Annotated in this window: 61 protein-coding genes, 1 pseudogene and 1 riboswitch (1 of these 63 running past the window's edge); of the genes and pseudogenes, 55 read left to right on the forward strand and 7 right to left on the reverse strand. The window is 33.3% G+C overall.

Annotation, left to right across the window (positions count from 1 at the left end):
• Positions 1-483 precede the first annotated feature (483 nt).
• The 15 genes and pseudogenes from LQ617_RS14225 (at position 484) to LQ617_RS14295 (ending at position 16,360) form a co-directional block, all read left to right on the forward strand.
• Entirely contained in the window at positions 484-1,500 is a 1,017-nt protein-coding gene (locus tag LQ617_RS14225) for a LysM peptidoglycan-binding domain-containing protein (RefSeq protein ID WP_126477241.1), read from the forward strand.
• A 213-nt stretch (positions 1,501-1,713) separates the two neighbouring features.
• On the forward strand, positions 1,714-3,084 hold the full coding sequence (locus LQ617_RS14230) for an EVE domain-containing protein (protein WP_126477242.1): 1,371 nt from the start codon (positions 1,714-1,716) through the stop codon (positions 3,082-3,084).
• 140 nt (positions 3,085-3,224) lie between these two features.
• Positions 3,225-4,598 (forward strand): alanine/glycine:cation symporter family protein, encoded by a 1,374-nt coding sequence (locus tag LQ617_RS14235; protein WP_126477243.1) that lies wholly within the window; start codon positions 3,225-3,227, stop codon positions 4,596-4,598.
• Positions 4,599-4,840: 242 nt separating this feature from the next.
• Entirely contained in the window at positions 4,841-5,200 is a 360-nt protein-coding gene (locus LQ617_RS14240; RefSeq protein ID WP_037588985.1) for a transcriptional regulator, SarA/Rot family, read from the forward strand.
• Between the two features lie 127 nt (positions 5,201-5,327).
• Positions 5,328-6,747: pseudogene (nhaC, locus tag LQ617_RS14245) on the forward strand (Na+/H+ antiporter NhaC).
• Between the two features lie 118 nt (positions 6,748-6,865).
• The gene (locus tag LQ617_RS14250) at positions 6,866-7,273 is read left to right on the forward strand and encodes a thiol-disulfide oxidoreductase DCC family protein (RefSeq protein WP_239740658.1); all 408 of its coding nucleotides are present in this window, start codon (positions 6,866-6,868) and stop codon (positions 7,271-7,273) included.
• Between the two features lie 66 nt (positions 7,274-7,339).
• On the forward strand, positions 7,340-8,305 hold the full coding sequence (locus LQ617_RS14255; protein WP_239740659.1) for a LacI family DNA-binding transcriptional regulator: 966 nt from the start codon (positions 7,340-7,342) through the stop codon (positions 8,303-8,305).
• Between the two features lies 1 nt (position 8,306).
• Complete coding sequence (gene rbsK / locus LQ617_RS14260) at positions 8,307-9,188, forward strand: ribokinase (RefSeq protein WP_239740660.1); 882 nt, start codon at positions 8,307-8,309, stop codon at positions 9,186-9,188.
• Positions 9,181-9,570 carry a D-ribose pyranase gene (gene rbsD / locus LQ617_RS14265; protein ID WP_159315426.1) on the forward strand — a complete coding sequence of 130 codons (390 nt, stop codon included), beginning with the start codon at positions 9,181-9,183 and terminating at the stop codon, positions 9,568-9,570. Before rbsK ends, rbsD begins: the two co-directional genes overlap by 8 nt.
• 11 nt (positions 9,571-9,581) lie before the next feature.
• Positions 9,582-11,078 carry a sugar ABC transporter ATP-binding protein gene (locus tag LQ617_RS14270; RefSeq protein ID WP_025906405.1) on the forward strand — a complete coding sequence of 499 codons (1,497 nt, stop codon included), beginning with the start codon at positions 9,582-9,584 and terminating at the stop codon, positions 11,076-11,078.
• Positions 11,059-11,997 (forward strand): ABC transporter permease, encoded by a 939-nt coding sequence (locus LQ617_RS14275; RefSeq protein WP_239740661.1) that lies wholly within the window; start codon positions 11,059-11,061, stop codon positions 11,995-11,997. The genes LQ617_RS14270 and LQ617_RS14275 overlap by 20 nt, the downstream gene beginning before the upstream one ends.
• Positions 11,998-12,021: 24 nt before the next feature.
• Positions 12,022-12,936, forward strand: a complete 915-nt coding sequence (locus LQ617_RS14280; protein ID WP_037588978.1) for a D-ribose ABC transporter substrate-binding protein — start codon at positions 12,022-12,024, stop codon at positions 12,934-12,936.
• A gap of 185 nt (positions 12,937-13,121) precedes the next feature.
• Positions 13,122-13,565 (forward strand): Dps family protein, encoded by a 444-nt coding sequence (locus tag LQ617_RS14285; protein ID WP_025906400.1) that lies wholly within the window; start codon positions 13,122-13,124, stop codon positions 13,563-13,565.
• Between the two features lie 139 nt (positions 13,566-13,704).
• A complete protein-coding gene (locus LQ617_RS14290) occupies positions 13,705-15,114 on the forward strand; it encodes an FAD-binding oxidoreductase (protein WP_025906398.1) in 1,410 nt (469 codons plus the stop codon).
• Positions 15,104-16,360, forward strand: a complete 1,257-nt coding sequence (locus LQ617_RS14295) for a (Fe-S)-binding protein (protein ID WP_191836465.1) — start codon at positions 15,104-15,106, stop codon at positions 16,358-16,360. Before LQ617_RS14290 ends, LQ617_RS14295 begins: the two co-directional genes overlap by 11 nt.
• Before the next feature lie 541 nt (positions 16,361-16,901).
• On the opposite strand, the gene deoD is transcribed toward LQ617_RS14295, so the two are convergent.
• The gene (gene deoD / locus LQ617_RS14300) at positions 16,902-17,612 is read right to left on the reverse strand and encodes a purine-nucleoside phosphorylase (RefSeq protein WP_025906394.1); all 711 of its coding nucleotides are present in this window, start codon (positions 17,610-17,612) and stop codon (positions 16,902-16,904) included.
• 112 nt (positions 17,613-17,724) lie between these two features.
• Between deoD and LQ617_RS14305 the strand changes: the two genes are divergently transcribed.
• From LQ617_RS14305 to LQ617_RS14325, 5 genes are all read left to right on the forward strand, one after another.
• Positions 17,725-18,660, forward strand: a complete 936-nt coding sequence (locus LQ617_RS14305; protein ID WP_239740662.1) for a sugar-binding transcriptional regulator — start codon at positions 17,725-17,727, stop codon at positions 18,658-18,660.
• An 85-nt stretch (positions 18,661-18,745) separates the two neighbouring features.
• Positions 18,746-19,408 carry a deoxyribose-phosphate aldolase gene (gene deoC / locus LQ617_RS14310; protein ID WP_037589818.1) on the forward strand — a complete coding sequence of 221 codons (663 nt, stop codon included), beginning with the start codon at positions 18,746-18,748 and terminating at the stop codon, positions 19,406-19,408.
• An 82-nt stretch (positions 19,409-19,490) separates the two neighbouring features.
• On the forward strand, positions 19,491-20,792 hold the full coding sequence (locus tag LQ617_RS14315; protein WP_037589816.1) for a pyrimidine-nucleoside phosphorylase: 1,302 nt from the start codon (positions 19,491-19,493) through the stop codon (positions 20,790-20,792).
• 11 nt (positions 20,793-20,803) lie between these two features.
• Entirely contained in the window at positions 20,804-21,988 is a 1,185-nt protein-coding gene (gene deoB, locus LQ617_RS14320; RefSeq protein ID WP_025906387.1) for a phosphopentomutase, read from the forward strand.
• Entirely contained in the window at positions 21,988-22,338 is a 351-nt protein-coding gene (locus tag LQ617_RS14325; protein ID WP_107576504.1) for a DoxX family protein, read from the forward strand. The genes deoB and LQ617_RS14325 overlap by 1 nt, the downstream gene beginning before the upstream one ends.
• 749 nt (positions 22,339-23,087) lie before the next feature.
• Here LQ617_RS14325 and LQ617_RS14330 read toward each other — a convergent pair.
• Positions 23,088-23,555: an S-ribosylhomocysteine lyase gene (locus LQ617_RS14330; protein WP_025904442.1), complete on the reverse strand. Its 468-nt coding sequence runs from the start codon at positions 23,553-23,555 to the stop codon at positions 23,088-23,090.
• Positions 23,556-23,692: 137 nt separating this feature from the next.
• On the opposite strand from LQ617_RS14330, the gene LQ617_RS14335 reads away from it, so the two are divergent.
• The 6 genes from LQ617_RS14335 to LQ617_RS14360 all read left to right on the forward strand — a co-directional run bounded on the left by LQ617_RS14335 (position 23,693) and on the right by LQ617_RS14360 (position 29,043).
• The gene (locus tag LQ617_RS14335; protein ID WP_025904443.1) at positions 23,693-24,235 is read left to right on the forward strand and encodes a GrpB family protein; all 543 of its coding nucleotides are present in this window, start codon (positions 23,693-23,695) and stop codon (positions 24,233-24,235) included.
• Between the two features lie 43 nt (positions 24,236-24,278).
• Positions 24,279-24,378: riboswitch (SAM riboswitch) on the forward strand.
• Positions 24,379-24,437: 59 nt separating this feature from the next.
• Positions 24,438-25,625, forward strand: a complete 1,188-nt coding sequence (locus LQ617_RS14340) for a M20 family metallopeptidase (protein ID WP_196307589.1) — start codon at positions 24,438-24,440, stop codon at positions 25,623-25,625.
• Entirely contained in the window at positions 25,622-26,815 is a 1,194-nt protein-coding gene (ldmS, locus tag LQ617_RS14345; protein WP_196307588.1) for an L-aspartate--L-methionine ligase LdmS, read from the forward strand. The genes LQ617_RS14340 and ldmS overlap by 4 nt, the downstream gene beginning before the upstream one ends.
• A gap of 95 nt (positions 26,816-26,910) precedes the next feature.
• Entirely contained in the window at positions 26,911-27,573 is a 663-nt protein-coding gene (locus LQ617_RS14350; protein WP_025904446.1) for a DUF2750 domain-containing protein, read from the forward strand.
• Positions 27,574-27,754: 181 nt separating this feature from the next.
• Positions 27,755-28,519 carry a hypothetical protein gene (locus tag LQ617_RS14355; RefSeq protein WP_196307587.1) on the forward strand — a complete coding sequence of 255 codons (765 nt, stop codon included), beginning with the start codon at positions 27,755-27,757 and terminating at the stop codon, positions 28,517-28,519.
• A 2-nt stretch (positions 28,520-28,521) separates the two neighbouring features.
• Positions 28,522-29,043, forward strand: coding sequence for a hypothetical protein (locus tag LQ617_RS14360; RefSeq protein WP_196307586.1), 522 nt, complete (start codon positions 28,522-28,524; stop codon positions 29,041-29,043).
• 73 nt (positions 29,044-29,116) lie between these two features.
• Here the strand turns inward: LQ617_RS14360 and LQ617_RS14365 are convergent, their stop codons facing one another.
• The 3 genes from LQ617_RS14365 to coaW are packed head-to-tail and all read right to left on the reverse strand — an operon-like array spanning position 29,117 to position 31,344.
• Positions 29,117-29,887: a TrmB family transcriptional regulator gene (locus LQ617_RS14365; RefSeq protein WP_107576511.1), complete on the reverse strand. Its 771-nt coding sequence runs from the start codon at positions 29,885-29,887 to the stop codon at positions 29,117-29,119.
• A gap of 11 nt (positions 29,888-29,898) precedes the next feature.
• Positions 29,899-30,528, reverse strand: coding sequence for a pentapeptide repeat-containing protein (locus LQ617_RS14370; protein ID WP_239740663.1), 630 nt, complete (start codon positions 30,526-30,528; stop codon positions 29,899-29,901).
• Between the two features lie 18 nt (positions 30,529-30,546).
• The gene (gene coaW, locus LQ617_RS14375; RefSeq protein ID WP_107617612.1) at positions 30,547-31,344 is read right to left on the reverse strand and encodes a type II pantothenate kinase; all 798 of its coding nucleotides are present in this window, start codon (positions 31,342-31,344) and stop codon (positions 30,547-30,549) included.
• Positions 31,345-31,494: 150 nt separating this feature from the next.
• Between coaW and LQ617_RS14380 the strand changes: the two genes are divergently transcribed.
• The 4 genes from LQ617_RS14380 to LQ617_RS14395 are packed head-to-tail and all read left to right on the forward strand — an operon-like array spanning position 31,495 to position 34,211.
• The gene (locus tag LQ617_RS14380; protein ID WP_239740664.1) at positions 31,495-32,103 is read left to right on the forward strand and encodes a CDP-alcohol phosphatidyltransferase family protein; all 609 of its coding nucleotides are present in this window, start codon (positions 31,495-31,497) and stop codon (positions 32,101-32,103) included.
• Positions 32,100-33,038 carry a phosphatidate cytidylyltransferase gene (locus tag LQ617_RS14385; protein WP_025904453.1) on the forward strand — a complete coding sequence of 313 codons (939 nt, stop codon included), beginning with the start codon at positions 32,100-32,102 and terminating at the stop codon, positions 33,036-33,038. Before LQ617_RS14380 ends, LQ617_RS14385 begins: the two co-directional genes overlap by 4 nt.
• Positions 33,039-33,051: 13 nt before the next feature.
• Complete coding sequence (locus LQ617_RS14390) at positions 33,052-33,681, forward strand: lysophospholipid acyltransferase family protein (RefSeq protein ID WP_159315416.1); 630 nt, start codon at positions 33,052-33,054, stop codon at positions 33,679-33,681.
• Positions 33,675-34,211, forward strand: coding sequence for a YqaA family protein (locus LQ617_RS14395; protein ID WP_204188453.1), 537 nt, complete (start codon positions 33,675-33,677; stop codon positions 34,209-34,211). The genes LQ617_RS14390 and LQ617_RS14395 overlap by 7 nt, the downstream gene beginning before the upstream one ends.
• A 69-nt stretch (positions 34,212-34,280) precedes the next feature.
• Here LQ617_RS14395 and LQ617_RS14400 read toward each other — a convergent pair whose 3' ends face one another.
• A complete protein-coding gene (locus tag LQ617_RS14400; RefSeq protein WP_126477259.1) occupies positions 34,281-35,879 on the reverse strand; it encodes a BCCT family transporter in 1,599 nt (532 codons plus the stop codon).
• Positions 35,880-36,031: 152 nt separating this feature from the next.
• On the opposite strand from LQ617_RS14400, the gene LQ617_RS14405 reads away from it, so the two are divergent.
• The 3 genes from LQ617_RS14405 to LQ617_RS14415 all read left to right on the forward strand — a co-directional run bounded on the left by LQ617_RS14405 (position 36,032) and on the right by LQ617_RS14415 (position 39,259).
• Entirely contained in the window at positions 36,032-36,892 is an 861-nt protein-coding gene (locus tag LQ617_RS14405) for a GNAT family N-acetyltransferase (protein WP_239740682.1), read from the forward strand.
• Between the two features lie 104 nt (positions 36,893-36,996).
• The gene (gene rpoE, locus LQ617_RS14410) at positions 36,997-37,512 is read left to right on the forward strand and encodes a DNA-directed RNA polymerase subunit delta (RefSeq protein WP_037589792.1); all 516 of its coding nucleotides are present in this window, start codon (positions 36,997-36,999) and stop codon (positions 37,510-37,512) included.
• A gap of 145 nt (positions 37,513-37,657) precedes the next feature.
• Entirely contained in the window at positions 37,658-39,259 is a 1,602-nt protein-coding gene (locus LQ617_RS14415) for a CTP synthase (RefSeq protein WP_025904459.1), read from the forward strand.
• 352 nt (positions 39,260-39,611) lie between these two features.
• Here the strand turns inward: LQ617_RS14415 and LQ617_RS14420 are convergent, their stop codons facing one another.
• Positions 39,612-40,139, reverse strand: coding sequence for a DUF2529 family protein (locus LQ617_RS14420; RefSeq protein ID WP_239740665.1), 528 nt, complete (start codon positions 40,137-40,139; stop codon positions 39,612-39,614).
• A gap of 60 nt (positions 40,140-40,199) precedes the next feature.
• On the opposite strand from LQ617_RS14420, the gene LQ617_RS14425 reads away from it, so the two are divergent.
• The 22 genes from LQ617_RS14425 to LQ617_RS14530 all read left to right on the forward strand — a co-directional run.
• A complete protein-coding gene (locus LQ617_RS14425; RefSeq protein WP_025904461.1) occupies positions 40,200-40,553 on the forward strand; it encodes a response regulator in 354 nt (117 codons plus the stop codon).
• A gap of 85 nt (positions 40,554-40,638) precedes the next feature.
• Positions 40,639-41,496 (forward strand): class IIb fructose-bisphosphate aldolase FdaB, encoded by an 858-nt coding sequence (gene fdaB, locus LQ617_RS14430; RefSeq protein WP_025904462.1) that lies wholly within the window; start codon positions 40,639-40,641, stop codon positions 41,494-41,496.
• A 275-nt stretch (positions 41,497-41,771) separates the two neighbouring features.
• On the forward strand, positions 41,772-43,028 hold the full coding sequence (locus tag LQ617_RS14435; RefSeq protein WP_037589788.1) for a UDP-N-acetylglucosamine 1-carboxyvinyltransferase: 1,257 nt from the start codon (positions 41,772-41,774) through the stop codon (positions 43,026-43,028).
• Positions 43,029-43,100: 72 nt separating this feature from the next.
• Positions 43,101-43,430: a winged helix-turn-helix transcriptional regulator gene (locus tag LQ617_RS14440; protein WP_025904464.1), complete on the forward strand. Its 330-nt coding sequence runs from the start codon at positions 43,101-43,103 to the stop codon at positions 43,428-43,430.
• Positions 43,431-43,600: 170 nt separating this feature from the next.
• Positions 43,601-45,031 (forward strand): aldehyde dehydrogenase family protein, encoded by a 1,431-nt coding sequence (locus LQ617_RS14445; protein WP_107576517.1) that lies wholly within the window; start codon positions 43,601-43,603, stop codon positions 45,029-45,031.
• A gap of 215 nt (positions 45,032-45,246) precedes the next feature.
• The gene (rho, locus tag LQ617_RS14450; RefSeq protein WP_025904466.1) at positions 45,247-46,563 is read left to right on the forward strand and encodes a transcription termination factor Rho; all 1,317 of its coding nucleotides are present in this window, start codon (positions 45,247-45,249) and stop codon (positions 46,561-46,563) included.
• A gap of 109 nt (positions 46,564-46,672) precedes the next feature.
• Positions 46,673-46,927, forward strand: a complete 255-nt coding sequence (locus LQ617_RS14455) for a type B 50S ribosomal protein L31 (RefSeq protein WP_025904467.1) — start codon at positions 46,673-46,675, stop codon at positions 46,925-46,927.
• A gap of 118 nt (positions 46,928-47,045) precedes the next feature.
• On the forward strand, positions 47,046-47,645 hold the full coding sequence (locus LQ617_RS14460) for a thymidine kinase (RefSeq protein WP_239740666.1): 600 nt from the start codon (positions 47,046-47,048) through the stop codon (positions 47,643-47,645).
• Complete coding sequence (gene prfA, locus LQ617_RS14465) at positions 47,638-48,714, forward strand: peptide chain release factor 1 (RefSeq protein ID WP_239740667.1); 1,077 nt, start codon at positions 47,638-47,640, stop codon at positions 48,712-48,714. Before LQ617_RS14460 ends, prfA begins: the two co-directional genes overlap by 8 nt.
• The gene (gene prmC, locus LQ617_RS14470) at positions 48,701-49,555 is read left to right on the forward strand and encodes a peptide chain release factor N(5)-glutamine methyltransferase (RefSeq protein WP_239740668.1); all 855 of its coding nucleotides are present in this window, start codon (positions 48,701-48,703) and stop codon (positions 49,553-49,555) included. The genes prfA and prmC overlap by 14 nt, the downstream gene beginning before the upstream one ends.
• A 90-nt stretch (positions 49,556-49,645) precedes the next feature.
• Positions 49,646-50,692: an L-threonylcarbamoyladenylate synthase gene (locus tag LQ617_RS14475; protein ID WP_107565675.1), complete on the forward strand. Its 1,047-nt coding sequence runs from the start codon at positions 49,646-49,648 to the stop codon at positions 50,690-50,692.
• Positions 50,689-51,105, forward strand: coding sequence for a low molecular weight protein arginine phosphatase (locus LQ617_RS14480; protein WP_025904472.1), 417 nt, complete (start codon positions 50,689-50,691; stop codon positions 51,103-51,105). The genes LQ617_RS14475 and LQ617_RS14480 overlap by 4 nt, the downstream gene beginning before the upstream one ends.
• 86 nt (positions 51,106-51,191) lie before the next feature.
• Positions 51,192-51,629: a ribose 5-phosphate isomerase B gene (gene rpiB, locus LQ617_RS14485; RefSeq protein WP_025904473.1), complete on the forward strand. Its 438-nt coding sequence runs from the start codon at positions 51,192-51,194 to the stop codon at positions 51,627-51,629.
• On the forward strand, positions 51,626-52,150 hold the full coding sequence (locus LQ617_RS14490; RefSeq protein ID WP_048540920.1) for a TIGR01440 family protein: 525 nt from the start codon (positions 51,626-51,628) through the stop codon (positions 52,148-52,150). Before rpiB ends, LQ617_RS14490 begins: the two co-directional genes overlap by 4 nt.
• Positions 52,151-52,174: 24 nt before the next feature.
• A complete protein-coding gene (locus LQ617_RS14495; RefSeq protein ID WP_025904475.1) occupies positions 52,175-53,416 on the forward strand; it encodes a serine hydroxymethyltransferase in 1,242 nt (413 codons plus the stop codon).
• Positions 53,417-53,438: 22 nt separating this feature from the next.
• A complete protein-coding gene (gene upp, locus LQ617_RS14500) occupies positions 53,439-54,068 on the forward strand; it encodes a uracil phosphoribosyltransferase (RefSeq protein WP_025904476.1) in 630 nt (209 codons plus the stop codon).
• Between the two features lie 22 nt (positions 54,069-54,090).
• Positions 54,091-55,227 (forward strand): non-hydrolyzing UDP-N-acetylglucosamine 2-epimerase, encoded by a 1,137-nt coding sequence (gene wecB / locus LQ617_RS14505; protein ID WP_239740669.1) that lies wholly within the window; start codon positions 54,091-54,093, stop codon positions 55,225-55,227.
• A gap of 162 nt (positions 55,228-55,389) precedes the next feature.
• Positions 55,390-55,740, forward strand: a complete 351-nt coding sequence (locus tag LQ617_RS14510) for an ATP synthase subunit I (protein WP_025904478.1) — start codon at positions 55,390-55,392, stop codon at positions 55,738-55,740.
• Positions 55,741-55,770: 30 nt separating this feature from the next.
• Positions 55,771-56,493 carry a F0F1 ATP synthase subunit A gene (atpB, locus tag LQ617_RS14515; RefSeq protein WP_025904479.1) on the forward strand — a complete coding sequence of 241 codons (723 nt, stop codon included), beginning with the start codon at positions 55,771-55,773 and terminating at the stop codon, positions 56,491-56,493.
• Between the two features lie 52 nt (positions 56,494-56,545).
• Complete coding sequence (gene atpE, locus LQ617_RS14520; RefSeq protein ID WP_016998905.1) at positions 56,546-56,764, forward strand: F0F1 ATP synthase subunit C; 219 nt, start codon at positions 56,546-56,548, stop codon at positions 56,762-56,764.
• Between the two features lie 99 nt (positions 56,765-56,863).
• Positions 56,864-57,388 (forward strand): F0F1 ATP synthase subunit B, encoded by a 525-nt coding sequence (locus LQ617_RS14525; RefSeq protein WP_048540915.1) that lies wholly within the window; start codon positions 56,864-56,866, stop codon positions 57,386-57,388.
• A protein-coding gene (locus LQ617_RS14530) for a F0F1 ATP synthase subunit delta (protein ID WP_025904481.1) crosses the window boundary here: on the forward strand, positions 57,388-57,671 show its 5' portion. It continues 256 nt past the right edge of the window; 284 of the gene's 540 nt are visible here — the first part of the coding sequence; its start codon is at positions 57,388-57,390; the stop codon falls past the right edge of the window. Before LQ617_RS14525 ends, LQ617_RS14530 begins: the two co-directional genes overlap by 1 nt.

The following is a 57,671-nucleotide window of genomic DNA, read 5'->3' on the forward strand; positions in this document are numbered from 1 at the left end:
GCACGAAGACTCGGAGATATCGTGCGCTAGGGTACAAAATAAGGGTGTAACGCACGAAGACTCGGAGATATCGTGCGCTAGGGTACAAAATCAGGGTGTAACGCACGAAGACTCGGAGATATCGTGCGCTAGGGTACAAAATCAGGGTGTAACGCACGAAGACTCGGAGATATCGTGCGCTAAGGTACAAAATAAGGGTGTAACGCACGAAGACTCGGAGATATCGTGCGCTAAGGTACAAAATCAGGTTGTGTCGCACGAACACTCACACATATTACCTTCCTACCCACGCCCAAATTACCTTGCGCTAGTTATAATATGCGATTTATTATATTTGTTCATTTTCTAATTAATCTTTAAAAGTAATATACTATTATAGGATTAATGAAAATGAAATAAAACTGTAATATAAACGGTAAAGGTTACGGTGTATAATTAATAAGAATTCATAAATAAACTGTAAGAAGATGGAGGTAAGTTATTTTGAAGAAAAAGACAATAGCGGCATTTGTTGGTGCTTCGGTTGCAGTTGCAGTATCTTCTCATCAAGCGGAAGCAGCAACTTATAAAGTTAAAAGTGGAGATTCTTTATGGCTGATTGCTGATAAGCATAATACGACGATTGCGAAAATTAAAAGCTTAAATAAATTAAGTTCAAATCTTATTTTCCCTAATCAAGTATTACAAGTTCCTGGTACTTCAAATTCATCAAGTACATCGAACACGAGCTCAAGAGCTACTTCAACTTCATCAACGACATATTACACAGTAAAATCGGGAGATACATTAGGGGTTATTGCTGGTAAATATGGTACGACGTATCAAAAAATTATGTCATTGAATGGGTTAAGTAACACGATTATTTATCCGGGACAAAAATTAAAAGTTAATGGAACAGCAAGTTCTAGTAGTAACACGGGTAGCTCTAGTAACAGTGGAGCGTCTAATGCTTCAGGTAGCACTTCTACTTATACAGTTAAGTCAGGAGATTCACTATCAGCGATTGCAGCTAGATATGGAACGACATACCAAAAAATTATGTCATTAAATGGTTTATCAAACTTTATCATTTATCCGGGACAAAAATTAAAAGTAAGTGGAACAGCATCAAGTTCAGGTTCTACTTCTAATTCAAATAACAACAGTGGTTACACATCACCGACATTCAATCATCAAAATTTATACGACTGGGGTCAATGTACATGGCATGTATTTAACCGTCGTAAAGCTATAGGTAAACCAATTAGTACTTATTGGTGGAATGCAAACAACTGGGCAAGTGCTGCTGCTAAAGATGGTTATGTTGTAAATCGTACACCTTCAGTTGGATCAATCCTTCAATCATCAGCTGGATACTATGGTCATGTATCATTTGTTGAAAGAATTAATTCAAACGGAAGCCTTCAAGTATCAGAAATGAACTTTAGTTCATCACCAGGTGTACTAACATACAGAACGATACCAGCTTCTCAAGTTTCAAGTTATAATTATATACATTAATCATTCAAGAGTCTTGGACATTATGATGTGTCCTCGGCTCTTTTTTTATGATTGTAAACATAGACATGAGTGTGAATGTCTTATACAATGTTAATATTAATGTGTTGTTAAAAAAGTAAATTTTAAGCGTAGTTTTTATATGAAAATAAATTAAGATATCAAAGTAAACATCATTATGAAAATCGATCATTATAGATATTAAGGAGTATACATATGTCTGAAGAAAGAAACTACTTTTGGTTAAATTGTGGATATAATAGGTGGCGTCATACGGAACCATTAGAAGGCCAAACTGCAGTGTTTGAATCAGGTGCAAGCTTTAATCCAACGCAAGGTTATCATGCATTTAAGACAGCTAAACCAGGAGATAAAGTCATTTATTATCAAGTGCAAAATCAAGTCGGCTTACTTGGATTCGGTGAAATCTTACAAGTTCAAACGGGTGGCAATCAAAAAGTAAGTATCCAATTTAAGTTTGAGCAATCTTTAACAATGTTATCAATTGAATATTTAAAGAGAAGTGAACAATTAGAATCTAGAATTAAACAAATGACAGAACAATTGTTTAATCGCATTACGAAAGAAGAATTCGATTTAATTATAGGGTTAGGACAAGGCGCTATAAAAATTCCTAGGTATTTTTTACTTACAGAAGAAATTCAATTTGAACCAGATCAAACGTATACAATATTTACACATACTGTAAATGGTATAAAGAGAAATGGTTATACGTACTATACTCAGTTGGAAATAGGAGACCAAATAATATTTTTAAGTAGAAATGCTAATCAGTCCATTATCGGAACTGGGGAAGTGTCAGATAGTATACATAAATTGCCACCACAACCAGGTAGAACAGATTCTACATGTATTGAAGTTAAATATCATGAAGATATTAACCCTGTGAATATTGGCGAATTAAATAGACATCAAACGTTAAAGAAATTATATTTCTTACAAGATAGTTCGAAACAATCTATTGCTAATTTAACAAAAGCACAATATGATGCGATGTTAGATATGAGTAACGGGACGTACAAAGAAAGTTCTAGTAATCAATATGAGATGTCTGTTCAACGTGATCAGGAAAATGAACCTAAAAAAGATAAACCTATTATTTTAATGCTCTGTGACAATAAAGAAGACGGTTTGAAAAAAGCGAAACATTATGTTGAACGTGAACTTGCGAAAGGTATATATACAGTAGGTCATCCTGATTTCTCAGAAGAAATGTTATACGGTCGATATTTACCAAATGAAAGTGGCGCTTTATATTATAGAGAAGGTTTCATTACAGGACATATTACGAACTCAGAAAGAGAATGGCTTGTGATTGACCAGTTTGAAAGAATAGATCCAGAAATCTTTCAATTATTCTTAAATGTGCTTGATGGTCATGAAATGACATTACCAAGATATAATCATGAAGGTAAGATGGTGAAGTGGAGTTTAGAAAAAGACTCATTCTATCGTCATAATCCTAAATGGCGCATGATTGGTTTATGTTACGGCTCGATTGAAGACATAAAAGAACAATATTCACATCAATTCTTAAAACATTGTAGAGTATTACATGTAGGATAAAATAGACGGAATAAAATCTTAACACTTAAGATTTTATTCCGTTTTTATTTTTTTAAAGGTTTATAAATTGCTGAATATTCTGTAATATAGAATTATGCTTGGTTAATATTTCACAAATAAAATTGCAAAGGGGTCATTTTATGGAGAAAATCGTAGCATTCTCAGATTGGTTATGGGGGTATCCAATCGTCACACTTTTATTAGTATCAAGTTTATTTTTAACATTGTATTTAGGATTAATACAATTTAGACATTTTGGTTATATGATGAAACAAACTTTTGGAAGTATTAATAAAGAACCTAAAGGTGAAGGTACAATTACGCCGAGGCAAGCGTTAACGTCAGCTTTATCATCAACAGTAGGTGCGGCAAACATTGTCGGTGTACCTACAGCCATTATGATGGGTGGACCTGGTGCAGTATTTTGGATGTTAGTAATCGCATTTCTAGGAATGGCATTAAAATATTCCGAAAACGTACTAGGTATATATTATCGTGAGAAAAACGATAAAGGAGAATTTGTTGGTGGACCTACATATTATATGAAAAAAGGTTTCAAAAATAAAAAAGTCGGATTAGTATTTTCATTTGTATTTGCATTTGCTTTAATGCTTGAACTTATCCCAAGTATTATGGTACAAGGGAATTCAGCTGCAAGTACTGTTCAAGATACATTCGATATTCATATGGGTATAACAGGAATCGTGTTAGCTGTTATTGCTGCTTTAGTTGTATTTGGTGGTATTCAGCGTATTGCAACATTTACCGAAATGATCGTACCGGTTATGGTCGGTTTATATTGTATTATGGGATTCTTGATTATCATACTGAATATTCAACATGTGCCTAGTGTAATTGCGTTAGTTGTTGAGAAAGCATTTAATCCAGATGCAGCATTAGGTGGTAGTTTCGGTGCTGCTTTAGCCACAACAGTACGTTGGGGATTTGCACGTGGTATTTATTCAAACGAAGCGGGTCTTGGTACGTCACCAATTGCGCATGCTGCTGCAAAGACTGACCATCCTGTAAGACAGGCATTCTGGAGTGTTAGTGAAATCGTTGTAGATACATTAATCATCTGTAGTACGACAGCGTTTGTCGTTTTAGTATCAGATGTATGGAAAGATAATGATGCTAAAGAACAATCCGCTGCACTGACAGCTCGTGCCTTTAATAATGCATTTGGAACATTTGGAAGTTGGATTGTATCTATTTCAATGGTCTTCTTCGTATTCTCAACAATCATCGTAGTTATATACTATGGATCAAGAATGGCAGAATATTTATTTGGCTTAACAGCAGGCTTTATTATGAAGGTTGTTTATGTACTCTCAATCGCGCTTGGTGCATTCGGTGCAGGTACACAACTTTGGAATTTATTAGATATCGCGCTTGCATGTATATTGATTCCGAATATTATCGCAGTCGTGATGTTAGCACCTAAAGTTAAAAGTTTAACTACAGAATTCTTTACAGGAAAAGAATTCTACTTAAAAGATAAAGCTAAAAAGTAAATATCTACAATTAATTGAATACAAGAAAAAGATTATAACGATTACAGTTATAATCTTTTTTTATTTGTAAAATAATAGTACTTCTATATACTTTGTGAGTTAGTGATTTCAGTTTGATAATTAACCACGAGAAAAATACATAAATTGTCAAATATATATTTAAATTCCATATTGATGTTATTTAATTTTGTGTTAAAATTATTTTAAGAAAATCAAATTCACGGGAAACAGGAGGTAAAACTATGAAGACTCAATCTTATTCAGAAGCAATTTCAACATGTTCAGAATTTTTCGATCAGCAAAATAAAATTGATAATATCTTTTTAGTTATTGAACAAAAGTATGGTCTAAAGAAGCATGAATTTTTCTTTTTAATGAAATTAAACGAAGTGGAAGAAGTGCATCTTAAAGATGCTATTGAAAAAGGCTATATTAAACAAAATAAATCAGCGAGAGCGATTAAACGTTTATTTGAGAAAAGATACATATTAAAAAATCGCTTAAAATCAGACGAACGAGCAGTAATTTTACGTTTTAACAATGAGTTCAAAGAAGAATTCAATGAAATTATGCAAGAAGTCATATATATGTTAAATGAATAATTATATAATTTATAAGTATGAGCCTGGTACAAAATATTTGTCCAGGCTTTGTCATTATGGGATTGTAATATGTTGCATAAACTATTAAAATTATAAATGTAAGCGCTTTATTTTTAGGAGGTTATCTATGGAGAATAATAGTACATCTAAGAAAGAAATTAGTTTCTTTTGGGCCGTTGTGCCATTTTTATTTATGATTATCAGTATGTTATTTACGGTAGTCGTTTTAGAGCAAGCTCCGCACATACCGTTAATGATAGGAACAGCAATTGCTGCAATTGTAGCTTACTATCATGGGTATAGTTGGCAAGACATCGAAGAAATGATGTATAAAGGTATTAGACTAGCCTTACCAGCAATCGTCATTATCATTTTAGTTGGTTTAATCATTGGTGCTTGGATAGGTGGAGGCGTAGTAGCCACAATGATTTACTATGGATTGAAATTAATAACGCCGTCATTATTTTTAGTAACCATCGCAGTTATTTGTGCAATCGTAGCATTAGCTATTGGTAGTAGTTGGTCAACAATGGCAACAGTTGGTGTAGCTGGTATGGGAATTGGATTAAGTATGGATATACCAGCAGGCATGATAGCAGGTGCTATTATATCTGGATCATACTTTGGTGATAAGATGAGCCCATTATCAGATACGACAAACTTAGCAGCAGGTCTAACAGGTACAGATTTATTTGATCATATTAAACACATGTTCTATACGACAGTACCTGCCGTTATTATTTCATTAATTGTATTTTTTATTTTAGGACAACAATTTTCAGCTTATGGACCAAGCAAAAATTGATGCCATCAATAATGAAATGCTAGACAAATTTACAATTTCACCGTGGTTGTTGCTCGTACCTGTAATAGTTATTATATTAGTTGCATTTAAAGTACCTGCAATACCAGCATTAGTTGTCGGTATTGTTTTAGGATTTTTATCGCAAATATTTATTCAAGGTGGAAGTCTACATGACAGTGTGAAGACATTACAAACTGGATTTGTATTAGAATCTAAAAATGATTTAGTCAAAGAATTGTTCAATAGAGGTGGATTAGAATCCATGTTCTATACAATTTCAATGACTATCGTTGCGATGACATTTGGAGGCATTCTTGAATATTCAGGCATGCTAAAATCAATCATTACAAAAATCTTAAAAATCGCAAAAGGTACTGGTGGTTTAATAGCATCTGTTATTATTTCATGTATAGGTACTAACGCTTCATGTTCAGAACAATACATATCGATTGTAGTACCTTCAAGAATGTACATTAATACATTTTTAGAAAGAAGACTACATCCGAAAAACTTATCACGTGCACTTGAAGACGGTGGTACAGTAACATCCGTATTCTTCTTGTGGAATACATGTGGTGTATTTATTGCCCAAACATTGAATGTGAACGTATTAGATTATGGCATTTATGCAGTATTCAACTATACGGTACCAATCATATCTGTCATCTTTGGATATGTAGGATTTAAAATTATCAAAATTAACGAAGAAGAATATAAAGCATTTAAAAAGCAAGCTGTTTAATAATAGAAATGATGAAGTGCTAGGACAGAAGAGTCCTAGCACTTTTTGTTAGGGACATTATTCGAAATTGTGTCTCTAAAACTTTTATTTATCATACTGTCGTGTTACGTTTAAGAAAATGATGATTGGAGTGATTGTTATCGCTATTGTTTATTATGATGGGGATTGTGGATACTGTAATCGTGCTGTGATGTGGTTAATTCATCATAAGATTTCGACTCGTTTTCAATTTGCTCAACTTGAATCTTCATATGGTGATCATTTATTTGAAGCGCGACCTGATTTGCAAAATATAGATAGCATTATTGTTGTAGATGGCGACAAAGTATGGATTAAATCAAACGCGATTATTCATTTATTAGGCCAAATAAAAGGCTATCAATTTTTAGGATGGACTTTGAAATGGATACCGAAATTTGTACGAGATATTGGCTATGATGCATTTGCCAAAATCAGACATAAAGTGATTTTGAAAAATGCTTGTCGATTACCGACACCTGAAGAAAGAAAATATTTTTTAAATTAATATTGCATAAATAAAGATTGCGTGATATCCTTTTGTGTAAACGGTTACACAAAAGGAAGTTGAAGTATGGCAACAATTAAACAAGTTGCGCAACATGCAGGAGTATCTGTTGCTACTGTATCTAGAGCGCTGAATAAAAGTGGTTATGTTAAGAAGGAAACACAAGATAAAATTGATAAAGCAATTCAAGAATTAAATTATCGACCTAATGAAACAGCAAGAACTTTATATAAACGACAATCTAGAATGATAGGACTATTGTTACCAGATATGAGTAACCCTTTTTTTACAGTAGTTGCTAGAGGTGTTGAAGATGAAGCGATGGCGATGGGCTATCATATCATTATTGGAAATGGTGATGGTAATGATGAGAAAGAGCTTGCTTATTTAAATACATTTAACGTACATAATTGTAGTGGTATTATTGCTTCACAATTATCGAGTAAGGAAACTTTTGATTCATTTAAATCTTATAATATGCCTTTTGTTCTATTAGACCGTGTGTACGAAGATCATGAATTTGTTGAAACAAATCATTACAAAGGTGGACAACTTCAAGCTCAGGCAGTGATTAACGGTAAAGCACAATCTGTTCTTATTTTAGAACAAGATTTAAATTACAAATCATTTAGAGAGCGATTCAATGGTGCGAAGTTAATGTTAGATGAAGCGGGTATCACGTATGTTTCAGCTAATGAATTATCTTTAACAGAAGATGATTTGCTTAACTTAATTAAAGAACACGACATTGATAGCATTATTTGTAGTAATGATGTTGGCGCATTTAACGTCATGAGTATTCTTTATAATCATCAATACAAAGTGCCCGATGATATACAAGTGGTTGGTTATGATGATATACCGTTATCACGTACATATTCACCAAGTTTAACAACGATTCATCAACCTGCTTATTTAATTGGTCAAAAAGCATGCCAACAATTAATTAAACAGTTGGAAGGTAAACAAAGAAAACATCATCAAATATTAGATGTTACTTTAGTGGAAAGACAATCAACAAGGAGAGATTAATATGAAGAAAATAACAGTTATCGGAAGTATGTCTATAGATTTAGTTGTATCAGCGTCTAAAAGACCAGGTAAAGGAGAAACAATTCTTGGGGACGATTTCTTTACAACACCTGGTGGGAAAGGTGCTAACCAAGCAGTCGCAGCTGCAAGATTAGGGGATAACGTACATATGATTGGTAGAGTTGGTGATGATGATTTTGGTAAAGAAATATACGAAAATCTTCAAAAAAATCACGTTATTGTGGATGGTGTGGAACCCGTTACACAAATGCCATCAGGAACAGCACATATAACATTATCTGAACAAGATAATAGTATTATTGTCGTACCTTCAGCTAACAATGAAGTGACACCAGACTATGTTAAAAAACATCTAGAAGCATTGTCAGAAGGCGATATCGTTTTATTACAACAAGAAATTCCAAGTGAAACAGTTGAATTTGCGGTTAAATATTGTTCAGAACATGGTTTGATTTCAATTCTGAATCCCGCACCATATAGAGGAGTAAGCAACACTGTTATTGAAAAAGTCGATTATTTAACACCGAACGAAACAGAAAGTGATGAGATGTTTAAAGGTGAATTAGATGAAGCGTTAGCAGCTTATCCAATGAAATTGATTGTAACTTTAGGTGATAAAGGTGCAGCTTATCATAATGGTAAAGAAAAAGTTCAAGTACCAGGTTATAAACGTGAAGTGAAAGATACGACAGGTGCTGGTGATACATTTAATGGTGCATTTGCAGTAGCGCTTCAAAAAGAATACAGCTTAGATCAAGCATTAGCATTTGCTAATTTAGCAGCAAGTCATTCAGTAACTGGATTAGGTGCACAAGGCGGAATGCCAACATTACAAGATATTGAAGGAGAATGGCATGTATAAGACAGGGATATTAAACAGTGAAATTTCTAAAGTATTAAGCGATCTTGGTCATACTGATCGTATTGTGATAGCAGATTGTGGTTTACCAGTACCGAAAGGCGTGCGAAAAATTGATTTAGCACTGACTTTTGGTGTACCAAGTTTTGAAAGCGTTTACGCTATTTTGTTAGAACATATGTCTGTACAGAAAATGATTTTTGCAGAAGAAATGAAGACGGATAATTCAACACTTTATGAAAAGATTCAAGAAACAGATGTTGAAAGAGAATTTGTATCACACGAAGCATTTAAAAAATTAACACAAGATACTGTCGCAATTATAAGAACAGGGGAAGCAACACCATATGCAAACGTCATATTAGAAAGTGATGTTTTATTTTAAGGAGGGATTTCATGCTAGAAATGTCTGGTGTACATAAAGCGTTTGGCCAAAATAAAGTGTTAACAGGCGTAGATTTTAAATTAAAAGAAGCTTCAGTTCATGCACTTATGGGAGAAAATGGTGCAGGAAAATCTACTTTAATGAAGATTCTTGTTGGTATTCATGAAAAAGATGCAGGTCAAATTAATTATCACAATCAAGAAGTTGTCTTTAAAGATGCCCAAATGTCAGAAGAAGCAGGTATTACGTTTATACATCAAGAGCTTAATATTTGGCCAGAGTTAACAGTACTTGAAAATTTATTTATCGGGAAAGAAATGCGAAATAAATTTGGCATATTAAATGAGAAGAAAATGAAGCAAGAAGCATTAAAAGTCTTTGAAAAATTAAACTTTAATATCTCATTGAAGAAAGTTGCAGGAAAATGTTCAATCGGTGAACAACAAATGATAGAAATTGCAAAAGCTTTAATGACCAATGCAAAAATTATCATCATGGATGAGCCAACTGCAGCACTTACAGATAAAGAAATCACACAGTTATTTAAACTTATTAAAAATCTTCAAAATCAAGGCGTTTCATTCGTTTATATTTCACATAGAATGGCTGAGATATTTGAGATTTCTGATGAAATTACCGTTATGAGAGATGGTAAAACTGTATTATACAAACCTACAAGCGAAACCAATTACGATGAAATTGTTAAATCAATGGTAGGTAGAGACTTAACAGAGCAGTTCCCAGAAAGAACCGTTGAACCAGGTGAAACATTGATGCATGTTAAATCCCTAAATAATGATGAACAAGGCATCAAAGATATTTCATTCTCATTAAGAAAAGGTGAAATATTAGGATTTAGTGGTTTAATGGGTGCTGGTAGAACTGAGATTATGAGAAGTCTGTTCGGAATTGATAAAGGTCATAAAGATATAGACATTAATGGTAAATCCGTATTGATTAAGTCACCGGAAGATGCAATGAAACATGGTCTAGGCTTAATTACTGAAAATAGAAAAGATGAAGGACTGATTCTCGATTTCTCAATCGAACATAATATGGTTCTACCATCTCTTGAAAGCTTTTCAAATAAAGGATTTATTAAAGAACAAGCGACGCATGTGTTTGCAGATCAAATGAGCAAAAGGCTCAATATTAAGACACCAAGAAAAGCTCTAGTATCCTCACTTTCAGGTGGTAACCAACAAAAAGTAGTATTGGCAAAATGGATTGGTACAGGTGCTCAAATATTGATTTTAGATGAACCGACAAGAGGGATAGACGTTGGTGCTAAGCGAGAAATTTATCAATTGATGAATGAGCTAACTGAACGTGGTGTGTCGATTATTATGATTTCTTCAGAGTTACCAGAAGTTATCGGCATGAGTGATCGCGTTATTGTAGTTCAAGAAGGTAATATTAAAGGTGAAGTTGAAGGCGAAAATATAACAGAAGAAAATATTATGACATTAGCTACAGGAGGGGAATTACATGCAACAACTAACAGCTAAGACTTCATTAGTCGAAAAAATTATTCCATTTATAGGACTTATATTATTAATCGTCGTGATTAGTATTATGAACTCTGCATTTCTAGATTTATCGAATTTATTAAACTTATTAAGACAAGTTTCAATTAACGGGTTAATTGCTTTTGGTATGACATTTGTTATTTTAACTGGCGGCATAGACTTATCAGTCGGTTCGATACTCGCATTATCAAGTGCATTTACTGCAATCTTAATTACTAGTGGTTTAGATCCAATCGTAGCATTGATTGTCGGAGTACTTGGTGGTTTCTTATTAGGTGTATTTAACGGTGTATTAGTAACATTCGGGAGTATGGCACCATTCATTGCAACACTTGCAACGATGACAATATTTAGAGGTTTAACACTCGTTGTAACAGATGGTAACCCTATTACTAATTTAGGTGATAGTTATATGTTCCAACTATTTGGTAAAGGTTATTTCTTCGGTATTCCAGTACCAGCAGTCACAATGATTATTGTATTTATTATATTGGCGATTATTTTACAAAAAACAACATTTGGTAGACATACATATGCTATCGGTGGTAATGAAGTCGCTTCAAAAATTTCTGGTATTAAAGTAAACAGAGTGAAAATTTTAATTTATGGTATTTCTGGTTTAATGTCTGCATTAGCAGGTGCATTTTTAACATCACGTTTAAACTCAGCTCAACCAACAGCGGGTACTTCATATGAGTTAGATGCTATCGCTGCAGTTGTATTAGGCGGAACTTCTTTAACAGGCGGTAAAGGTAGAATTGTTGGAACGCTTATTGGTGTACTTATTATTGGTGTACTTAATAACGGTCTGAATTTATTAGGAGTATCATCATTCTACCAACAAGTCGTAAAAGGTATTGTTATTTTAATTGCTGTATTAATAGATAGAAAAAAATAATCAATTAGATTGAGGGGAAAACAAATGAAGAAATTATTAATACTATTAATGACAACTGTGTTATTTTTAGCGGCATGTTCACTTGAATCGCCTTTGAAAAAAGATAATGAAGGTAAAACAAATAAGAAAAAATCTGATATAACGATTGGTGTCAGTGTTTCAACATTAAATAACCCATTCTTCGTTTCAATTAAAGAAGGTATTGAAAAAGAAGCTGAAAAACAAGGTATGAAAGTAAAAGTAGTTGATGCAAGAGATGATTCAGCTAAACAAACAAATGATATAGAAGATTTAGTTCAACAACAAGTTGATTATTTAGTTGTCAATCCTACTGATTCTAGTGCAATTTCTAGTGCCGTTCAGTCAGCAAATAATGAAGGTATACCTGTTATTACATTAGATAGATCAGTTGATAAAGGTGATGTTGCAACATTTATCGCTTCAGATAACGTTGAAGGCGGTAAAATGGGCGGACAATTTATTTTAGATAAATTAAGTAAAAATGCTAAAGTTGCTGAATTAGAAGGTGTTCCAGGTGCAAGTGCAACAAGAGAAAGAGGAGAAGGCTTCCATAAAGTTGCCGACAAATCACTTGATGTCATTGCTAAACAAAGTGCTAAGTTTGATCGAGCAGAAGGATTAAACGTGACACAAAATATCTTACAAGCACATCCAGAAGTAGAAGCGATATTCTCACACAATGATGAAATGGCACTTGGTGCTATCGAAGCAATTGGTGATAAAGATGTAATCGTAGTTGGATTTGATGGTAATGAAGATGCAATGAAAGCAATTAAAAGTGGCAAATTAGATGCAACTGTCGCACAACAACCTGATAAGATGGGTAAAGCTTCAGTAGACTCTATCATTAAATTGATGGACGGTAAGAAACTTGAGAAAGAAATTAAGATTCCACTTAAGCTTGAGAAAGCAGAATAAATGTTTATAAAACGATAAAGAAGGTATAAGTCTAATGTAGGCTTTACCTTCTTTTTTATGTAGATTTAAACTCTTATTTATAATTATTATAAATAAGTTGCTAAATATCGTTGACAGATTAGAATGATTATAATATAATAATTAATGTAATCAAGAAAAGATAACTACAGAGGAGTGTAAAATAAATGACAAATAATAAAGAAGTAATCGAAGCGTTAAATAAACAAGTAGCAGAGTGGACAGTATTATATACTAAATTACACAACTATCACTGGTATGTTAAAGGACCAAATTTCTTCTCACTACATGAGAAATTTGAAGAACTTTACAATGAAGCAAGTGTGTATGTTGACGATTTAGCTGAACGTATTTTAGCAATTGAAGGTAATCCTATCGCTACTTTAAGAGAAGCATTAGAATGGTCAGTTATTGAAGAAGCTGAGAAAAACTTAACTGCAAACCAAATGGTTGAACAATTATCTAAAGACTTCACAACTGTAATTGCTCAATTAGAAGAAGGTATTCAATTAGCAGAAAAAGTTAATGACGATATGACTGGTGACATGTTATTAGCAATGGTAACAAGTCTTGAAAAACACAACTGGATGTTAAAATCATTCTTAAAATAATATTGAATTACAAATACCTAATCCATGAACATATTGGATTAGGTATTTTTTAATTATAAATGTAAACGTATTCACTTGAAATGAAAATTAAAGTAAACAGTGCTATCATGAATATAATTTCATATTGAGGGGGGATAACATGGAAGAACTCTATCATGCTTTAAAGAAACATTTAGATAATGGGCGCGTTTCTAAAGAAGTAGCGGATCTTTCAAGTTATAGTTTTGATGCTTCTTTCGGTGAATATATGCCTGATATTATTTGTCAGCCAATGTCTACTGAAGAAGTGGTGCATATTGTAAAGTTAAGTAATCAATATGACGTACCGATTTATCCGAGAGGTAGTGGTACAAGTTTAAGTGGAGGACCACTTGCAGTTCATGGTGGTATTGTGTTGGATTTTTCAAGATGGGACAATGAAATAACAGTTTACGAAAATGATTTAATGATGGAAGTTTCACCAGGTGTTATCACTGAGAAAATTCATAAAGTTGCTGAATCCTATGGACTGATGTATCCACCTGATCCATCCAGTTCTCGTGTTTCAACAATTGGGGGAAACTTGGCTGAAAATGCAGGTGGACCAAGATGCTTAAAGTATGGTGTCACGAAAGACTATGTTGTTGGATTAGAAGTCGTAACGGCCAACGGAGATATAATTCACTGTGGTGGACGCACAGTAAAAAATGTAACAGGTTATGATATGACGAAATTAATCGTAGGGTCAGAAGGTACGCTCGGTATTATTACAAAAGCTACTTTACAATTGATTCCTAAGCCGATTGATACAAAGACGGCAATGTTGCAGTTTGATGATTTTATTACGTCAGGTGAAGCGGTATCCAAAATTTTAAGATCAGGTATATTACCTTCTAAAATCGAAATTATGGATAAATATTGTGTTGATGCTGTATTGTCGACACATCCAATTGAGAATGTGACAGCCGATGCTGAGTCGGTATTGTTGGTCGAATTAGATGGTCATCCTTTAGCACTTGAAGCAGAAATGAAAATAATTGAAGAAACATGTGCTGCGTTACCTGGATGTAAAGTTATTATTGCTGAAGATGAAAAACAGGCATCTGAACTTTGGGAAGTGCGTAAACTTGTGTCACCAGCTATCGTGAAATTTGGACCGACAAAGATAAGTGAAGATACAAGTGTGCCGGTTAGTCAAATTCCAGCTTTCTTTGAAGAAATCGAAAGAATCCGACAAACTTATCAATTAAATTTAGTTGTGTTTGGGCATGCTGGAGATGGCAATTTACATCCTAATATTATTACGGATAAACGTAAGCCAGAAGAAATGAAACGAGCTGAAGAAGCAGTTGCTGAAATTTTTAAAGCTTCACTGAAATTAGGCGGTACATTAAGTGGTGAACATGGTATTGGATTGTTTAAAAAGCCATTTATGTATAACGAATTTGATGAAGCAGGCATGAAATTTATGAAAGATGTAAAACAAGCATTGGACCCTAATAATCGTCTGAATCCAGGTAAAATCTTTCCGGACGAGCATGAAAGGTTTGTGTTAGTCCATGACGAATAATCTAATCGAAAAATTAGCTTATGATCCAACTTTTGATTGTGTTCAATGTGGCTTTTGTTTACCGTCTTGCCCTACATATTTAACGATGAAAGAAGAAAAACATTCTCCTCGAGGTAGAATCAATCTCGTTAAATATGCAGTTGAAGGTAAAGCTGAACTTAAAGATTTAGAAGAAGCAATTGATTTATGTTTAGGCTGTAGACAATGTGAAACAGTTTGTCCAACGAATGTTCAGTATGGAGACATTTATGAATCGGCAGTCGAAGTATTACGAGAAAAGCGAAATAAAAAATTAGACACTCAAATTATGTCTGTATTTTTAGAACGTCAATATATGATAGATGCGATGTATAAAGGCTTGAAGCTCTATCATACGTCATTTGTTTCAGGGATTTTAAGTAAGACAAATGCATTGAAATTACTACCTGAAAGATTAAGCAATATGGCGATGATTTTGCCACCAGTTCAAAAAGATAAACGACCTTATCAAACGCCTTTTAGAACGAAAAAAACAACAATTGGCTTTTTCAGAGGTTGTATGATGGATTCATTTTTCTCACATATAAACGATCTTGCGATAAAAATTTTAGAAGCGCATAATATTCAAGTTGTAGAAATTAAACAACAAACATGTTGTGGCGCACTTCAACATCACGCTGGAGAAATGGATAAAGCAAGAAAATTAGCCAAATTAAATATTGAAGCGCTAGAAAAATATGATGTAGACTATTATGTCAATGCTATTGGTGGTTGTGGTGCTTCGTTAATAGAATATGATCATTTATTGAGAAATGAAGCGGAGTGGAAAGCTAGAGCAGAACAGTTTGTTGATAAAGTGAGAGATATATCGGTTATATTAGAAGATATTGACTTGAACTTAGAACACCCGATTAATATTCAAGCCACATATCAGCCATCATGTCATTTGCAAAACGTACAACATGTATTCAATGAACCTGAAAAAGTAATCAACCAAATAAAAGGACTAACATATAAAGTATTACCCGAAAAAGACATCTGTTGCGGTTCAGCAGGGATATATAATATCGTGAATTATGATGCATCGATGGAAATATTAAATCGAAAAATGAGTCACGTAAAAGAAATAGAACCACAATTAATCATCACATCAAATCCAGGATGTCACTTGCAAATGTTGCTAGGTGTTAAAAATGAAGGATTAGAAGATAAAATACAAGTCAAACATATTGTGGAAGTCGTAGCAGAAGCGTGCGGTATAGAATAATGAGGATGTCGAGATGAAGGTGAGAGATGATGGGTGCGGGTGTTAGGGACAGAATTCAGAGAAATGTCCGTAAGAAGTTGTCCACCTAATAACCACAATTCGAAATAATGGAAGTTAGCGAGCTCTAATTACCAGAATTCAGAATATTGGAAGTTAGCGGATTCTAATTACCACAATTCGGAATAATGGAAGTTACAGGATTCTAACTACCACAATTTGGAATAATGGAAGTTAGCGAGCTCTAATTACCACAATTCAGAATAATGGAAGTTACAGCATTCTAATTACCAGAATTCGGAATAATGGAAGTTAGCGGATTCTAATTACCAGAATTCAGAATAATGGAAGTTACAGCGTTCTAACTACCAGAATTCGAAATAATGGAAGTTAGCGGATTCTAATTACCAGAATTCAGAATAATGGAAGTTAGCGACATCTAATTATCTAAATTCTTAAACCTAACGCAATCTATATTACTCCTTCACTTTCACAAATGAAAAGAGCTGAGACGGTAATCATCGTCTCAGCTCTCTTTTTATAATTATTCTGCGATTTCTAATGCAATTTCCATCATTTGTGTAAATGAATTTTGTCTTTCTTCTGCTGTTGTTGCTTCATCTCTTAATAAGTGGTCACTTACTGTGAAGATACCTAATGCTTTTTTACCAGCTGCTGCGGCATTTACATATAATCCTGCTGATTCCATTTCTACGCCTAAGATACCTAATCTAGCCCATTTGCTTGTTACTTCTGAGTCTGCATTATAGAAAATATCACTTGAGAAGATATTACCTACGTGTGATGTTGCGCCAATTTCATCAGCTTTGTTTTTAGCGCTTGCTACTAAACCGAAGTCTGCGATTGGTGCGAAGTAACCTGGTACGTTGAATTGATCAACATAACGAGAGTTTGTAGATGCACCTTGAGCGATAATAATATCGTATAAGTTGATATCTTCTTGCATAGCACCACATGATCCGATACGAATAATTGTGTCTACGTCAAAGAAATTATAAAGTTCATAAGAATAAATACCGATTGAAGCGATACCCATACCTGAACCCATTACAGATACTTCTTTACCTTTATAAGTTCCTGTGTAACCTAACATATTTCTTACATCGTTGAATTGTTCTACATTTTCTAAAAAGTTTTCAGCGATAAATTTAGCACGTAATGGATCCCCCGGCATTAGTACTGTTTTTGCGATTTTTACACCATTTGGTTGAATATGTGGTGTTCCTTGAGTCATAACTATCTTCTCCTTTAAATAAAATAAAAGTTTTTTCATCTTAAAGATAACATTTGTTTAAATTTTTTGCGAATTTTTGTACGATAAGAGTGAAAGAAAGTGGTGAATAGGGATGGATTTACAAAAGAACAAGGATAGTATCAAGATTGCTAAGCTTTATTATCAAGAAGGTTTGAGCCAAGAAGCGATTGCGAAAAAATTAAATATTTCAAGACCAACGATATCAAGATTATTGAATCATGCTAAAAATCAAGGCTTTGTGACGATTAAAATTGATGACCCTTATCAAGATGCAGAAAGTTTGGCTTCACTTTTAAAAGCGAAATACAATTTAAAAGATTGTGTTGTTGAACATGCATCTTATAACGATTATTCAAATATTCAAACGGCTATTGGTAAAAAGACTGCTGAATATTTAAATAAAATTGTGAAAAACGGGGATAATATTGGTATAAGTTGGGGTAAAACGATGTATCAAGTTTCTCAATATCTAGAACAAAGTCATTTTAATGATATTGGTATTATCCAGTTGAAGGGCGGTATTAGTTTTTCAGATGTTGATACAAGAAGTCATCAAATTCTAGAAAGATTTGCTCAAGCTTATAATGCGACGCCGAGAGATTTACCATTACCCGTTATTTTTGATGTAAAAGAAGTTAAAGATATGGTTGAAAAAGACCGACATATTAAATCAATACTTGATCAAGGTAGACAAGTTGATGTTGCGATTTTTACTGTAGGAACTGTAAGAGATTCTGCCCTATTATTTAAACTTGGATTTTTGAGTGAAGAAGAAAAAGACAGACTTAAAAAATCAGCAGTCGGAGATATTTGTTCAAGATTTTATGATAGCAAAGGTGAAGTAGCAGACGAAGCTATTAATAATCGTACAATAGGTATTGAACTTGATGCGTTGAAAGGCATAGAACATTCAGTATTAGTTGCTGGAGGTGAGCATAAAGTCGCTTCTATTCGAGGTGCACTTGAAGGTAAATTGAGTAATATTTTAATTACAGATCAATACACTGCACAGGCGTTATTAGATTAGTGAACAATATTTCAGTTATCGTTTTACAAATGTTCAACAACGTTATATAATAGAGTTAATCAAAAAAATATTAGGAGGATTCAACATGTCATTAGCTAAATATATCGATCACACAGCACTAAAACCAGATACGACTTTGGAACAAATTGATGCTTTATTAAGTGAAGCGAAAGAATATGGATTCAAATCAGTATGTGTCAATCCTACACACGTTGCACATGCCAAGAAAGCTTTAGAAGGGTCAGATGTACTTGTATGTACAGTAATCGGATTCCCTCTTGGAGCAAACACAAGTGAAGTTAAAGCATTTGAAACAGAAGATGCAATTAAAAAAGGTGCTCAAGAAGTAGATATGGTTATCAACATTGGCGCATTAAAAGACGGCAGAGATGAAGATGTTAAAAAAGATATCGAAAGTGTTGTTTCAGCAGCTAACGGTGTAACAACTAAAGTTATCATTGAAACTTCATTATTAACAGATGCTGAAAAAGTGAGAGCATGTGAACTTGCTGTTGCAGCAGGTGCTGATTTTGTTAAAACTTCAACAGGATTTTCAACTGGTGGTGCAACTGCAGAAGATATTAAATTAATGCGTGAAACAGTTGGTCCTGATTTAGGCGTAAAAGCTTCTGGCGGTATCCGTTCATACGAAGATGTTAAAACAATGATAGATAATGGTGCAACACGTATCGGTGCTTCAGCAGGCGTTAAAATTTTAAAAGGTGAAGCGTCAGATTCAGATTACTAAAAATTAATGGTACTTGAAATAGTACCTTTAATTTTTCAAATTAAGGTAAGCGTATTCATACAAAAATTGGAGGGTATTAACGATGAGAATGGTTGATGTAATTGCAAAGAAACGTGACGGGAAAGAATTAACGAAAGAAGAAATTGAATTTTTTGTTAAAGGATATACTGCAGGCGATATTCCGGATTACCAAGCGTCTAGTTTAGCAATGGCTATATATTTTCAAGATATGACAGATGAAGAACGTGCAAACTTAACAATGGCTATGGTTGAATCAGGCGATCAAATTGATTTATCTGAAATTGAAGGTATTAAAGTTGATAAGCACTCTACAGGTGGCGTAGGTGATACAACAACACTTGTGCTAGCGCCTTTAGTAGCAGCATTAGACGTACCAGTCGCAAAAATGAGTGGACGTGGTTTAGGTCATACAGGTGGTACAATCGATAAACTTGAAGCGGTTGAAGGTTTCCATGTTGAAATCAGTGAGCAAGAATTTATCGACCTAGTGAACAAAGATAAAGTAGCTGTAATCGGTCAAACAGGTAACTTAACACCTGCAGATAAAAAGCTTTATGGCTTACGAGATGTTACAGGTACAGTCAATTCAATTCCATTAATTGCATCTTCAATTATGAGTAAGAAAATTGCAGCAGGTGCAGATGCGATTGTCTTAGATGTTAAGACTGGTGCAGGTGCATTTATGAAGACGATTGAAGATTCTGAGTTACTTGCGCATGCAATGGTAAAAATCGGGAATAATGTAGGTAGAAATACAATGGCAATTATTTCTGATATGAGCCAACCTTTAGGAAGAGCAATTGGTAATGGCTTAGAAGTGAAAGAAGCGATTGAAACATTAAAAGGCGAAGGTCCAGAAGATTTAACTGAACTTGTATTAACTTTAGGTTCTCAAATGGTTGTATTAGCTAAGAAAGCTGAAACTTTAGATGAAGCGAGAGAAAAACTTTTAGAAGTGATTCAAAATGGTAAAGCATTAGAAAAATTCAAAGTATTCCTTGAAAATCAAGGTGGAGACGGTTCTGTAGTAGATGACGTTACGAAGTTACCACAAGCTCAATATACTTTTGAAGTTAAAGCTGAAACTTCAGGTTATGTATCACACATCGTTGCAGATGAAATTGGTGTTGCTTCAATGCTTTTAGGTGCAGGTAGAGCAACAAAGGATGATATAATTGACTTGGCAGTTGGTTTAGTATTAAATAAAAAAGTTGGCGATAAAGTTGAAGCGGGTGAATCGTTAGTAACGATTTACGCAAATCAAGAAGATGTTAAAGATGTAGAAGCTAAAATTTTAGAAAACATCACAATTTCTGACGAACAAGTTAAACCAACATTAATTCATAAAGTGATTACAGATTAGGAGTGTGTCAAATGACAAACCGATTTAAACGTATTCATTTAATCGTAATGGATTCAGTAGGTATTGGTGAAGCACCAGATGCTAAAGCATTCGGTGATGAAGGTTCTCATACATTAAAACATACACTTGAAGGTTTTAATGAAACATTACCAAACTTAGAAAAGTTAGGTTTAGGTAATATTGCAGACTTACCAGTAGTTCAAAAAGTATCAAATCCAGAAGCATTCTATACTAAATTAAGTGAAGCTTCAGTTGGTAAAGATACAATGACAGGACATTGGGAAATCATGGGTCTAAATATTGATAAACCTTTTAAAGTATATCCAGAAGGTTTTCCAGAAGAATTGGTAAAAGAAATTGAATCAATCACTGGTAGAAAAGTTGTTGCAAATAAACCAGCATCAGGTACTGCAATTATCGATGAATATGGTAAACATCAAATGGAAACTGGAGATTTAATTGTATATACATCTGCAGATCCAGTGCTACAAATTGCAGCACATGAAGATATTATTCCTTTAGAAGAATTATATGATATTTGTGAGAAAGTAAGAGAGCTTACGAAAGATCCTAAATATCTAATAGGAAGAATTATTGCACGTCCATACGTTGGCGAGCCAGGTAACTTCACGAGAACATCAAACAGACATGACTATGCATTGAAACCATTTGGTAAAACAGTTATGAATACATTAAAAGATGCGGATTACGATGTCATTGCAATCGGTAAAATTAATGACATTTACGATGGCGAAGGTGTTACGAAAGCTATTAGAACGAAAGATAACATGGACGGTATGGATCAATTAATCGATGTTGTGAAAAGTGATTTCACTGGAATCAGCTTCTTAAACTTGGTTGATTTTGATGCATTGTATGGTCACAGAAGAGATAAAGAAGGTTACGCACAAGCTATTAAAGACTTTGATAACCGATTAGAAGACTTACAAGCAGTATTAAATGAAGATGACTTAGTCATTATTACAGCAGACCACGGTAACGATCCAACTGCTCCAGGTACAGATCATACACGTGAATATGTACCATTATTAATGTATAGTCCAAGCATTAAAGAATATCATGAACTATCAGGTGATGATACATTTAGTTCAATTGGTGCAACAATTGCAGATAACTTTAATGTGACGCTACCTGAATTCGGTAAAAGCTATTTAAATGAGATGGGGATTAAGTAATGAATATAGTTAGACGATTATTTGGAATAGGATTTTCATTTGCAGGTGTGATGCATTTCGTAAGATCAGAAGGTTTTGAAGCAATCGTTCCAAACTATTTACCATTTAAAAAAGCGATTGTTTGGATAACAGGTGTGATGGAAATCGTATTTGGTATCATGTTAATTATTAAAAAGCCAAGTAGCTTAATGAAAAAATTAATCGAATGGTTCTTAGTAGCTGTATTTCCAGCGAATGTTTATATGGCACAAAAGAATATCCCATTAAACGGTAAACAATTACCAAAATGGGCGTTGTGGGGTAGATTACCGCTACAATATGTGATGATTAAATTAGTAAGAAAAATGTGATTTTTATATATAGAGAGAGTTTGGGATATCGTATCCCAAACTCTTTTTTTATGTGAGGGTAAGTTTGATGTAGTGATTAGGTGAGTTTGATGTAGTGATTAGGTGAATATTATGTTGGGGGATTTGGGTGTTAGGTGTCGTTATTAGCAAGTTTGGCTGAAGGTGCAAATACTGGTGCCGTTATTAGCAGGTTTGGCTGAAGGTGCAAATAGTGGGTGCGTTATTAGCAAGTTTGGTAAGAAGTGCAAATAGTGGGTGCGTTATTAGCAGTTTTGGTAAGAAGTGCAAATAAGGAGACCAGTAATTACAATTCTCAGGAGTTTTGTAACTAAGACCGCCCATAGTAACACTTCGAGCGAGTTTTGTAACTAAGGAGGCCCATAGTAACACTTTAGGCGAGTTTTGTAACTAAGGCAGTCCATAGTAACACTTCAGCCGAGTTTTGTAACTAAAGCTGTCCATAGTAACACTTCGGGCGAGTTTTGTAACTAAGACTGTCCATAGTAACACTTCGGGCGAGTTTTGTAATTAAGGCGGCCCATAGTAACACTTCGGGCGAGTTTTGTAACTAAGGCTGCCTATAGTAACACTTCGGCTGACTTTTGTAACTAACACCCCCGCTATGAACAAGTTTGGACGAAAGTGTTCACAAGCCCCCCGTTATGAACAAGTTTGGCGAGAAGTGTTCACAACGGCCAGCGCCATTCCAACATAAAAAAGCCCAGGACATGAATCCTGGGCTTTCCTCATTAATCTTCTTTAAAGATATTTTTCCAATTGTCGCGTTCTGCTAAAAATTCTGTTGCTAATTGTTGTGCGCCTTCTAATGAATGGCTTGCTGCCCAACCGCATTGTACTTCATTACATGCTGGGACTTCTGTTGCTTGTTCTACGTCTTTAAGTGTTGCTTCTAATATAGCAAGTACGTCATCATAATCGTCATGATTGATGAATGAAGCATAAAATCCTGTTTGACATCCCATTGGACTTACGTCTACCACTTTGTCTGTATGGTTTCTAATGTTCTCAGCCATTAAATGTTCTAAGGAATGTAATGCAGGCATTTCCATATGTTCTTTGTTAGGTTGTTTAAATCGAATATCATATTTATGAATAACATCACCATTAAGTCCTTCTTTGATTCCCGCAAGTCTCACAAATGGTGCGTCTACTATCGTATGATCTAAATTAAAACTTTCTACATTCATTTTTGTCATGAAGATTCCTCCTTTGATTTCGGCATCATTATATCAAGTTAATTTTGAAAAAACAATCAATTCAGATTTCTTTTACTTTCTTTCTATGTTACTTTATAAGATAATATTAATAAATTATTCTGAAATTAGGTGATGAGATGGAGCGTTTACGTGTAGTCCCTTACGACAGTATATGGCAACACCTTTTTCTTGAAGAGAAAAAATATTTACAGTCGTTATTGAAAGAACATAGTATCAGCATTGAACATATAGGATCAACGGCTATTCCTGGATTATCTGCGAAGCCGATTATAGATATATTAATAGTTGTCAAAGATAGTAAATCGATTGATGAATTTACACATGAATTATCAGCTTTAGGATATGAGTCTAAAGGAGAACGTGGTGTTATCGGTAATCGATATTTCAAAAAATATGATCATTACGGTGCAGTTTCACACCATTTACATATTTATGATGAAGGTAGCCCACATATTTTAAGATTATTGTCTTTTAGAGATTATTTAAGAGCTTTTAATGGTGAAAGAGAAAGATATAGTCGTCTCAAGCATGACTTAGTCATTGAATTTCCTGATGACAGTGAACAGTACTATAAAGGAAAAGACAGCATGATTAAAGAATTCGAGAAAAAAGCAGAAAAATGGTACTTAAATTCCAATGATATTGCAACAAATCATTGACATATCCGAGTTAGACAGTTAGAATTAAATTCAAATTTCATACGAATTATCAAGAGAGACTGAGGGAAGGGCCCGATGAAGTCCAGCAACCTCCCATAATGGAAAGGTGCCAATTCCTACAGTTTGTTACTGGAAGATAAAAGAACGATTGGCGCACTCCTTACAAAGTAGTGCGCTTTTATATTGGAAAGGTGAATCATTAATGAGTAACTTATCGCAAAATATTATTAATTATATAGAACAAAATAGACATTTATATTTATCAATGAGTCATCAAATTCATGAACGTCCTGAGTTAGGAAATGAAGAAGTATTTGCATCACGTTTATTAAGCGATCAATTAAAGAGTCATCATTTTAAGATAGAGAAGAATATTGCGAAACATCCGACAGGTTTCATTGCAACGTATGACTCAGGAAAAGAAGGACCAACTATTGCATATTTAGCAGAATATGATGCATTACCTGGTCTTGGTCATGCGTGTGGTCATAATATTATTGGGACTTCAAGTGTGTTAGCAGGTATCAGTTTGTCTAAAGTGATTGATCGAATCGGAGGAAAAGTTGTCGTATTAGGTTGTCCTGCTGAGGAAGGGGGCATTAATGGTAGTGCAAAAGCAACTTATGTGAAAGCTGGTATTATCGATAATATTGATATTGCACTAATGGTCCATCCTGGCCATGAGACGTACGTGACAGTGCCTTCATTAGCTGTAGATGTATTTGATGTTAAATTCTATGGACGAAGCGCTCATGCCTCTGAAAATGCTTTTGAAGCGGTTAATGCGTTAGATGCTATGTTATCTTTCTTTAATGGCGTGAGCATGTTAAGACAACAAATTAAAAAGACAGATAAAGTACACGGCGTTATATTAAATGGAGGTGAAGCAGCGAATATTATTCCTGACTTTACGCATGCACGTTTTTATACGCGTGCCACTTCTCGAAAAGAACTAGATATTCTTACTGATAAAGTGAGAAAAATAGCTGAAGGGGCAGCTATACAAACAGGCGGTACATATGAATTAAGACCCATCCAAAATGGTGTGAATGAATTCGTAATTAATAAGCCACTAGACGAATTATTTAGAAAGCATGCTGAACAAGTTGGGGAAGAAGTCATTGATGACGATTTTGGTTTTGGTTCTACTGATACGGGGAATGTAAGTCATATCGTACCGACTATACATCCACACATTAAAATTGGACCCTCTAATTTAGTCGGTCATACGAAAGAATTTTGCCAAGCTGCTGCAAGTACAAAGGGTGATAAGGCATTAATTAACGGTGCGAAAATATTGGCATCAATGGGATTAGAACTTATAGAGAATGTATCCCTTAGAAATGAAATCATTGAGCATCATCAAACATTAAGGGAGAACTTGTTATGAACAAAGAATATAGGAAACCACTCAATTTAACGTTAAGAGATTTATATGAAGAAGGTATTGTATATAATGCAAGACCTTCTTATGAAGATAATCCTTGGTTAAAAGCTGAAGAAGCACAATCTAATTTTTTAACAGCAAGAGAAATGATTATTAGTAACATGCCCATGATTGTTCATGAAGCATGTTTAACAGATAATGTTAAACGAATTTTAAAATTAGTAAATGTGGATATTCCGAGCAATATATATACTTTTAAAGATAGAACGCAATATGAACATTTACTACAACAGTTAACAGCTGACAATAAAAAAATATTCTTCCAATACATACATGGTCAACATTTATGTAAAGACGATGAATATGCCGTTTATAAACCTAAATTTATAGATTTAAACAATAAATCTAAAATTGAACAATGGACGGGTGGTAAATATTTACCGAAACGTGAAATTGTTAAAGCTGAAGAATTTGAAGCAGCTATTCAAAACTGGGATTTACCATTAGTCATTAAACCGGGAGACGAATTACCTACAGCAGGTGGGTATGGTGTAATGATTTGTTATAATGAAGCGGATTTAAAGAAAGCAACAAATAGAATTAAAGAAGCCACAGATACAAAATACATTATCATCGAACAATTTATTGAAGAAATTGAGAATTATTGCGTTCAATACGTATATAGTGAAAAGACGGGTATACAATATATAGGTGCAGTAAAACAGCTTACAGATGAATATGGCTTCTACAATGGTAATGTGAATTCAAATCATGTACCTCAAAGTGTTATAGATGCTGGGTATGAAATTATGAAAAATGGTGTTGAGCATGGTTATAAAGGTGTATCAGGGTTTGATCTTCTCGTAGATAAAAACCATGACGTATATGCGATTGATTTAAACTTTAGACAAAATGGTTCAACAAGTATGTTATTACTTAAAGATCGACTGCATGAAGGTTTTCATAAATTTCTAAGTTATCATTCAAAAGGAGATAACACGCATTTCATCAATACAATAGAACAATTCATCAAAAATGGCTACCTCTATCCACTTGCATACTATGATGGTGACTATTTCGGTAAAGACAACGTAAAATCAAGATTTGTTGGAATTTGGCATGCAGAAACTGAAGAAAAGGCATTAGAACAAGAGCAACTTTTTCTAGATGCATTAAGTAGTCTAAATAAATAAAAAATTTTTTACAATTTAACTTCTTTTATATTGACTTATACCTAATACGTATAATATATTTTATTGGGATTAAATATAAAGAAAAGGGTGGTAGAATGGCTATCCAGGATATGTCTAAATTTAAACAAATATTAACAAAAGAAAGATTTTATGTTGTGCTGAATGACCGTAAAATCTTAAGAGACGGCGATACTGATTTTCGTCTAATTTGGTCAACGAAAGAAAGTGCAGAATCATATTTAAAATCGTATGAAATTACTAAATACGATAAAATTATGGAGTTAGATTTAGATAGATTTGTTACATACGAAATGGATGATATCCTTGATGAAGGCGATCAATTCATTGTGGACAAATCAGCAGAAGATAACGGAATAAAAGTAGAAGCAATTCCATTCATAGAAGAAATCATGAGTGAACTAGATGATATCCGAATAGATGAATTTGCAGAAGACATTTGTAACGAAAACTATGTTTACGGGTTAACAGTCAAAGGACAAAAACAATTCATTATCGTATCAGAAGAAGATGCAAGTCTACCAAACATGATGACAGTATGGAGTACACGCAAATTAGCAGAAAAAGTACACCGTGATGACTTCGAAGAATACGATATTATTGAAGTAGAAACAGAAGTCTTCGAAGAATGGTTAGAAGACTTGAAACAAGAAGACATCGCATTAGGAATCAACTTAAAATCAGGCATGATCGGTACAGTAACAGATCCAAAAGCCATTTTAAACGCAATGCCTTGTTAAATTATTAAATAAATAATTGTAATTACAAAAGACGCTCGCTATAAAGCAAGCGTCTTTTTTTGTCTTTCGAATTAATTGCAATTAATTAATAATATAATATTATTCGATTGTTGTAAAAATACTAACTGGAGGTTATAATAAATCAAAAAATGGTAAATTATAGTAATTGGAGGCGATTGATATGCTTAAGCACTTAAAATTAATCATTTATAAATGGCAATTTATAATTTCTTTTCTACTTTTATGTTCAATATCCATTATTCATTTGTGGAATGTCAAAATAGAGCATGGAGAACATCAACTACTAGAGTATACGCCTTACACAGAAAATATCATGATTAATGGTGGCTCATTATTATCTATTTTATATGTATGGATTATGCCATTGCTCATTTCAATTGGCGTTAGTACGTTATTTTATAAACTAAATTTGAAATCAAAGTTTAAAACATTAATTTATTCGAGTGTTGTATCGTTTATTATGGTAACTATACCACTTTTAATAAATTTTTTAGGAATGTTTATGATTTTACCGAATATAAAACCTGATATTGTATTTAAACAATTCGGTGGCATTTTTTCAGATAATCCAATGATCATTTCTATGTATTATGATTATCCAACAATATTTATATTATCGTTAATTGTGTTTGTAGGTTTATGGGGCATAGTAACAAACGTATTCTCAATATCATTACTATTATATTTTGGTGAGAAGGTTATTGTTAAGTTCATACCTTTCATTCTTCAAACACTATTTTATGCAATCACAGAATTCATGATAGTCGATATAATTGTATCGCCTATACATTTCTTATTAATATCATATGGTATATATAATTCACAATTTTTACCGAGTTTATTCTGTATATCGATTTATCTTGTATTGATTACATACATATATAGATTAAGCAGCGAAGAAAAAGTCATCAAAGTAGGTGAATAACTATGAAAAAAACACTCATCATTACCGTTTTAGTCGTTCTATTTTTAAGTATTGGTTCAGTAGGGTACCATCAATATGTAAAGGCAAATGAAAAATTTACAGATTACGAATTAAAAAAAGAGGAGATTCAATTAAATCATAATCATGAAATAAGTGTAGGCAAGTTAAAAATCAGTAATTTAGATGCGTATACTGTTAGTAATGAAATAACAATAGATATGGATATGACGATTTTAAAAAATAAAGGATCAAAATATGAATTTGAAAAAAACATAGATGGAGCTTTCATTTTACTTGTTGATGATTTATATGATACAAGTAGCGGAAAATATGAATTGAAAAATAGTAAATATAAAACAGCTAGTGAGACTTATGATAAATACGAAGCTCGTTTAAGTTTTAGCACTAACCTTGATAATATTAAAGGTAAACATAAATTGGAAGTCGTTTATCTCGACCGTAATGGTCATAAGTTGAAGAAATTATATTTGCCGATTCGTGTTGACGGTGGGAAGATTGTTTGATACATTATTAGTAACTACTAAGGTAGTTACTACATCCCAACGTAGTAAAATCATTTATCCCAAATAATAACCCTTAAGAGAAAAAGGTTTTTCTCTTAAGGGTTATTTCGTCTTCTATATCTTCTTCAAATTTACTAATATATTTATTAACTAGGACGTCATGCCAAATGTAGTCTTTCATCATTTTTATTTGCGTGTGGTCATAACTGATATAAGCACGCATATTTGATTCTGCTGTTTGCCCGTAAATCATGTGTTCATCGTCTACGATTACGACAAATGGTTTAAGTGCTAATGAACTTTTGACGTAGTTTGTATAACGGTGATTAATGAGATCATAGCCGGGTTGGTCGACTTGGAATGTAATTCCTTGAATATGGATATCTTCTGAGACATGATTTGTTAAGATGTCATATAAGTCTGGCCATATTGAAACGGTGATTTGTCTTTTAGCTTGTTTAATAGCAGATGTTACGGCATCGATGATTGTTGATTCATTTGTTAAGACTTCTATTTGAATAGGTGCATTGTCTGTTACGATATTTAATTTATTGATTTCTTGTTCGAGTTGAAGGAGTTCTTCATTTTGCTTTTTTTCAAATAGTTGAATGGTTTGTTTTGGTGATAGGGCATAGTAGTATTTCTTTTGGTCTTGTAAATTGAAATAAGCGAGTCCTTGTTCATCAAGTTTATTGAGTGCTTCATAAATTTTTGAACGTGGTACGCTTGATATTTCACTAAGTTTATAAGCTGTTATGCCTGGATTTTGAACAAGGGCGATATAAGCTTTAGAGCCATATTCACTTAATCCAAAGCGTTTTAAAATGTCTATCATTTGATTCATAGTGTCACCTTCTAGTTTGATGTTACGTTAACCCCGAATAACGGAAGTATATCATATGCTTGATATTCAGAAACTGTTGCACCTTTTAAGTCATTAGGTTGTACAACAAGTTGTTCGATTGTATTGGATGATAAATCAATGTCTTTTAATGATGTTTCAACAACTTCAAGAGATTCTAATGCACATCTTTCAATTGCGACAGATTTTTGAGTACAGAATGAAAGGTATGTTTCTGACATTTGATTATCGTTAAATAACACGTGATCTAAGTTACAATTTTGAAATTGACTCATTTTCAACTGACAATTAGAAAATTGTACATGCTTGAGTTTAACGTCTGTAAAGTTAGCACCAATCATACGACAATCTTTGAAGTGTACTCTATTAAGAGAGGCTTCACTAAATATACAGTTTGAAAGGTCGCATCCTTTAAATATAATATCTAATCCGTGAATTTTAGTGAAATCAACAGATTCAAATGTACATTGATTGAAATAAATTGTATCGATTTGACTCGTTTCTTCATCTAATTGAATTAATGCTTTATCAAAGTATAAGTCATACGAAGACTGATAGAGTGTTACATCTTTTTCTTCTTCATATTCAAATTCATTGCGTAGTTTAGGTTCTATAATTTTCATATTAATACTCCTTAATGTTTAACAATATATTGAACCGAGCGCTCCTGAAAATTCACCATTTTCAATGAAGTATGGTTTTAGACCTCTTAAAATCGTGTAATCAACGACGATATTTTTGAGTAGTTCATTTTTAACAAATGAAGATCCAATAAACACAACATTTTCTGTATTGTATTGTCTTGCAGCATGTATGGATACGGTTGTGACTGTTTCTCCAACAATACCCATTACAGCTGCTAATCGATCAGCATTTGGAAATGCATCGTTCATATGTTGTAATACATGTCCAAAGTTAGCAGCAGTTAATTCTCCAGAAATAGGAGTGTTATCACCTTTATAAATATGTTTAACTTTTAAATCTATTTTATCGCGATCTCCATTTAAAGCTGTTTGAACAAGTTCATCATAATCGCTAATTTGAGTCAGTAAATAACTTAACCCTTGTATCATACCGCCACCAGCTCCTGTACCGCCTGCACGTTCTTGATGATCAGTAGTAGCATAATGGATAGAAGTACCTGTACCGACATTCGAGAATATATATGTTTCAAGGTCTATATTGTTTTCTTTTAAAAATATTTGAATCCCTTTATAAGTCGCATCAAATTCAATACTACGTTTCGCTTGATGTTTAATGCATGAGTCTAAGTATTGTGCTTTACCACCTGTAATCGATACTTCAACATCATCTAATTGATTTAACCAATCTGCAACTTGATCAATGTCAGTTGCTAACCATTTTTGATACGTTCTTTCATTATTTAATTCAGTTACGACTTTAATTAAAGTACCACCTGCATCAATACCAATTTTCACACGAACACCTCATCTAGAAAAGTAAATAATTATCGTTATTATACTATAAAAAATTGTATATGATAAATTAATGTTTTTTAGAAATATATTGTAAAAATTGTATAATTACATGATAAGATGATACCAAGTATAAATGAGGGAGGTTATATTTTGATTAGCATATATGAAATAAAACCGAAATTTCAGCAACTGTTAATGCCTATCGTTGACTGGATGAGAAAAATCGGAATGACACCAAATCAAGTTACAATATTAGCATTACTGCTCTCTATCGTAACGGGGGTTATTTTAAGTATATTTCATGAAAACAAATGGATTTATATTTTAATGCCAATCGTGATGTTTGTAAGAATGGCTTTAAATGCAATTGATGGTGTAATGGCAAAAAAATATCAAATGAAATCTCACTTAGGGTTATTGTTGAATGAATTAGGTGATGTTATAAGTGATTTATTTTTATTTATACCATTCGTATTTATTGCTGAAGATTATGGAATAGGTATTATGTTGTTTATCAGTTTATCAATCATAAGTGAAATGGCTGGTGTAACTGTTCAAGTGATAGGTAGTTCAAGAAGATATGACGGTCCGATGGGTAAAAGTGACCGAGCATTTATTATAGGTTTTATTAGTTTCTTGATTTTTGTTCATTTAAATATCATACCTTATTTACATTTTGTGTTCTATGTTTGTTCAATACTCATGTTAATCAATATATATAATCGAATAACAAATGGGTTAAAGGAGGTTAAATCATGAACTTAGGGAAGATATCTTCAGAAATGCTGATTGTTATGATTGGGGTATTTATCGTACTCGTATTATCCAGTTTGATTAGTATTTATTTAACGAAGCGATATCCTGAAAAAGACTTCACTGAAATTAGATTGAGAATTAAATCATGGTGGAGTATGTGTATTATCTTTACAATTGCCTTAGTCATTCACTCTACTGTGTCATTGATTTTTCTTGGCTTACTTTGTTTTTTAGCTTTGAAAGAGTACTTTTCTTTAATACCTACGAATCGTAGTCATAGAGCTGTATTATTCTGGGCGTACTTATCTATACCAATTCAATTTACATTTATCTATTTTGGATTTTATGGCATGTTTATTATTTTTATACCAGTATATATGTTCTTATTTATACCGATTCAAGCAATATTGATAGGTGAAACAAAAGGGTTTTTACAATCAATGGGATCTGTACAATGGGGCATGATGCTGATGGTGTTTAGTTTAAGTCATTTAGCATACTTAATTGTCTTACCTGGCGAAAAAAGTTCAGTACCCGGTGCGAGCCTTGTTTTATTTTTAGTTATATTAACGCAAGCAAATGATGTCTTTCAATTTCTGTTTGGTAAAGCATTTGGTAAACACAAAATTGTACCTAAAGTGAGTCCGAACAAGACTTGGGAAGGTTTTGTTGGAGGGATTATTTCAACGACAATTCTATCGTTATGTTTAGCACCATTACTAACGCCATTCACATTATTAGGCATGATTGTAGCAGGTTTATATATTAGTATTATGGGATTTGTGGGAGATGTGAATATTTCAGCTTTAAAAAGAGATTTAAATATTAAAGATACTTCTCAAACAATACCTGGTCATGGCGGTATTTTGGATAGAGTAGATTCTTTAACGTACACAGCGCCACTTTTCTTCCACTTTGTAAGGTTCTTTTACTTTTAAGGGGTGAACCGATATGTTAAGACTCATTATATTTACATGTATCATTAAGCCAATTATTTTAATTGTTCTAGGATTAAATATACGTAGACGAGAATGGTTACCTAAAAAAGGTCCTATCGTGATTATTGCCAATCATAATTCACATTTAGATACACTTGTACTACTTTCATTGTTTCAAGGAGAAGGATTTAAGAAAGCACGACCTGTAGCTGCAGGCGATTATTTTCTAAAAAACAAACTATTAAAATGGTTTTCTATGAATATTATGAGAATCATACCAATAGAGCGAAAAATGACGCGAGATATTAAAGGATTATTTGAACCAATTGTTGATGCTTTAGACGAAGGAAGTATTATCATACTGTATCCAGAGGGTAGTAGAGGCGAACCTGAAAAGTTATCAAAATATAAATCCGGGATTTATTATTTAATGAGAGAACGACCAAACATTCCGATACAACCTTTGTTTCTACATGGTTTAGGCAAATCATTACCGAAAGGCTCAAAACTATTTGTACCATTCTTTGTTGATATTTTTGTAGGACGTCCATTTTTATTTAATGAGAATAGAAAAGTATTTATGGATGAGCTTAATGAACGAATGAATGAACTTAGAAATGAAGGTGATTTTAAAGAATGGTAATCATATTTATATGGGCTTTTCTTGAAGCGATTGTATTCTTTATTATCCCTGATGTTGCTCTAACTTATTATGCAATCAAACAAAAAAGTAAATTTAAATTATTATGTGCAAATTTGATTGCAATTGTAGGTGCAGTTCTAGGTGGTATCATCGTTTACATTATTTCAATTCAACATTTGAACTTTGTTGAAATGATCATGGTTAAGATTCCTGGTATTCATCCTTATATGATAGAACATGTGATACATTCATTAGAAGATAAAGGAGTGATCGGATTAATAGAAGCACCATTGTTTGGTGTTCCATATAAACTTTATGCAATGATGAGCTATCACGAAGGTATATCATTTATTGTATTTATACTCGTAAGTTTCATTGCAAGACTTTTGAGATTTATATTAACGAGCTATCTAGCATATGTACTCAGTCATATTGTGTTTAAAAACGTTAATCGATATATCAAAATATTACTATGGTTAATCGTATGGATCATCGTCTATTGGGTATATTTTTCGATACATGCGTTTTAGTTTATGAAATTAAGACAATCAAAGAAGGCACCATTCATTGATTTAAACAATGAATGGTGCCTTTTTTAATTATTTTTCTTCTTCTTCACGTTCTTCTAATGACTTGGAGAAATCTGTGTCGTCATCTATATAAGTCATTTTGAAATGTTTAGATGGTTCTCTACGTAATGCTTTCATAATAGAGAACATCATTAAGAATAGTATAAATGCGAATGGTAGGCCGGCTACGACAGAAGCGGTTTGTAAACTTTCTAAACCACCTGCTAATGTCATGGCAACTGAAATGGCACCAATTAATGTTCCCCAAACTAATTTATACTTGAATGGCGGTACGATTGAACCTTTATCAGACATACTTGATAAGATAAAAGTAGTTGAATCCGCACTTGTAACAAGGAACAAGAAGATTAATATTATTGCTAGAATACTTGTTGCTTCGTAAAATGGGAAGTTTGATAATAGGGAGAATAGTGCAACTGTATAATCTCCTTTAACATCTTCCGCAATAGAAGCACCTTTATTAATAACTAAATACATGGCCGTTCCACCGAAAGTGGCAATCCAACTAAATGAAATAAGTGGTGGAATAATTAACACGCCAATTACAAATTCTCTTATCGTTCTACCTCTTGATACTCTGGCTACAAATCCTCCGATAAATGGAGACCAAGCAATAACCCATGCCCAATAGAACACAGTCCATTGTTGAATCCAAGAATTGTCGCCTTCATAAGGATTTAATCTTAAACTATATTGTACAAAGTTTGTAATATAGTCACCTATAGCAACTGTAAATGTTTCAAATATAAATTGTGTCGGTCCTAAAATAAGTATAAATATAAGTAAAGCAAAACAAATAAATATGTTAGCATTACTTAGCCATTTAACACCTTTATTAAGACCTGATGCTGCTGATCCAAGAAATAGTAAAGTCATAATAACGGTGATGATAATTTTAGTCCAATTATTATTAGGAATATCAAAAACATGATGAAGTCCGCCACCAATTTGCATTATTCCTAGACCAATTGATGTTGCAATACCCATGACAGTTGCGACTATCGCTAAGATATCGATAACATTTCTGTATGGTTTCTTATAAGTTTCACCGAATACAGGTTCCATTGCTGTAGATATTAAACCGTCTCTTCTTTTTCTAAATTGGAAGTAAGCTACGATAAGCCCTGCCATTGCAAAGATAGACCATTGTGAAATGCCCCAATGGAAGAATGTATATCCCATAGCAAGTCGAGCTGATTCTAATGTAGAGCCATCTACTTCATTTGGAAGTGGTGATTTTAAATAATGTGTCATTGGTTCAGCAACGCCCCAGAATACAATCCCGACACCGAGACCAGCAGAGAATAACATGCCGACCCATGATATAAATGAGAATTCTGGTTCTTCGTCGTCTCTACCGAGTTTAAATCGACCAAACCTCGTAATAGCCAATCCGATTAAAAAGATATCTAAAACGAATACGATGATTAAGAATAACCATCCTGTACTGTTCGATATAAATGTATATAATATATTAGCGTATTTACCAAAACCTTTTGGGAAAATCCCAGCAGTTAAAGTTACTAATAATATAATAGACATAGATACCCAAAATACTAATGTTGTCTTATTATTTTGCCTGTCTGTATTTTCTTTTGACTGTTTCATTAATATCCCCCTTTAAATTATGCAGTCTTAATTCTATTACCCTCATCCAAATCAAACTAACATGTGTACGATAATTACGTTTTATAAGGTTCTTAATTGCGCAATGAATGTAAAATTCGTTATGATATATATAAACAAACGGGGGGATATCAATCATGAAAGCTAAATCATTCGGTGAAATCGTCATTAAACCATTTGAAGAACATATGAGAACGGCACTATATGATTTTGAATTAAACGAACGACAACAAATTTATTCTTCATTGCCTAAAGAAGTGTTGGATGGTGCTATCGAAGATCCTGATAGAAGACCTAATGTTGTCGTAAACGATCAAGACGACATAGTTGGTTTCTTTGTATTGCATAAGTATTATCAACACGAAGGTTATGATACACCGCATAATGTTGTATATATACGTTCATTATCAATTAATGAAAAGTATCAAGGAAATGGGTATGGCACAACTATAATGATGAATTTACCTGAGTATGTTCAACATGTGTTCCCTGATTTTGATCATTTATATTTAGTAGTAGATGCTGAAAATGAGGCAGCATGGAATTTATATGAAAGAGCTGGCTTTATGCATACAGCTACAAAAGAAGAAGGTCCATTAGGTAAAGAACGTTTATATTATTTAGATTTAGATTCAAAATATGTATCTTCATTGAAACTTGTATTAAATGAAGATGATTTAGATAATGAATTTGTCGATATACATTTAATGAAAGATAATCAAAAAGTAGGTATCATCGTATTAGAAGATAAAGAACACTATTTTGATATTCGTAGTATAGAAGTTGAAGAAGACGAAAGAAAAGAAGGTATTGCAGAGAGTGCTTTAAGACAGTTAAGTACTTTTGTTAGAAGAAGGTTTGAAGATAAGAAAGAAATACACATCACTTTATTCGGTTCAAACAATAAATTGAAACCTTTATGTGAGAAAGCAAGATTTGTAGAAATACAAAAATCTGAGGACTATATTAAACTCATGAAATATATTAAGTATTAACTAACATTTGCTAAAAATCATCTTGTCAATTATAATCGTAAACTGTTATGATTATAAATATTAATGTGCGACAATAGTTCGATTGTTGAAAGGAAGAGTAAAGCATGAAATTAAAAGATTTCACAAAAGAAATGGTAGATGAGCATTCATTTATCGAAATGGCTTATATTTTATTAACAGAGAACGGTAAAGAAACAAACTTATATGATATGATAGACGAATTCAAAAGCTTAGGTAATTATAATGATTCAGAAATTGAGAACCGTATTTTACAATTTTATACGGACTTAAATACTGATGGACGCTTCTTAAGTGTGGGTGAGAATATTTGGGGACTTCGTGACTGGTATTCAGTTGACGATATCGAAGAAAAAATCGCACCAACAATTCAAAAATTCAACGTTCTAGATGAAGACGATGAAGCTGATTCAGAAATTTCATTATTAGGGGAAGAAGATAAATCTAAAGATCTTGATATTACAATTGATCAAGATGATGAAGAAGGTTTAAATGATCCTGAAGACCCTGAAGATGAAGATGTAGAAGATGAATTAGATGAAGCTGGTCTTGTTGTAGATGAAGAAGACGAAGATGAGGAAGACGAAGAAGACGAATTTTAATTGACTTTTCTTTAAAAGATGGTAATATTTTATTTGGGCTCCTTTAAATAGGACAATCGTATAAATATAGCGCTCCCTCCTTACATTTTAAATAATGTAAGTGGGAGCGTTTTTTATTTTTTAAAAAATAAATGGAGGTACAAACATGACAAAGTTCATTTTCGTAACAGGTGGCGTAGTATCGTCTCTTGGTAAAGGTATTACAGCAGCATCACTAGGGAGATTACTTAAAAATAGAGGATTAAATGTAACAATTCAAAAGTTCGACCCATACTTAAATGTTGATCCAGGTACAATGAGTCCATATCAACACGGTGAAGTTTTTGTAACTGAAGATGGTGCAGAAACAGACTTAGACTTAGGACATTATGAAAGATTTATTGATATTAACCTTAATAAATATTCAAATGTAACAGCAGGTAAAGTTTATTCTCACGTACTTAAAAAAGAAAGACGTGGAGATTTCTTAGGTGGTACTGTCCAAGTTATCCCACATATTACAAATGAAATTAAATCAAGATTATTAATGGCTGGCGAAAGTACAAATGCTGATGTTGTTATTACTGAAATTGGTGGTACAACTGGTGATATTGAATCTTTACCATTTATAGAAGCAATTAGACAAATCAAGAGTGATCTTGGTCGTGAAAACGTTATGTACATCCATTGTACGTTACTTCCATACATTAAAGCTGCTGGTGAAATGAAGACTAAACCAACACAACATAGTGTTAAGGAGTTAAGAGGTTTAGGTATTCAACCAGATTTAATTGTGGTACGTACTGAATATGAAATGACTCAAGATTTAAGAGATAAAATTGCATTATTCTGTGACATTAACAAACGTGCAGTCATTGAATGTAGAGATGCTGATACGTTATATCAAATTCCATTAGCATTAAAAGAACAACATATGGATGATATCGTCATTGAAAGATTAGATTTAGAAGCTGCACCAGAAGCGGAATTAACAGAGTGGAACCAATTATTAGACACTGTACGTAATTTAGAAGGTTCAGTGAAAATTGGTTTAGTAGGTAAATATGTTAGCTTACAAGATGCATACTTATCAGTTGCAGAAGCATTAAAACATGCTGGTTATGATTTTAAATCAGATGTTGAAATTAAATGGATTGACTCTGAAAAATTAAACGAAACAAACTATCAAAAAGAACTTGCAGATGTAGATGGTATTTTAGTACCTGGCGGATTCGGAGATAGAGGTGTAGAAGGTAAAATATTAGCCATTCAATATGCACGTGAAAACAACGTACCATACTTAGGTATTTGTTTAGGTATGCAATTAGCAACAGTTGAATTCGCTAGAAACGTAGTTGGATTAAACGATGCACATTCAGCAGAATTAGATCCAAACACACCATACCCAATTATCGATTTATTACCAGAACAAAAAGACATCGAAGATTTAGGCGGAACATTAAGATTAGGTGTTTACCCATGTAAAATTGAAGAAGGTACAATTGCACATAAAGTCTATGGTGAATTAGAAGTAGACGAAAGACACCGTCACCGTTACGAATTTAATAACGAATATCGCGAAAGATTAGAAGAAAAAGGTATGAAATTCTCAGGAACAAGCCCAGATGGTAGATTAGTAGAAATCGTAGAATTAGAAAATCACCCATGGTTTGTAGCATGTCAATTCCATCCAGAATTCTTATCAAGACCAACACGTCCACAAAAATTATTCAGAGGATTTGTAGAAGCAAGCATTCAAAATAAATAATATATAAAGCGCCCTTTATCCTAATACTTTTTCAAGTATTTAAGATAGAGGGCGCTTTTTTGTATAAATATGTGTGTGTGGGATATTAAGTGCTGCGTTGTGAACACTTTTCGCCAAACTTGTTCGTAACGGGTGCGGTAATTACAAAAGTCGCGAGAATTGTAACTAACGCCACCCATAGTAACAAAAGTCAGCAGAATTGTAACTAAGGCCGTCCATAGTAACAAAAGTCGCGAGAATTGTAACTAAGGAAGCCTATAATTACAAAACTCATAAAAATTGTAACTAAATCCTCCGTTATCCAACTACTAGCAAACTACTCCCGTTGTCACAGACCCGTTTTCTACTATTACTAAATTTCTTCATTTAAATCTTGTGTAATCTCGTGCATTTCAGCAAACATGATATAATATATATAATTTAAAGCCATAAGATGTGGGGTAATGATTTTACTGTAATCAGCGGTTGGAACGATTGCTCTTGGTGTTGATAAGTCAATATAATGCATGAGTGATTCGTGTGTTTTATTGTCTTTATCTTTGTTGGCTATTACGACAAAATCTATATCGTGGTCGTTTAATTTTGTAATCCATTTGTTGAGTTCTTCAGTAAAGGAAGTTCCGGCTAATAATACGCGGTCAGTAGAGTCGATCTTTTCGATTTCATCTAAAGTATTGAGTGTTTCTGCATGTGGTAAGCTTTCGTTACCATCAGTCATAAATGTTTGGAAATGATTGATTTCGTCGAAAGTTTTGATGCGTATTTTGCCTTCACCGTTTGCTGCTTGCATCAGCAGTTGTGATGCGATTTCAATTTCTTCAATTTGGGCATCTATTTTACTAAATATGCCGTTTAATTGTGTATTAAAAATTTTAAGCAATTTGTATTCTCCTTATTAACGTCATTAAATTTATTTTATAGAAAAAGTGGGGTATCTTCAATGGATGTACTTATTATAGATGATGAAAAGAATATAAGACAATTACTAAAAGAAATTATGGAATTAAATCAATTCAATGTAGATACTGCAAAAAATGGAGCGGAGGGCATTGAATTATTTCATAAAAATACTTATAAATTGATTTTTATAGATAAAAGAATGCCTGGAATTTCTGGGGAAGAAGTGTTTGCCGAAATTAGAAAATCTGATAAAAATATTCCGGTTTATATCATTTCAGCATTTCAATCATCTACCGAGTTAGAAGTTTTAAAAAAAGGAAATATTACAGGCGTGCTAATGAAGCCGTTTACAATTGAAGAAGTTATGAAAATTGTAAGAAAACATTTAGGATAGGGCTTTCAAAAGGTGCATATATTCACAAAGTTTGATATAATAATCTTGTAAATAATTCGTGCCTTGCACATTAGGAGGAAACTCAATGCCTTTAGTTTCAATGAAAGAAATGTTAATTAAAGCAAAAGAAAATGGTTATGCTGTTGGTCAATACAACATCAATAACTTAGAATTTACACAAGCTATTCTTCAAGCTTCACAAGAAGAAAATGCGCCTGTTATCCTTGGTGTATCTGAAGGAGCTGGACGTTATATCGGTGGTTTCAAAACTGTCGTTAAAATCGTTGAAGGTTTAATTGAAGATTACAACATTACAATTCCAGTTGCTATTCACCTTGACCACGGTTCAAGTTTCGAAAAATGTAAAGAAGCTATTGATGCTGGATTCACTTCAGTAATGATCGATGCATCTCATCACCCATTCGAAGAAAACATCGAAATTACTTCTAAAGTAGTTGAATATGCTCATGCTAACGGTGTTTCTGTTGAAGCTGAATTAGGAACTGTTGGTGGACAAGAAGATGACGTAGTTGCAGAAGGCGTTATCTATGCTGACCCTAAAGAATGTCAAGAATTAGTTGAAAGAACTGGTATTGATACTTTAGCACCTGCATTAGGTTCAGTACACGGACCTTACAAAGGTGAACCAAACTTAGGTTTCAAAGAAATGGAAGAAATCGGTGCTTCAACTGGTTTACCATTAGTATTACACGGTGGTACTGGTATCCCAACTCACGATATCAAAAAAGCTATCACTTTCGGTACAGCTAAAATCAACGTTAACACTGAAAACCAAATCGCATCTGCTAAAGCAGTTCGTGAAGTGTTAAACAACGACAGCGAAGTTTACGATCCACGTAAATACTTAGGACCTGCTCGTGAAGCAATTAAAGCAACAGTTAAAGGTAAAATCCAAGAATTTGGTACTTCTAACCAAGCTTAATTTTAATTAAATTCAAACTACTACAAGCATCGTGCTTGTAGTAGTTTTTTTCTGTTTTTAAAGATAAATTGAATATTTATTCAATACGTTTACTCAATTTATTTTAATGTCAAAAATTTAAAATTTGATACTTCTTTCGTAGTAAATTATGTCATTTCTATTTACTTTTTATGTTTTTGCGTTTATCTTATTGAATAGTATATAATGGAAATAATTATCTATTCATGTTGAGAGAGTATGCATTCTCTAAGACGATGAAGTAAAGGAGTAAACATATGTCTCAAGAAGTTATAAAAATAAATGGTGGCAAAAAATTAAATGGTAAAGTGCAAATTAGTGGTGCTAAAAATAGTGCAGTTGCACTTATTCCAGCAAGTTTAATGGCGAATGATGTTGTGACATTAGATGGACTACCAGATATTTCAGATGTCAAAACTTTAATGAGCCTACTTGGTGATTTAAATATTAAAACAGAATTAAATGGTGATCAGCTTGTCGTTGATTCAAGCGATGCGGTGAATCTACCTTTACCTAACAATAAAGTACAATCTTTAAGAGCATCTTATTATATGATGGGTGCTATGCTCGGACGTTTTAAAAAATGTGTGATTGGTTTACCTGGTGGCTGTCCTTTAGGCCCTAGACCAATTGACCAACATATTAAAGGTTTTGAAGCACTAGGTGCAAAAGTAACAAACGAACAAGGTGCGATGTATTTAATTGCTGAAGAGTTAGTTGGCGCTAAAATATTTATGGATGTTGTGAGTGTTGGTGCAACGATCAATATTATGTTGGCAGCTTCTTTAGCAAAAGGTAAAACAGTAATAGAAAACGCAGCGAAAGAACCTGAAATTGTTGATGTAGCGACATTATTAAATAATATGGGCGCTAAAATTAGAGGTGCAGGTACAGATACATTGAAAATTGAAGGTGTAGAATCCTTGCATGGCACAAAACATACAATTATTCCTGATAGAATAGAAGCAGGTACATACATGTGTGCAGCAGCAGCTATGGGTGAAGAAGTGTACATCGAAAATATCATTCCTTTACATTTAGAACCATTAATCGCTAAATTAAGAGAAATGGGCACTGAAATCGATTTAGGTGAAGATTCAGTTGTTATTAAAGGTAAAGATGAATATAAACCTGTTGATATACAAACTGCAGTTTATCCTGGCTTTGCAACAGATTTACAACAACCATTTACACCTTTATTATTAAAAGCAAATGGTCAAAGTAAAATAACAGAAACGATTTATCCTGCAAGATTTAAACACGTTGATGAATTGATCAGAATGGGTGCAAATGTGAATTTAGAAAATGGTACAGCTATTTATTATCCATCTCAATTGACAGGTGCAAGTGTAGCAGCAAGTGATTTAAGAGCAGGTGCATCTTTATTAATTGCTGGATTAATGTCTGAAGGCGTTACAACGGTTTATAATGTGAAGCATATTCATAGAGGATATAGCGGTATTGTCGAAAAATTAAAAGCACTAGGTGCTGATATTTGGACTGAAACCGTATAATAAGTATAAATTATATACTTTGTATATAAAGTGTAGTATAATGGCAATATAGAAGTTAAAGAGGTGAGTAACATGGAAGTATGTCCTTATTTGGAAGAAACTTTTAAAGTAATAGGACGCAGTTGGAATGGTTTAATACTTAATTATTTATCACGTTGTGATGAACGTTCGGCTCACTTTTCTGATATGAAAAGAGATTTAAGACGTATTACACCTAGAGCATTATCTCTTAAATTAACTGAATTAAGTGATTGGGGATTAGTTGAAAAGAAAGTTGTTACAACAACGCCTCTATCAGTTGAATATCATTTAACAACTAAAGGATACGAATTAGCACAAGCGCTTGTACCATTAGAAGAGTGGGCACAAAAAAATGTGGAATTGCAAGAGAATCATTCCTAAATGAATTGAATATTATAAAGTACCCGTCAATGCGATGAAAATCATTTCGTTGGCGGGTATTTTATTTGTTTGAAATTTAAAATATTCAATTCTCAAACAGATTATTTTAATTATGACTATCATCCATACTATAATAACCAATGTAACAAATATAAAGGAGTAGATAATTCATGAGACAAGATATCAAGCAATATATAAATGGCGAATGGGTTGAAAGTCATAGTGGACAAACATTAGATGTTATTAACCCTGCTACAGAAGAAGTTATGGGTAAAATTGCTGCAGGTAACAAACAAGATGTTGATGACGCTGTAGCTGCCGCTAAAAAAGTGTACGTGAAATTTAGAAATACTTCTTTAGAAGAAAGAAAAGCTTTATTAGAACGAATTGCAGATGAATATGAAAATAGAAAAGAAGATTTAATAGATGTAATGACGGATGAGCTTGGCTCACCAATTGAAAAATCAGAATCTGTTCATTATCAAATGGGCTTAAATCATTTTAGAGAAGCAAGTAAAGCGATCGATTCAATTCAATTTGAAGAACGTCGTGGTGATGATTTAGTTATTAAAGAAGCTATCGGTGTTTCTGGATTAGTAACACCATGGAACTTCCCAACTAACCAAACATCATTAAAATTAGCTGGTGCATTTGCTGCAGGTTCACCTGTAGTCTTAAAACCATCTGAAGAAACACCATTTGCAGCGATTATTTTAGCTGAAATATTTGAAAAAGCTGGCGTGCCTAAAGGTGTGTTCAACTTAGTAAATGGTGATGGCCAAAGTGTTGGTGATCCATTAAGTTCACATCCTGATGTACGTATGATGTCATTTACGGGTTCAGGTCCAACTGGTAGAAAAATCATGGAAAACTCAGCTAAAGACTTCAAAAAAGTATCATTAGAGCTAGGTGGTAAATCACCATTAGTAGTGTTAGATGACGTTGATATCGAAGAAGCTGCTAAAGGTGCAGTTGCTAAATTCGTACAAAATACTGGTCAAGTTTGTACAGCAGGTACACGTACATTAGTACCAGAAAGTATTAAAGATGAATTTATCGCAGCAGCTAAAAAAGCAATTGAAAATGTTAAAGTTGGTAATCCTAGAGAAGCTGGCCAAGATGCTGGTCCAGTTGTATCTAAAAAACAATTTGATACAGTTCAAAGCTATATTCAAAAAGGTATCGATGAAGGTGCAACATTATTACATGGTGGTGTTGGTAAACCAGACGGTCTTGAAAAAGGTTACTTCGTTAAACCAACATTATTTACTGATGTAACAAATGATATGACAATTGCTCAAGAAGAAATCTTTGGTCCAGTAGGTACAATTATTACTTATAAAGACTTAGATGAAGCAATTGAAATTGCTAATGATACAATTTATGGTTTAGCAGCATATGTATATGGTAAAGATACAGAACGTGTAAGAGAAGTTGCTAAAGCGTTAGAAGCAGGTACTGTGGAAATTAATGATGCAGGTAGAAAACCTAATTTACCATTCGGTGGTTATAAACAATCAGGTATTGGTAGAGAATGGGGCGACTACGGAATTGAAGAATTCTTAGAAATTAAAGCAATTCCTGGTTATTTTAAAGAATAGTAAAATTACAAAATACAATATATTTTTAAGACTGAAACATTTCGATGTTTCAGTCTTTTTATATGATAGTTATAATTGAATAAAAAAGTGAAATATTTTAACATAATTTATATATAACTTATTTTGTCATCTTCATAAAAAAATGCTATAGTTTAAAGGCAGATTATAAATCTGATAAAAATGAATGAGATTTTTAAGAAATGGGTGTCATAAATATGGCTGAAAGAGTTAGAACAAGTCCTCAGTATGAATCGTTTCACGAATTATACAAGAACTATACAACTAAAGAATTAACATCAAAGGCAAAAGAACTAAGAATAACAAATTATAGTAAATTAAATAAAAAAGAACTTGTCTTAGCAATTATGGAAGCTCAAATGGAAAAAGACGGCAACTATTATATGGAAGGTATCTTAGATGATATTCAACCTGATGGTTATGGCTTTTTACGTACTGTTAACTATTCTAAAGGTGAAAAAGATATTTATATATCTGCTAGCCAAATTAGACGCTTTGAAATTAAAAAAGGTGATAAAGTAACTGGTAAAGTTAGAAAACCTAAAGAAAATGAAAAGTATTACGGATTGTTACAAGTTGACTTTGTAAATGATCAAAATGCAGAAGAAGTTAAAAAAAGACCACACTTTCAAGCGTTAACTCCTCTATACCCACAACAACGTATCCAATTAGAAACTACAAGTAAAAATTATTCAACTAGAATCATGGATTTAATTACGCCAATAGGTCTAGGACAGCGTGGAATGATTGTAGCACCACCTAAAGCTGGTAAGACATCATTACTTAAAGAAATTGCAAATGCTATTGCAATTAACCAACCAAAAGCGAAATTATTTGTATTATTAATTGGGGAACGTCCAGAAGAAGTAACGGATATTGAACGTTCTGTTGAACAAGCTGAAGTCGTTAACTCAACATTTGATGAGCCGCCAGAACATCATGTTAAAGTGGCTGAATTACTACTTGAAAGAGCTAAACGTCTTGTTGAAATCGGTGAAGATGTCATCATCTTAATGGATTCATTAACAAGATTAGCTAGAGCATATAACTTAGTTGTACCACCAAGTGGTAGAACGTTATCAGGTGGTTTAGATCCAGCGTCACTTCATAGACCTAAACATTTCTTCGGAGCTGCTAGAAATATTGAAGCGGGTGGAAGTTTAACAATATTAGCGACTGCATTAGTTGAAACAGGTTCTCGTATGGACGATATGATTTATGAAGAATTTAAAGGTACAGGTAACATGGAACTTCATTTAGATCGTAAATTGTCTGAGAAGAGAGTATTCCCTGCAATTGATATTAGAAGAAGTTCAACACGTAAAGAAGAATTGTTATTAGATAAAGAAGAACTTGAAATGATTTGGCAACTACGTAATTTATTTACTGATTCAAATGATTTCTCTGAAAGATTTATTAGAAAGTTAAAACGCACGGATTCTAATGAAGAATTCTTTGAAGTCTTAAGAAAATCTATGGTCGATAGTGCCAAGACTGGTAAACCGATTATATAAATTTAAGGTTGCATTTTAATTCTTCAACATATATAATATGTAAGTATTGAGTGAATAAGTCACAAATAAACTCTGTTCCAGATGGTTCAGGGCAAAGGAGCTGAAAAAAATGAAACAAGGAATTCATCCAGAGTATAATAAAGTTATCTTTTTAGATACAACTACAGACTTCAAATTCTTAAGTGGTTCAACACGTACTTCAAATGAAACTATGGAATGGGAAGATGGAAACGAATACCCAGTTATCCGTTTAGATATCTCTTCAGATTCACATCCATTCTATACAGGACGTCAAAAATTCGCATCTGCGGATGGTCGTGTGGAACGCTTCAACAAAAAATTTGGTTTCAAATCAAACAACTAATTATGAAGCGAATCAAGCATCCTTTTATAAAGGGTGCTTTTTTTTGTAAAAATTAATAAATAAGTAAAAATAATATGATATAATTAAGCGATTATGTTGAAAAAGGTGGATAAGTAATATGTACGAAAATTACCATTCCGGATGGATAGAATGTATTTGCGGAAGTATGTTTAGTGGTAAGTCAGAAGAGCTTATTAGACGTCTGAGAAGAGGTTTATATGCGAAACAAAATGTAAAAGTATTTAAGCCATCTATTGATAATCGATATAGTGAAGAAGCTGTAGTATCTCATAATGGAAATCAACTTGATGCAATCAGCATAGAACATTCTAGTCAAATATTAAAATATGATTTACAAGGCATCGATATTATTGGAATAGATGAAGTCCAATTTTTTGATAATGAAATCGTAAGCGTAGCACAAAAGTTAGCAGAAGAAGGCTATCGTGTTGTTGTAGCTGGATTAGATATGGACTTTAAAGGTGTGCCATTTGAACCAATGCCTGAAATGATGGCAGTTGCAGAAATTGTAACAAAATTACAAGCGGTATGTGCAGTATGTGGATCTCCATCAAGTCGAACACAAAGACTTATAAATGGTGAACCAGCACATATTGATGACCCGATTATATTAGTTGGGGCAGACGAAAGTTATGAACCAAGATGTAGAGATCATCATATAATTAGAACTGAAATAAGGAGTGATATGAATGTTTGATCAATTAGAAATTGTTGAAAATAGATATGAACAATTAAATGAATTACTTAGTGATCCAGATGTCGTTTCGGATACAGACAAGCTAAGAAAATATTCAAAAGAACAATCTGACTTACAAAAGACAGTTGATGTATATAGAACTTATAAATCTGTTAAAGGTGACATTGAAGATGCTAAATTTATGTTAAACGAAACAACAGATAAAGAAGAACAAGATATGTTGAAAGAAGAAATTAACAGTCTTACTAAACAAGTACCTGAATTAGAATCTGAATTAAAATTCCTACTTATTCCTAAAGACCCTAACGATGATAAGAACGTTATTATGGAAATTCGTGGCGCAGCAGGTGGAGATGAAGCGGCTATTTTCGCAGGTGATTTATTCAGAATGTATTCAAGATTTGCTGAAGCACATGGCTACAAAATTGACGTCGTTGAAGAGAATATTAGTGACCATGGTGGCTACAAAGAAGTCAGCTTTTCAATTCAAGGAAACGGTGCATTCAGTAAACTTAAATATGAAAATGGTGCACACCGTGTACAACGTGTACCAGAAACTGAATCAGGCGGACGTATTCATACTTCTACAGCAACAGTTGCAGTATTACCTGAAGCTGAAGATGTTGAAATTGATATTAGAACTGAAGATTTAAAAATTGAAACTTACCGTTCTAGTGGTTCTGGTGGTCAGCACGTCAATACGACAGACTCAGCTGTACGTATCACGCATTTACCAACTGGTATTGTTGCGACATCATCTGAAAAATCTCAAATTAAGAACCGTGAAAAAGCATTTAAAGTATTGAAAGCCAGAGTTTACGATATGATGGTTCAAGAAGAAAATGCTAAATACGCTGAAAAAAGAAAGTCTGCTGTTGGTACAGGAGATCGTTCAGAAAGAATTAGAACGTATAACTATCCTCAAAACAGAGTAACTGACCATCGTATTGGATTAACTTTACAAAAGTTAGATCAAATTATGGAAGGTAAAGTTGACGAAATTATCGATGCATTAACGTTACATGAACAAACGGAAAAATTGGAAGAATTAAATAATGGCCAATTATAATTTTCAACAGTTACTAAATGAAACTTATGATGGATTATCAGCACGAGGGTTTGAAACCTCTCGTGCTGATTGGTTATTAGAGGATATTTCAGGCATGTCTAGAACACAAATTGCCATGAATTTAAATCAAAATGTACCTGCTAATATTTTGGAAGCTTATTTAAAAAGTAGAGAACGTATGTATGAAGGTGAGCCTGTACAATATATTGCAGGTTTTGCAGAATTTTATGGTAGAAAGTTTGAAGTGAACCAACATGTTTTAATACCTAGACCTGAAACAGAAGAACTTGTCTATCAAACATTACAAATGATTCAGAACGATCAAGTAGTCGTATGTGACATAGGAACGGGTACAGGAGCTATAGCAATTACATTGAAAAAAGAGCGACCTGATTTATCTGTTATCGCAACTGATATTAGTGAAGAAGCATTATTAATCGCTCAAACAAATGCATCAAAACTTGAAGCACCGATAGAATTTCTAAAAGGTAAATCATTAGAACCACTGATTAAAGAAAATATTAAAGTGGATGTACTTGTCTCAAATCCACCGTACATTTCATATGAAGAACAAAAAGAAATGTCTAATACAGTCTTAAATTATGAACCACATTTGGCTCTATTTGCAGAAGATGATGGCTTAGCGATCTATAAAGATATTATTCTAAATTTAGAACATGTTATGTCGGATAATGGACTCGTCATTTTTGAAATTGGCCATTTACAAGGTGAACTATTAAAAGAATTTATTGAAACCCATTTGAATGTTGAACATGTAAAAATCATTCAAGATATAAATCAAAACAATCGTATGATACAATTTAATTGGAATAATCAATAGAAGTTATGCACATTTAACGGGAGTTATCCACGTTGTGTGGATAACTTTTGTTTTAATATAATAAATGCTTTAAAGAAGGGAAGAAATGCATTGGAAACAAATGTTTGGGATGTGCGTAAGTATGTTCATAACTTACAAAGTTATCCACAAATCGATGAGATTATTGCAGGATATCATCAAAATAAACTGATTGCTTTACCAACTGAAACGGTATATGGATTAGGTGCAAATGCAAAAGATGAAGAAGCGGTTAAAGAAATTTATGTAGCAAAAGGTAGACCGTCTGATAATCCACTTATCGTACATATACATGATAAATCTCAATTAAATGACTTCACCCAAAATATATCTCAAGAAACTGAAATTTTAATGGATGCTTTTTGGCCAGGGCCAATTTCATTTATTGTGCCTTACAAGTCAGGATTTTTAAGTGATCGTGTTACGGGTGGATTACAATCTGTTGCTGTACGCATGCCAAGTCATCATGTTGGTAGAGCAGTTCTACAATTAACGGATTTACCAATTGCGGCTCCAAGTGCAAACATTAGTGGACGTCCTTCGCCAACTAAATTTGAACATGTTAAACATGACTTGGATGGAAGAATATATGGCATCATTCAAGCAGAAGATATTGATGAAGGTATAGAAAGTACTGTAATAGATTGTACAAGTTATCCATTTAAAATTGCACGACCTGGTTCTATAACAATAGAGATGATTAATAAAGTTCTGCCAAACAGTGTCATTAACGAAAAGTTAGATTTGGAAAAACCAATTGCACCAGGTATGAAATATAAACATTATGCACCTTCGCAACCTGTAACATTAATAGAAGGTGGTATTACAAAACAAATGAGTTTGTCAGATAATACTTCTAAAAAGATAGCAGTAATAGGTCCTAAAAGTATTGAGCCATTAATCTCAGAACAAATGACTTTTATACCGCTTGGTAGAGATATTGCAGATATAAAAGGTGCACATCACGATTTGTATGATGCTTTGCGAATAGCAGATCAACTGACAAACATTGATGAAATTTATATAAGTGGCTACGAAAGAAATGACGATACAATCGCATTAATGAATAGAATTGATAAAGCAAGTGGTCACAATATTAAAGGAGAAGATGAATTGTGAAAATAGTTTTCGTATGTACAGGCAACACTTGTAGAAGTCCATTGGCTGAAGCGATAGCCAAAGATATTAAACCTGAATATAATATTCAATCTAGAGGCATTTCAGCTTTTGATGGGACACCAATATCTCCACAATCAATGGAAATCATCTTTAAAAATGATTTGCCCATTCCTGACACTGCTAAACAATTTTCTGAACAAGATTTAGATGCTGACATTATCTTAACTATGACTGAATCTCATAAAATGATTCTAGAATCGCAATTTACACATCACAACATTCATTCAATAAAACAATACGTAAGAGGCGAAAAAGGAGATGTTTCAGATCCCTTTGGGCAGTCACAAATCATTTATCAAAATACTTACGAAGAACTTCGAGCACTAATTGAAGATTTATTACAAAGTAATTAAGAATTCAAATAATTTGCAGAATTGCTATAACAGACATAGAAAATAAGTTATAATATTATAGTATAAACAAATTGGGAGGTGGGAAGATGAAAGTAGCTATTGCAGCAGACCATGGTGGCTATGAATACAAAGAAGCAATCAAACAATTACTTGATGAAATGAACATTGAATATAAAGATTTTGGTACACATAAAGGTGAATCAGTAGATTATCCAGATTATGCAAGACCAGTATCTGAAAGTGTTGCAGATGGAACGTTTGATAAAGGAATTTTGATTTGTGGAACTGGAATTGGTATGTCTATCGCTTCAAATAAAGTAAAGGGGATTCGTTGTGCACTTGTGCATGATGTTTTTACTGCTGAAGTGACGAGACAACATAACGATTCTAATGTATTAGCAATGGGCCAACGTGTTATAGGTGAAGGTTTAGCACTTCTCATCGTCAAGACTTGGTTGACAAGTGAATTCGAAGGCGGTAGGCACCAAAGACGTATAGACAAGATTGAAGGCGGTTGTTCATGAAAGAAGATTTAAAACAATTGTTGAATGAACTAAAGTCTATTGATTTTTTTAACAATCAAGAACTATGCATCATTGGGTGTTCAACTTCAGAAGTTAAAGGTTCAAAGATAGGTTCAGATGGTTCGATTGATGTTGCTAAGGTTATATATGAAAGTCTTGATTTTATACATAAAGAGACAGGTGTTCACTTTGCGTTTCAAGGTTGCGAACATATTAACCGAGCTATAACAATCGAGCGAGAAATATTTGATCCTTATACAATGACTGAAGTTTCTGTTGTACCACAAGCCAATGCTGGAGGTAGTTTGTCAACTTATGCATACCAACACATGAAAGACCCAATAGTTGTTGAACACATTCAATGCGATAAAGGTATTGATATTGGTCAGACACTAATTGGTATGCATTTAAAGCACGTCGCAGTACCTGTATCAATTGAAACTAAGCGCATTGGAGAAGCTATTGTTACAATAGCTAAGAGTCGTCCTAAATTAATAGGCGGCGAAAGAGCAAAGTATTAAATTCTTAAAAGTGAGGGATTGTACATGTCATTAATTAAAAAGCAAGACGAAGAACTTTTCAAAGCAATGGAAAAAGAGTTTGATAGACAAAATAATAATATCGAACTTATAGCATCAGAGAACTTTGTTTCTGAAACAGTAATGGAAGCACAAGGTTCTGTATTAACTAACAAATATGCAGAAGGTTACCCAGGTCGTCGTTATTATGGTGGCTGTGAATACGTTGATATCGTTGAAGATTTAGCGCGTGATAGAGCTAAACAACTTTTCGGTGGAGAACACGTAAATGTACAACCTCATTCAGGATCACAAGCAAATATGGCTGTATATTTTGTAGCTTTAGAACCGGGTGATACTGTACTTGGAATGAACTTAAGTCATGGTGGACATTTAACTCATGGAGCAAAAGTTAACTTCAGTGGTAAGTTATACAACTTTGTAGAGTATGGTGTTTCTGAAGAAAATGAACAAATTGACTATGAAGAAATCTTGAGAGTTGCAAAAGAAGCACAACCTAAATTAATCGTAGCAGGTGCTTCAGCTTATCCAAGACAAATTGATTTTAAGAAATTCAAAGAAATAGCAGATGAAGTTGGCGCTAAATTAATGGTTGATATGGCACATATCGCTGGTTTAGTTGCAGCAGGTTTACATCAAAACCCTGTTGATTATGCTGACTTTGTAACAACGACAACACACAAAACATTAAGAGGACCAAGAGGCGGTATGATTTTCTGTAAAGAAGAATATGCTAAAGAAATTGATAAAACAATTTTCCCTGGTATTCAAGGTGGTCCATTAATGCATGTTATCGCTGGTAAGGCAGTTTCATTTGGTGAAGCATTACAACCAGAATTTAAGGAATATCAAAAACAAGTAATTAAGAATGCTCAAAAATTAGCAGCAACTCTAGAAGACGAAGGTTTAAGAATTGTATCAGGCGGTACTGATAATCATCTTATCTGTGTAGATGTTAAAGGTTCTCTTGGCATTACTGGTAAATTAGCTGAGAATGCTTTAGATGAAGTTGGTATTACATGTAACAAGAACACAATTCCATTTGATCAAGAAAAACCTTTCGTAACAAGTGGTATTCGTTTAGGTACACCAGCAGTAACATCTCGCGGATTTGATGAGGAAGCAGTTGAAGAAGTAGGTAGAATAATAGCACTTGTGCTTAAAAATCCAGAAGATGAACAAACATTAAAAGAAGCACATGAACGCGTATTATCACTAACTTCTAAGTTTCCACTTTACAACAAATAAATATTTATTGGAGGCTAGACTTATGGGTAAAGTACACGTTTTTGATCATCCATTAATTCAGCATAAGTTGAGTTATATTCGTGATCGTAAAACTGGCACTAAAGAGTTTAGAGAGCTTGTCGATGAAGTCGGTATGCTTATGGCGTATGAAGTTACGAGAGATTTTGAAACACAAGATGTTGAAATCGAAACACCCGTAACTAAAATGAACGCTCAAAGATTATCTGGTAAGAAATTAGCACTTATTCCTATTTTACGTGCTGGCCTTGGAATGACAGATGGTATTATGAAACTCGTTCCAGCTGCTAGAGTAGGACATGTAGGGTTATATCGTGATCCAGAAACTTTAGAAGCGGTAGAATATTTTGTGAAATTACCACAAGATATTGAAGAAAGAGAAATTATTGTAGTAGATCCTATGCTTGCTACAGGTGCATCAGCAATCGAAGCGATTCAATCATTGAAGAATCGTGGAGCAAATAAAATACGTTTTATGGGCTTAATTGCTGCACCTGAAGGGGTTAAAGCATTACAAGAAGCACATGAAGACGTAGATATTTATATTGCTGCATTAGACGAAAAATTAGATGACCATGCATACATTACACCTGGTTTAGGTGATGCAGGTGATCGATTATTTGGCACTAAATAGATAATAGGAGGATTTTATTACAATGAAGAAAATTATGACGATATTTGGTACGCGACCTGAAGCTATTAAAATGGCACCTTTAGTTTTAGAATTAAAAAATGATCCGGAGTTACAACCAATTGTTGTTGTAACAGCGCAACATAGAGAAATGCTAGATTCAGTTCTAGAAACATTTGATATTACACCAGATTATGATTTAAATATTATGAAACAAGGGCAAACACTTTCAGAAGTAACATCAAGAGTATTAGGTGGACTTGAAAGTGTTATTCAAGAAGCTAAGCCAGATATGATATTGGTACATGGAGATACAACTACTACTTTTGCAGGCAGTTTAGCAGCATTCTACAATGAAGTTGCAATTGGCCATGTAGAAGCAGGGTTAAGAACTTGGAATAAATATTCTCCATTCCCAGAAGAATTGAATCGACAAATGACGGGGGTCCTTGCTGATTTACACTTCTCACCAACTGATCAGTCTAAACATAATTTACTTCAGGAAAATAAAAAAGACGAATCTATTGTTGTGACAGGTAATACAGCTATAGATGCGTTATCAACTACTGTAACTGACGATTATGAAAGTGAAATTATTAAACGTCACGAAGGTAAACGCATCGTGCTATTAACTGCGCATAGACGTGAAAACATTGGTAAACCGATGGAGAACATTTTTAAAGCTGTTAGACAAATTGTTGAAGAGCATGAAGATGTTGTTGTCGTTTATCCAATGCACAAAAATCCTAAGGTTAGAGAAATTGCTAACCAAATATTGAGTGATCATGATCGTATAGAATTGATTGAACCTTTAGAAGTAATAGATTTCCATAACTTTGCAGCTAATTCTCACTTGATCTTAACAGATTCAGGTGGTGTTCAAGAAGAAGCACCTTCATTAGGTAAACCAGTACTTGTCTTAAGAGATACGACTGAGAGACCTGAAGGCGTTGAAGCTGGAACATTAAAACTTGTAGGTGTAGAAGAAGAGAACATCTATAACGAAACTAAAGCGTTATTAAATGATCAATCATTATATGAAAAAATGAGTATCGCTCAAAACCCTTATGGGGATGGTCTCGCTTCTAAGAGAATATGTGAAAATATTAAATATTATTTTGATATTTTGAGAGAAGCACCGGAACCATTTAGAACAAAATAATTAAAGTGGTGGTTTGTGTCAATTCTGTGACAAAAAAATGACAAAAATTTGTTTTCTATTTTTGTCATAGCATTGACACTATAAGTCCACTATATTATCATGAAAATTGTGTGATGAAACGGTTTTCAAAGATATGCCACTTATCTAAGGAGTTTCAGCTGAATGTTTGATATAAAGGGCTTTTTTAAGTCTTATTTACAGTATTTTATTTTCTTTATTATTATTCTAGTTGTAGTGTATTTCTTCTTGAAACATGAGTTCGTTTTAGGACTTATTATTGGAACAATAGCATCAGCTGTTAACTTGTTTTCATGGGAAGTTTACCTCAATCGAGCTAAAAATGCTGAATCATTACAATTATCAACAGGAAACTGGGTCAGATATCTTGTGACAATCGTTGCTTGCTGTTTTTGGCTTAAATATCCACTAATCGTTGATATTATCGGGATTTTATTTGGTTTGATGATAGCATATGTATTAATTATGTTTAAATCACTGAAAAGTCTCGATTAAATAATTAAAATTGTGAAAAGAGGTGAAGATATGGAACACGAATCACCTATGTGGTCCATCAATTTGGGAGGATTTGATTTAGTTTTCAATCTTTCAAGTATGTTAATGTTGTTAGTTTCTGCAGTTATCGTCTTTGTAATAGCTGTTGTCTGTACTAGGAATCTAAAAATTAGACCTACTGGTAAACAGAACTTTATTGAATGGGTATTTGACTTTGTAAAAGGTATTATCCAAAGCAATATGGCATGGAAAGACGGAGGAAGATTTCACTTCTTGGCGGTTACACTTATATTCTTCATATTTGTATCAAATATGTTAGGATTACCGTTCTCAATTGTTGTAGGACATACACTATGGTGGAAATCACCTACAGCAGATCCAACAGTAACATTAACGTTAGCAACATTGATGGTTCTTTTAACACATTACTATGGTGTTAAAATGCGTGGTACTGGTGCGTATTTGAAATCATTTGTACAACCAGTAGCATTTATGGTGCCATTCAAAATTGTTGAAGAATTTGCTTCAACATTAACGCTTGGTCTACGTTTATACGGTAATATATTCGCAGGTGAAGTATTACTTGGTTTATTAGCAACATTAGCAGCTGGAGGCGTTTTAGGCGCGTTCGGAGCAGTTTTACCAGCGATAGTATGGCAAGGATTCTCAATATTTATTGGTTCAATTCAGGCTTACATATTCGTAATGTTATCAATGGTTTATATGTCCCATAAAGTGGCAGACGATCATTAATATATAATTTAAAAAAACAATTAATATTTTTATTTCTAGGAGGAAAATTATAATGAGTTTAGGTGTATTAGCAGCAGCAATCGCGATTGGTTTAGCAGCATTAGGAGCAGGTATCGGTAACGGTCTTATCGTATCAAGAACAGTAGAAGGTGTTGCACGTCAACCAGAAGCACGTGGTCCATTAATGACAATCATGTTTATCGGTGTTGGTTTAGTTGAAGCCCTTCCTATCATTGCAGTAGTAGTAGCATTCATGGTAATGAATCGATAAGCTAAAATATTTTTAGAACAGGCGGAGTCTATCTAAAAAGGATTTCGCCATTCATTTATGAGATGTTATTCATCTTTAATTGCAGTGAAAGGAGTGTAGTTGGCAGTGGATCAAAACGTATTAGTTTTAGGAGCAGCAGGTGGCGGTGTCGAATGGGGAACAGTCTTATTTACATTGATCACATTTATTATCCTGCTTGCCTTATTAAAAAAGTTTGCTTGGGGACCATTAAAATCAATTATGGATGAGCGTGAGAACGCTATTAATAAAGATATTGATGATGCTCATGAAGCAAAAGTAAACGCTAAGAAATTAGAAGAAGAAAATAGAAATCTATTAAGAAAAACTCAAGAAGAAGTACAAACAATTCTTGATGATGCTAAACATCAAGCTAAAGTACAACAAGAGCAAATTATTAATGATGCAAATGTTAAAGCAAATGGCTTAGTACAATCAGCTCAAGCAGAAATTCAACAAGAAAAACAAAGAGCTATTGCAGATATTAATAATAGAGTTTCAGAACTTTCTGTATTAATTGCTTCTAAAGTAATCAATAAAGAAATCTCTGAACAAGATCAAAAAGACCTTGTTGAAAAATACATTAAAGAGGCAGGGGATAAATAATGGCGAATATTAGTCAGAAATATGCCCAAGCCTTATATGATGTAGCTGAAGCGCAAGATTTAACAGACAGCGTCTTAGATGAACTTACTCAAGTAGCAGAAAGTGTTAAAGAACAAATTAGTGATTTAAAAGCAATTGATAACAATCCTAAATTAGCAAAAAACGACAGACAACAATTTGTTGACAATGTATTTAAAGGTGCTTCTAAACCTTTGTTAAACACATTATACCTACTTGCTAATAACAGTAAATTGTCACTAATTCCAGAAATTCATAAAGATTT

Origin of the sequence: Mammaliicoccus sp. P-M59 (assembly GCF_022386135.1) — a bacterium.
Classification (GTDB): Bacteria; Bacillota; Bacilli; order Staphylococcales; family Staphylococcaceae; genus Mammaliicoccus; species Mammaliicoccus sciuri_A.

Bases quoted from the DNA above. Each gene is read 5' to 3' on its own strand.
- LQ617_RS14230 (WP_126477242.1), top strand. From the start codon at position 1,714: ATGTCTGAAGAAAGAAACTACTTTTGGTTAAATTGTGGATATAATAGG.
- LQ617_RS14235 (WP_126477243.1), top strand. From the start codon at position 3,225: ATGGAGAAAATCGTAGCATTCTCAGATTGGTTATGGGGGTATCCAATC.
- LQ617_RS14240 (WP_037588985.1), top strand. From the start codon at position 4,841: ATGAAGACTCAATCTTATTCAGAAGCAATTTCAACATGTTCAGAATTT.
- LQ617_RS14250 (WP_239740658.1), top strand. From the start codon at position 6,866: ATGATGATTGGAGTGATTGTTATCGCTATTGTTTATTATGATGGGGAT.
- LQ617_RS14255 (WP_239740659.1), top strand. From the start codon at position 7,340: ATGGCAACAATTAAACAAGTTGCGCAACATGCAGGAGTATCTGTTGCT.
- rbsK (WP_239740660.1), top strand. From the start codon at position 8,307: ATGAAGAAAATAACAGTTATCGGAAGTATGTCTATAGATTTAGTTGTA.
- rbsD (WP_159315426.1), top strand. From the start codon at position 9,181: ATGTATAAGACAGGGATATTAAACAGTGAAATTTCTAAAGTATTAAGC.
- LQ617_RS14270 (WP_025906405.1), top strand. From the start codon at position 9,582: ATGCTAGAAATGTCTGGTGTACATAAAGCGTTTGGCCAAAATAAAGTG.
- LQ617_RS14275 (WP_239740661.1), top strand. From the start codon at position 11,059: ATGCAACAACTAACAGCTAAGACTTCATTAGTCGAAAAAATTATTCCA.
- LQ617_RS14280 (WP_037588978.1), top strand. From the start codon at position 12,022: ATGAAGAAATTATTAATACTATTAATGACAACTGTGTTATTTTTAGCG.
- LQ617_RS14285 (WP_025906400.1), top strand. From the start codon at position 13,122: ATGACAAATAATAAAGAAGTAATCGAAGCGTTAAATAAACAAGTAGCA.
- LQ617_RS14290 (WP_025906398.1), top strand. From the start codon at position 13,705: ATGGAAGAACTCTATCATGCTTTAAAGAAACATTTAGATAATGGGCGC.
- LQ617_RS14295 (WP_191836465.1), top strand. From the start codon at position 15,104: ATGACGAATAATCTAATCGAAAAATTAGCTTATGATCCAACTTTTGAT.
- deoD (WP_025906394.1), bottom strand. From the start codon at position 17,612: ATGACTCAAGGAACACCACATATTCAACCAAATGGTGTAAAAATCGCA.
- LQ617_RS14305 (WP_239740662.1), top strand. From the start codon at position 17,725: ATGGATTTACAAAAGAACAAGGATAGTATCAAGATTGCTAAGCTTTAT.
- deoC (WP_037589818.1), top strand. From the start codon at position 18,746: ATGTCATTAGCTAAATATATCGATCACACAGCACTAAAACCAGATACG.
- LQ617_RS14315 (WP_037589816.1), top strand. From the start codon at position 19,491: ATGAGAATGGTTGATGTAATTGCAAAGAAACGTGACGGGAAAGAATTA.
- deoB (WP_025906387.1), top strand. From the start codon at position 20,804: ATGACAAACCGATTTAAACGTATTCATTTAATCGTAATGGATTCAGTA.
- LQ617_RS14325 (WP_107576504.1), top strand. From the start codon at position 21,988: ATGAATATAGTTAGACGATTATTTGGAATAGGATTTTCATTTGCAGGT.
- LQ617_RS14330 (WP_025904442.1), bottom strand. From the start codon at position 23,555: ATGACAAAAATGAATGTAGAAAGTTTTAATTTAGATCATACGATAGTA.
- LQ617_RS14335 (WP_025904443.1), top strand. From the start codon at position 23,693: ATGGAGCGTTTACGTGTAGTCCCTTACGACAGTATATGGCAACACCTT.
- LQ617_RS14340 (WP_196307589.1), top strand. From the start codon at position 24,438: ATGAGTAACTTATCGCAAAATATTATTAATTATATAGAACAAAATAGA.
- ldmS (WP_196307588.1), top strand. From the start codon at position 25,622: ATGAACAAAGAATATAGGAAACCACTCAATTTAACGTTAAGAGATTTA.
- LQ617_RS14350 (WP_025904446.1), top strand. From the start codon at position 26,911: ATGGCTATCCAGGATATGTCTAAATTTAAACAAATATTAACAAAAGAA.
- LQ617_RS14355 (WP_196307587.1), top strand. From the start codon at position 27,755: ATGCTTAAGCACTTAAAATTAATCATTTATAAATGGCAATTTATAATT.
- LQ617_RS14360 (WP_196307586.1), top strand. From the start codon at position 28,522: ATGAAAAAAACACTCATCATTACCGTTTTAGTCGTTCTATTTTTAAGT.
- LQ617_RS14365 (WP_107576511.1), bottom strand. From the start codon at position 29,887: ATGAATCAAATGATAGACATTTTAAAACGCTTTGGATTAAGTGAATAT.
- LQ617_RS14370 (WP_239740663.1), bottom strand. From the start codon at position 30,528: ATGAAAATTATAGAACCTAAACTACGCAATGAATTTGAATATGAAGAA.
- LQ617_RS14385 (WP_025904453.1), top strand. From the start codon at position 32,100: ATGAACTTAGGGAAGATATCTTCAGAAATGCTGATTGTTATGATTGGG.
- LQ617_RS14390 (WP_159315416.1), top strand. From the start codon at position 33,052: ATGTTAAGACTCATTATATTTACATGTATCATTAAGCCAATTATTTTA.
- LQ617_RS14395 (WP_204188453.1), top strand. From the start codon at position 33,675: ATGGTAATCATATTTATATGGGCTTTTCTTGAAGCGATTGTATTCTTT.
- LQ617_RS14400 (WP_126477259.1), bottom strand. From the start codon at position 35,879: ATGAAACAGTCAAAAGAAAATACAGACAGGCAAAATAATAAGACAACA.
- rpoE (WP_037589792.1), top strand. From the start codon at position 36,997: ATGAAATTAAAAGATTTCACAAAAGAAATGGTAGATGAGCATTCATTT.
- LQ617_RS14415 (WP_025904459.1), top strand. From the start codon at position 37,658: ATGACAAAGTTCATTTTCGTAACAGGTGGCGTAGTATCGTCTCTTGGT.
- LQ617_RS14425 (WP_025904461.1), top strand. From the start codon at position 40,200: ATGGATGTACTTATTATAGATGATGAAAAGAATATAAGACAATTACTA.
- fdaB (WP_025904462.1), top strand. From the start codon at position 40,639: ATGCCTTTAGTTTCAATGAAAGAAATGTTAATTAAAGCAAAAGAAAAT.
- LQ617_RS14435 (WP_037589788.1), top strand. From the start codon at position 41,772: ATGTCTCAAGAAGTTATAAAAATAAATGGTGGCAAAAAATTAAATGGT.
- LQ617_RS14440 (WP_025904464.1), top strand. From the start codon at position 43,101: ATGGAAGTATGTCCTTATTTGGAAGAAACTTTTAAAGTAATAGGACGC.
- LQ617_RS14445 (WP_107576517.1), top strand. From the start codon at position 43,601: ATGAGACAAGATATCAAGCAATATATAAATGGCGAATGGGTTGAAAGT.
- rho (WP_025904466.1), top strand. From the start codon at position 45,247: ATGGCTGAAAGAGTTAGAACAAGTCCTCAGTATGAATCGTTTCACGAA.
- LQ617_RS14455 (WP_025904467.1), top strand. From the start codon at position 46,673: ATGAAACAAGGAATTCATCCAGAGTATAATAAAGTTATCTTTTTAGAT.
- LQ617_RS14460 (WP_239740666.1), top strand. From the start codon at position 47,046: ATGTACGAAAATTACCATTCCGGATGGATAGAATGTATTTGCGGAAGT.
- prfA (WP_239740667.1), top strand. From the start codon at position 47,638: ATGTTTGATCAATTAGAAATTGTTGAAAATAGATATGAACAATTAAAT.
- prmC (WP_239740668.1), top strand. From the start codon at position 48,701: ATGGCCAATTATAATTTTCAACAGTTACTAAATGAAACTTATGATGGA.
- rpiB (WP_025904473.1), top strand. From the start codon at position 51,192: ATGAAAGTAGCTATTGCAGCAGACCATGGTGGCTATGAATACAAAGAA.
- LQ617_RS14490 (WP_048540920.1), top strand. From the start codon at position 51,626: ATGAAAGAAGATTTAAAACAATTGTTGAATGAACTAAAGTCTATTGAT.
- LQ617_RS14495 (WP_025904475.1), top strand. From the start codon at position 52,175: ATGTCATTAATTAAAAAGCAAGACGAAGAACTTTTCAAAGCAATGGAA.
- upp (WP_025904476.1), top strand. From the start codon at position 53,439: ATGGGTAAAGTACACGTTTTTGATCATCCATTAATTCAGCATAAGTTG.
- wecB (WP_239740669.1), top strand. From the start codon at position 54,091: ATGAAGAAAATTATGACGATATTTGGTACGCGACCTGAAGCTATTAAA.
- LQ617_RS14510 (WP_025904478.1), top strand. From the start codon at position 55,390: ATGTTTGATATAAAGGGCTTTTTTAAGTCTTATTTACAGTATTTTATT.
- atpB (WP_025904479.1), top strand. From the start codon at position 55,771: ATGGAACACGAATCACCTATGTGGTCCATCAATTTGGGAGGATTTGAT.
- atpE (WP_016998905.1), top strand. From the start codon at position 56,546: ATGAGTTTAGGTGTATTAGCAGCAGCAATCGCGATTGGTTTAGCAGCA.